The sequence below is a fragment of the Synechococcus sp. WH 8016 genome (assembly GCF_000230675.1).
Taxonomy (GTDB): Bacteria; Cyanobacteriota; Cyanobacteriia; order PCC-6307; family Cyanobiaceae; genus Synechococcus_C.
Window position 1 is genome coordinate 167982 of the sequence record NZ_AGIK01000003.1, and the last position, 54366, is coordinate 222347.

At 57.2% G+C, this 54366-nt stretch carries 56 protein-coding genes (1 of these 56 cut by a window edge); 35 read left to right on the plus strand and 21 right to left on the minus strand.

Going from position 1 to position 54366, the window contains the following annotated elements; all coding sequences use genetic code 11:
- A protein-coding gene (gene alaS / locus SYN8016DRAFT_RS09360; RefSeq protein WP_006854135.1) for an alanine--tRNA ligase crosses the window boundary here: on the minus strand, nt 1-2407 show its 5' portion. 275 nt of this gene lie to the left of the window's left edge; only the first 2407 of its 2682 coding nucleotides appear in the window; it begins with the start codon at nt 2405-2407; its stop codon lies off the left edge, out of view.
- Nucleotides 2408-2441: 34 nt separating this feature from the next.
- On the opposite strand from alaS, the gene SYN8016DRAFT_RS09365 reads away from it, so the two are divergent.
- The 4 genes from SYN8016DRAFT_RS09365 to SYN8016DRAFT_RS09380 are packed head-to-tail and all read left to right on the plus strand — an operon-like array spanning nt 2442 to nt 7437.
- Complete coding sequence (locus SYN8016DRAFT_RS09365; protein ID WP_006854136.1) at nt 2442-2858, plus strand: hypothetical protein; 417 nt, start codon at nt 2442-2444, stop codon at nt 2856-2858.
- Nucleotides 2855-6049 (plus strand): DEAD/DEAH box helicase, encoded by a 3195-nt coding sequence (locus SYN8016DRAFT_RS09370; protein WP_006854137.1) that lies wholly within the window; start codon nt 2855-2857, stop codon nt 6047-6049. Before SYN8016DRAFT_RS09365 ends, SYN8016DRAFT_RS09370 begins: the two co-directional genes overlap by 4 nt.
- A complete protein-coding gene (locus SYN8016DRAFT_RS09375) occupies nt 6046-6939 on the plus strand; it encodes an SWIM zinc finger family protein (RefSeq protein WP_006854138.1) in 894 nt (297 codons plus the stop codon). Before SYN8016DRAFT_RS09370 ends, SYN8016DRAFT_RS09375 begins: the two co-directional genes overlap by 4 nt.
- A 3-nt stretch (nt 6940-6942) precedes the next feature.
- On the plus strand, nt 6943-7437 hold the full coding sequence (locus tag SYN8016DRAFT_RS09380) for an MEKHLA domain-containing protein (protein WP_006854139.1): 495 nt from the start codon (nt 6943-6945) through the stop codon (nt 7435-7437).
- A 57-nt stretch (nt 7438-7494) separates the two neighbouring features.
- On the opposite strand, the gene SYN8016DRAFT_RS09385 is transcribed toward SYN8016DRAFT_RS09380, so the two are convergent.
- A complete protein-coding gene (locus SYN8016DRAFT_RS09385; RefSeq protein ID WP_038014354.1) occupies nt 7495-8808 on the minus strand; it encodes an NRAMP family divalent metal transporter in 1314 nt (437 codons plus the stop codon).
- Here SYN8016DRAFT_RS09385 and SYN8016DRAFT_RS15545 point away from each other — a divergent pair.
- The 11 genes from SYN8016DRAFT_RS15545 to SYN8016DRAFT_RS15830 all read left to right on the plus strand — a co-directional run bounded on the left by SYN8016DRAFT_RS15545 (nt 8729) and on the right by SYN8016DRAFT_RS15830 (nt 19187).
- Nucleotides 8729-8947, plus strand: coding sequence for a hypothetical protein (locus SYN8016DRAFT_RS15545; RefSeq protein ID WP_006854141.1), 219 nt, complete (start codon nt 8729-8731; stop codon nt 8945-8947). The two genes, SYN8016DRAFT_RS09385 and SYN8016DRAFT_RS15545, sit on opposite strands and share 80 nt — an antisense overlap.
- Before the next feature lie 231 nt (nt 8948-9178).
- Complete coding sequence (locus SYN8016DRAFT_RS09390; protein WP_006854142.1) at nt 9179-9637, plus strand: Hsp20/alpha crystallin family protein; 459 nt, start codon at nt 9179-9181, stop codon at nt 9635-9637.
- Between the two features lie 206 nt (nt 9638-9843).
- Complete coding sequence (locus tag SYN8016DRAFT_RS09395) at nt 9844-10980, plus strand: TRAP transporter substrate-binding protein (protein ID WP_038014358.1); 1137 nt, start codon at nt 9844-9846, stop codon at nt 10978-10980.
- Nucleotides 10977-11546 carry a TRAP transporter small permease subunit gene (locus SYN8016DRAFT_RS09400; protein WP_006854144.1) on the plus strand — a complete coding sequence of 190 codons (570 nt, stop codon included), beginning with the start codon at nt 10977-10979 and terminating at the stop codon, nt 11544-11546. The genes SYN8016DRAFT_RS09395 and SYN8016DRAFT_RS09400 overlap by 4 nt, the downstream gene beginning before the upstream one ends.
- A 14-nt stretch (nt 11547-11560) precedes the next feature.
- Entirely contained in the window at nt 11561-12934 is a 1374-nt protein-coding gene (locus SYN8016DRAFT_RS09405) for a TRAP transporter large permease subunit (protein ID WP_006854145.1), read from the plus strand.
- A gap of 36 nt (nt 12935-12970) precedes the next feature.
- A complete protein-coding gene (locus tag SYN8016DRAFT_RS09410) occupies nt 12971-14746 on the plus strand; it encodes a diflavin flavoprotein (RefSeq protein WP_006854146.1) in 1776 nt (591 codons plus the stop codon).
- Nucleotides 14746-16575 carry a diflavin flavoprotein gene (locus SYN8016DRAFT_RS09415; RefSeq protein ID WP_006854147.1) on the plus strand — a complete coding sequence of 610 codons (1830 nt, stop codon included), beginning with the start codon at nt 14746-14748 and terminating at the stop codon, nt 16573-16575. Before SYN8016DRAFT_RS09410 ends, SYN8016DRAFT_RS09415 begins: the two co-directional genes overlap by 1 nt.
- Before the next feature lie 71 nt (nt 16576-16646).
- On the plus strand, nt 16647-17360 hold the full coding sequence (locus SYN8016DRAFT_RS15995; protein ID WP_006854148.1) for a rubrerythrin family protein: 714 nt from the start codon (nt 16647-16649) through the stop codon (nt 17358-17360).
- Nucleotides 17361-17492: 132 nt separating this feature from the next.
- A complete protein-coding gene (locus tag SYN8016DRAFT_RS09425; protein ID WP_038014361.1) occupies nt 17493-18017 on the plus strand; it encodes an NADPH-dependent FMN reductase in 525 nt (174 codons plus the stop codon).
- Nucleotides 18014-18757 carry a pirin-like bicupin family protein gene (locus SYN8016DRAFT_RS09430; RefSeq protein WP_006854150.1) on the plus strand — a complete coding sequence of 248 codons (744 nt, stop codon included), beginning with the start codon at nt 18014-18016 and terminating at the stop codon, nt 18755-18757. The genes SYN8016DRAFT_RS09425 and SYN8016DRAFT_RS09430 overlap by 4 nt, the downstream gene beginning before the upstream one ends.
- A gap of 223 nt (nt 18758-18980) precedes the next feature.
- Nucleotides 18981-19187 (plus strand): hypothetical protein, encoded by a 207-nt coding sequence (locus tag SYN8016DRAFT_RS15830; RefSeq protein WP_006854151.1) that lies wholly within the window; start codon nt 18981-18983, stop codon nt 19185-19187.
- A gap of 24 nt (nt 19188-19211) precedes the next feature.
- Here the strand turns inward: SYN8016DRAFT_RS15830 and SYN8016DRAFT_RS09435 are convergent, their stop codons facing one another.
- The 4 genes from SYN8016DRAFT_RS09435 to SYN8016DRAFT_RS09450 form a co-directional block, all read right to left on the minus strand.
- The gene (locus SYN8016DRAFT_RS09435) at nt 19212-19481 is read right to left on the minus strand and encodes a hypothetical protein (RefSeq protein WP_006854152.1); all 270 of its coding nucleotides are present in this window, start codon (nt 19479-19481) and stop codon (nt 19212-19214) included.
- Between the two features lie 94 nt (nt 19482-19575).
- Nucleotides 19576-22512, minus strand: coding sequence for an aminomethyl-transferring glycine dehydrogenase (gene gcvP / locus SYN8016DRAFT_RS09440; RefSeq protein WP_038014255.1), 2937 nt, complete (start codon nt 22510-22512; stop codon nt 19576-19578).
- A gap of 68 nt (nt 22513-22580) precedes the next feature.
- On the minus strand, nt 22581-22970 hold the full coding sequence (gene gcvH / locus SYN8016DRAFT_RS09445; protein ID WP_006854154.1) for a glycine cleavage system protein GcvH: 390 nt from the start codon (nt 22968-22970) through the stop codon (nt 22581-22583).
- Nucleotides 22971-22990: 20 nt separating this feature from the next.
- On the minus strand, nt 22991-24295 hold the full coding sequence (locus SYN8016DRAFT_RS09450) for a methionine gamma-lyase family protein (protein WP_006854155.1): 1305 nt from the start codon (nt 24293-24295) through the stop codon (nt 22991-22993).
- A 164-nt stretch (nt 24296-24459) separates the two neighbouring features.
- Between SYN8016DRAFT_RS09450 and SYN8016DRAFT_RS09455 the strand changes: the two genes are divergently transcribed.
- On the plus strand, nt 24460-25323 hold the full coding sequence (locus tag SYN8016DRAFT_RS09455; RefSeq protein ID WP_006854156.1) for a fatty acid desaturase: 864 nt from the start codon (nt 24460-24462) through the stop codon (nt 25321-25323).
- On the opposite strand, the gene SYN8016DRAFT_RS09460 is transcribed toward SYN8016DRAFT_RS09455, so the two are convergent.
- Nucleotides 25311-26063, minus strand: coding sequence for a hypothetical protein (locus tag SYN8016DRAFT_RS09460; protein WP_006854157.1), 753 nt, complete (start codon nt 26061-26063; stop codon nt 25311-25313). The two genes, SYN8016DRAFT_RS09455 and SYN8016DRAFT_RS09460, sit on opposite strands and share 13 nt — an antisense overlap.
- A gap of 51 nt (nt 26064-26114) precedes the next feature.
- Between SYN8016DRAFT_RS09460 and SYN8016DRAFT_RS09465 the strand changes: the two genes are divergently transcribed.
- The 8 genes from SYN8016DRAFT_RS09465 to SYN8016DRAFT_RS09505 all read left to right on the plus strand — a co-directional run bounded on the left by SYN8016DRAFT_RS09465 (nt 26115) and on the right by SYN8016DRAFT_RS09505 (nt 34270).
- On the plus strand, nt 26115-27047 hold the full coding sequence (locus tag SYN8016DRAFT_RS09465; RefSeq protein ID WP_038014261.1) for a fatty acid desaturase: 933 nt from the start codon (nt 26115-26117) through the stop codon (nt 27045-27047).
- A gap of 42 nt (nt 27048-27089) precedes the next feature.
- Complete coding sequence (rplI, locus tag SYN8016DRAFT_RS09470; RefSeq protein ID WP_006854159.1) at nt 27090-27548, plus strand: 50S ribosomal protein L9; 459 nt, start codon at nt 27090-27092, stop codon at nt 27546-27548.
- A 62-nt stretch (nt 27549-27610) separates the two neighbouring features.
- A complete protein-coding gene (gene dnaB, locus SYN8016DRAFT_RS09475; protein WP_006854160.1) occupies nt 27611-29026 on the plus strand; it encodes a replicative DNA helicase in 1416 nt (471 codons plus the stop codon).
- A gap of 35 nt (nt 29027-29061) precedes the next feature.
- Nucleotides 29062-31011 carry a tRNA uridine-5-carboxymethylaminomethyl(34) synthesis enzyme MnmG gene (mnmG, locus tag SYN8016DRAFT_RS09480; protein WP_006854161.1) on the plus strand — a complete coding sequence of 650 codons (1950 nt, stop codon included), beginning with the start codon at nt 29062-29064 and terminating at the stop codon, nt 31009-31011.
- Nucleotides 31012-31035: 24 nt separating this feature from the next.
- The gene (locus SYN8016DRAFT_RS09485; protein WP_038014263.1) at nt 31036-31728 is read left to right on the plus strand and encodes a hypothetical protein; all 693 of its coding nucleotides are present in this window, start codon (nt 31036-31038) and stop codon (nt 31726-31728) included.
- Between the two features lie 182 nt (nt 31729-31910).
- Nucleotides 31911-32492 carry a M23 family metallopeptidase gene (locus SYN8016DRAFT_RS09490; protein ID WP_141561465.1) on the plus strand — a complete coding sequence of 194 codons (582 nt, stop codon included), beginning with the start codon at nt 31911-31913 and terminating at the stop codon, nt 32490-32492.
- A gap of 689 nt (nt 32493-33181) precedes the next feature.
- Nucleotides 33182-33748: a chorismate lyase gene (locus SYN8016DRAFT_RS09500; protein WP_006854165.1), complete on the plus strand. Its 567-nt coding sequence runs from the start codon at nt 33182-33184 to the stop codon at nt 33746-33748.
- Between the two features lie 87 nt (nt 33749-33835).
- Entirely contained in the window at nt 33836-34270 is a 435-nt protein-coding gene (locus SYN8016DRAFT_RS09505) for a hypothetical protein (protein ID WP_006854166.1), read from the plus strand.
- 14 nt (nt 34271-34284) lie between these two features.
- Here the strand turns inward: SYN8016DRAFT_RS09505 and SYN8016DRAFT_RS09510 are convergent, their stop codons facing one another.
- The 3 genes from SYN8016DRAFT_RS09510 to SYN8016DRAFT_RS09520 all read right to left on the minus strand — a co-directional run bounded on the left by SYN8016DRAFT_RS09510 (nt 34285) and on the right by SYN8016DRAFT_RS09520 (nt 36050).
- Nucleotides 34285-34806, minus strand: a complete 522-nt coding sequence (locus tag SYN8016DRAFT_RS09510; protein WP_006854167.1) for a DUF1269 domain-containing protein — start codon at nt 34804-34806, stop codon at nt 34285-34287.
- Nucleotides 34807-34852: 46 nt separating this feature from the next.
- On the minus strand, nt 34853-35395 hold the full coding sequence (locus tag SYN8016DRAFT_RS09515) for a hypothetical protein (protein ID WP_006854168.1): 543 nt from the start codon (nt 35393-35395) through the stop codon (nt 34853-34855).
- Between the two features lie 106 nt (nt 35396-35501).
- On the minus strand, nt 35502-36050 hold the full coding sequence (locus SYN8016DRAFT_RS09520) for a SprT family zinc-dependent metalloprotease (protein ID WP_006854170.1): 549 nt from the start codon (nt 36048-36050) through the stop codon (nt 35502-35504).
- 99 nt (nt 36051-36149) lie between these two features.
- Between SYN8016DRAFT_RS09520 and SYN8016DRAFT_RS09525 the strand changes: the two genes are divergently transcribed.
- Genes SYN8016DRAFT_RS09525 through SYN8016DRAFT_RS15550 form a run of 4 tightly spaced genes read left to right on the plus strand, consistent with a single transcriptional unit; the run spans nt 36150 to nt 39959 of the window.
- On the plus strand, nt 36150-36569 hold the full coding sequence (locus SYN8016DRAFT_RS09525; RefSeq protein WP_006854171.1) for a hypothetical protein: 420 nt from the start codon (nt 36150-36152) through the stop codon (nt 36567-36569).
- A gap of 10 nt (nt 36570-36579) precedes the next feature.
- Entirely contained in the window at nt 36580-38673 is a 2094-nt protein-coding gene (gene ligA, locus SYN8016DRAFT_RS09530; protein ID WP_038014269.1) for an NAD-dependent DNA ligase LigA, read from the plus strand.
- A gap of 15 nt (nt 38674-38688) precedes the next feature.
- Nucleotides 38689-39804 (plus strand): TIGR00341 family protein, encoded by a 1116-nt coding sequence (locus tag SYN8016DRAFT_RS09535; protein WP_006854173.1) that lies wholly within the window; start codon nt 38689-38691, stop codon nt 39802-39804.
- Nucleotides 39801-39959, plus strand: coding sequence for a hypothetical protein (locus SYN8016DRAFT_RS15550; protein ID WP_006854174.1), 159 nt, complete (start codon nt 39801-39803; stop codon nt 39957-39959). The genes SYN8016DRAFT_RS09535 and SYN8016DRAFT_RS15550 overlap by 4 nt, the downstream gene beginning before the upstream one ends.
- 172 nt (nt 39960-40131) lie before the next feature.
- Here SYN8016DRAFT_RS15550 and SYN8016DRAFT_RS09540 read toward each other — a convergent pair whose 3' ends face one another.
- Nucleotides 40132-40743 carry a TVP38/TMEM64 family protein gene (locus SYN8016DRAFT_RS09540; protein ID WP_083825907.1) on the minus strand — a complete coding sequence of 204 codons (612 nt, stop codon included), beginning with the start codon at nt 40741-40743 and terminating at the stop codon, nt 40132-40134.
- Nucleotides 40744-40948: 205 nt separating this feature from the next.
- Here SYN8016DRAFT_RS09540 and SYN8016DRAFT_RS09545 point away from each other — a divergent pair, with 205 nt between their 5' ends.
- On the plus strand, nt 40949-41914 hold the full coding sequence (locus tag SYN8016DRAFT_RS09545) for an ABC transporter substrate-binding protein (protein ID WP_006854177.1): 966 nt from the start codon (nt 40949-40951) through the stop codon (nt 41912-41914).
- 136 nt (nt 41915-42050) lie between these two features.
- Here the strand turns inward: SYN8016DRAFT_RS09545 and SYN8016DRAFT_RS15835 are convergent, their stop codons facing one another.
- Complete coding sequence (locus tag SYN8016DRAFT_RS15835) at nt 42051-42293, minus strand: hypothetical protein (protein ID WP_253909850.1); 243 nt, start codon at nt 42291-42293, stop codon at nt 42051-42053.
- On the opposite strand from SYN8016DRAFT_RS15835, the gene SYN8016DRAFT_RS09550 reads away from it, so the two are divergent.
- Entirely contained in the window at nt 42183-43493 is a 1311-nt protein-coding gene (locus tag SYN8016DRAFT_RS09550; protein ID WP_371212445.1) for a mechanosensitive ion channel family protein, read from the plus strand. The two genes, SYN8016DRAFT_RS15835 and SYN8016DRAFT_RS09550, sit on opposite strands and share 111 nt — an antisense overlap.
- Here the strand turns inward: SYN8016DRAFT_RS09550 and SYN8016DRAFT_RS09555 are convergent.
- From SYN8016DRAFT_RS09555 to SYN8016DRAFT_RS15840, 4 genes are all read right to left on the minus strand, one after another.
- On the minus strand, nt 43410-44198 hold the full coding sequence (locus tag SYN8016DRAFT_RS09555) for an ABC transporter permease (protein WP_006854179.1): 789 nt from the start codon (nt 44196-44198) through the stop codon (nt 43410-43412). The two genes, SYN8016DRAFT_RS09550 and SYN8016DRAFT_RS09555, sit on opposite strands and share 84 nt — an antisense overlap.
- On the minus strand, nt 44199-44996 hold the full coding sequence (locus SYN8016DRAFT_RS09560; RefSeq protein WP_006854180.1) for an ABC-2 family transporter protein: 798 nt from the start codon (nt 44994-44996) through the stop codon (nt 44199-44201).
- Nucleotides 44996-45970 (minus strand): ATP-binding cassette domain-containing protein, encoded by a 975-nt coding sequence (locus tag SYN8016DRAFT_RS09565; RefSeq protein ID WP_038014372.1) that lies wholly within the window; start codon nt 45968-45970, stop codon nt 44996-44998. The genes SYN8016DRAFT_RS09560 and SYN8016DRAFT_RS09565 overlap by 1 nt, the downstream gene beginning before the upstream one ends.
- A gap of 125 nt (nt 45971-46095) precedes the next feature.
- On the minus strand, nt 46096-46233 hold the full coding sequence (locus SYN8016DRAFT_RS15840; RefSeq protein ID WP_253909852.1) for a hypothetical protein: 138 nt from the start codon (nt 46231-46233) through the stop codon (nt 46096-46098).
- Between the two features lie 66 nt (nt 46234-46299).
- On the opposite strand from SYN8016DRAFT_RS15840, the gene SYN8016DRAFT_RS09570 reads away from it, so the two are divergent.
- Entirely contained in the window at nt 46300-47184 is an 885-nt protein-coding gene (locus SYN8016DRAFT_RS09570) for a mechanosensitive ion channel family protein (protein ID WP_253909853.1), read from the plus strand.
- A 10-nt stretch (nt 47185-47194) separates the two neighbouring features.
- Here the strand turns inward: SYN8016DRAFT_RS09570 and SYN8016DRAFT_RS09575 are convergent, their stop codons facing one another.
- The gene (locus SYN8016DRAFT_RS09575; protein WP_006854183.1) at nt 47195-49939 is read right to left on the minus strand and encodes a valine--tRNA ligase; all 2745 of its coding nucleotides are present in this window, start codon (nt 49937-49939) and stop codon (nt 47195-47197) included.
- A gap of 91 nt (nt 49940-50030) precedes the next feature.
- Between SYN8016DRAFT_RS09575 and SYN8016DRAFT_RS09580 the strand changes: the two genes are divergently transcribed.
- Complete coding sequence (locus SYN8016DRAFT_RS09580; RefSeq protein WP_216725589.1) at nt 50031-50312, plus strand: hypothetical protein; 282 nt, start codon at nt 50031-50033, stop codon at nt 50310-50312.
- A 41-nt stretch (nt 50313-50353) separates the two neighbouring features.
- Here SYN8016DRAFT_RS09580 and SYN8016DRAFT_RS09585 read toward each other — a convergent pair whose 3' ends face one another.
- The 3 genes from SYN8016DRAFT_RS09585 to SYN8016DRAFT_RS09595 all read right to left on the minus strand — a co-directional run bounded on the left by SYN8016DRAFT_RS09585 (nt 50354) and on the right by SYN8016DRAFT_RS09595 (nt 52411).
- Nucleotides 50354-51199 carry a hypothetical protein gene (locus tag SYN8016DRAFT_RS09585; protein WP_006854185.1) on the minus strand — a complete coding sequence of 282 codons (846 nt, stop codon included), beginning with the start codon at nt 51197-51199 and terminating at the stop codon, nt 50354-50356.
- A gap of 85 nt (nt 51200-51284) precedes the next feature.
- On the minus strand, nt 51285-51944 hold the full coding sequence (locus tag SYN8016DRAFT_RS09590; protein WP_006854186.1) for a 2OG-Fe(II) oxygenase: 660 nt from the start codon (nt 51942-51944) through the stop codon (nt 51285-51287).
- Nucleotides 51944-52411 carry a hypothetical protein gene (locus SYN8016DRAFT_RS09595; protein WP_006854187.1) on the minus strand — a complete coding sequence of 156 codons (468 nt, stop codon included), beginning with the start codon at nt 52409-52411 and terminating at the stop codon, nt 51944-51946. Before SYN8016DRAFT_RS09595 ends, SYN8016DRAFT_RS09590 begins: the two co-directional genes overlap by 1 nt.
- A gap of 62 nt (nt 52412-52473) precedes the next feature.
- Here SYN8016DRAFT_RS09595 and SYN8016DRAFT_RS09600 point away from each other — a divergent pair, with 62 nt between their 5' ends.
- The 3 genes from SYN8016DRAFT_RS09600 to SYN8016DRAFT_RS09610 are packed head-to-tail and all read left to right on the plus strand — an operon-like array spanning nt 52474 to nt 54096.
- A complete protein-coding gene (locus SYN8016DRAFT_RS09600; RefSeq protein ID WP_006854188.1) occupies nt 52474-52731 on the plus strand; it encodes a hypothetical protein in 258 nt (85 codons plus the stop codon).
- Nucleotides 52732-52770: 39 nt separating this feature from the next.
- Nucleotides 52771-53691, plus strand: a complete 921-nt coding sequence (locus SYN8016DRAFT_RS09605; protein WP_006854189.1) for an oxidoreductase — start codon at nt 52771-52773, stop codon at nt 53689-53691.
- A gap of 6 nt (nt 53692-53697) precedes the next feature.
- Nucleotides 53698-54096, plus strand: coding sequence for a transcriptional repressor (locus SYN8016DRAFT_RS09610; RefSeq protein ID WP_006854190.1), 399 nt, complete (start codon nt 53698-53700; stop codon nt 54094-54096).
- Between the two features lie 18 nt (nt 54097-54114).
- On the opposite strand, the gene SYN8016DRAFT_RS09615 is transcribed toward SYN8016DRAFT_RS09610, so the two are convergent.
- Complete coding sequence (locus tag SYN8016DRAFT_RS09615; protein WP_006854191.1) at nt 54115-54318, minus strand: hypothetical protein; 204 nt, start codon at nt 54316-54318, stop codon at nt 54115-54117.
- Nucleotides 54319-54366: the final 48 nt, after the last annotated feature.

Consider the following 54366-nt stretch of genomic DNA (forward strand, 5'->3'; position numbering starts at 1 on the left):
CCAAAGCGGCGCCTTGCAATCCATCACCATCCACACCATCAAGGCGAGCCACCAACAGCTGATAGTCACCAACCGCTACAGCTTGGGTAGCCATGGCCGCCGACTTCGCGACAGCTAATTCAGCCCGGGCCGCGGTCAACGACTTTTGGCTGCTCTTCAGCTCCTCCTGCAATGCCGACACGCGCTCAACGATCTCGCCAGGTTGTGCCTTAAAGCGATCACCAAGCTGCTTCACCACGGCCTCACGCTCATTGAGATAAGCCAGCACAGAAGCACCCGCCACCGCTTCAATTCTGCGGATCCCAGCCGCAACACCACTCTCACTCACGATCTTGAACAAACCAATCTCGGCCGTGTTGCTCACATGGGTGCCACCACAAAGCTCCATCGACACGCCGGGAACATCAACCACGCGAACCACATCGGCATATTTTTCGCCAAACATCGCCACGGCACCAGCCGCCTTCGCTTCATCAATGGCCATCTCATTGACTTCAAGACCGTGCGCATCGCAGATCCAGCCATTGATCAAGGTCTCGATCTGCTCAAGTTCACCAGGTTTCACGGCCCTTGAGCAGTGGAAGTCAAAACGCAGTCGCTCAAAATCAACGAGCGATCCGGCCTGCCCAATGCCCGGATCCACCACCTGCTTCAAGGCTGCTTGCAGCAGATGTGTCGCCGTGTGATTCGCTTGAGCGCGACGTCGGCAAGCGCGGTCCACTTGACCATGCACCAGATCACCAACCTCGAGACGTCCACGCTGAACCGTGCCGCTATGGACGAACACCCCGCGATTGCGACTAACACCATCAATCACAACGATCAAACCGTTGCCATCAGCTCCATCGCCAACGAGAAGACCGCGATCACCCACCTGACCACCGCCCTCGCCATAAAAAGGGGTGCGGTCCAACACCACCTGCACCGCATCACCATCCGAGGCGGATGTAGCGGCTTCGCCATTAACCAATAAGGCCTGCACGCTGCTGTTGCTCGGCGTTAGCAGTTCATATCCCTCAAATGCTGTGGCATTGAGATCAGCCGCCACTTGATCGATCGCATCCTGGAGCGTGAGATCGATACTGACCGCCGCGGCCTTCGCCCGCTGACGCTGTTGCTCCATCGCCTGCTCGAATCCAGCCAGATCCACATCGAGGCCTTGCTCTTCGGCAATTTCCTGGGTGAGCTCCAGAGGGAAGCCATAGGTGTCGTAGAGCTCAAATGCTTGGGCACCACTGATCTGTTTGGGCTTGCTCTCCAGAACATCTGCCAACAACTTCTCCCCACGCTCCAGGGTTTCCAAAAAGCGCGACTCCTCCCTCTGAAGCTCGGACAAGATCACCTCCTGGCGCTCAAGCACCGAGGGGTGGGCGTCCTGGAGAAGGGCGATCGAAGCTTCTCCCATCGTGACAAGAAAAGGCTTGTGAATACCCAGCAAACGGCCGTGTCGCACCACCCGGCGCAAGAGACGGCGCAAGATATAGCCGCGGCCCAGGTTGCTGGCCGTGACGCCATCACAAATCAGCTGCGTGATCGCCCGGCTGTGATCTCCGATCACCTTGAGCGACGTTTTTCCCTTGTCGTCGAGCTGGTGGTAGTCGACCTCCGCCAGATCGGCCGCAGCCTGGATCAACGGAAAGATCAGATCGGTTTCGTAGTTATTGGGCACCTTCTGCAGGATCTGAGCCATCCGCTCCAGGCCCAGACCCGTGTCGATGTTCCTGTTCGCAAGCGGCGTGAGGGTGCCCTCAACGTCGCGGTTGTATTGCATGAACACCAAGTTGTAGAACTCGATGAAGCGGTCGTCGTCCTCGAGATCGATTCCTTCGTCACCAAGTTCGGGCTTGAAGTCGTAGTAAATCTCCGAGCAAGGGCCACAGGGCCCGGTCGGGCCAGAGGCCCAAAAGTTGTCGGCTTCATCCATGCGGATGATCCGCTTGGGGTTCACCCCCACCACATCGCGCCAAATCTGTTCCGCCTCATCGTCTTCACGGAAGACACTCACCACCAAATGCTTCGGATCGATACCAAAGACATCCGTACTCAGCTCCCAGGCCCACTCAATCGCCTGCTGCTTGAAGTAATCGCCAAACGAAAAGTTGCCGAGCATCTCAAAAAACGTGTGATGCCGCGCCGTACGGCCCACGTTCTCGATGTCGTTGGTGCGAATGCACTTTTGGCTACTGGTGGCTCGCGGAGCTGGTCGCTTCTGCTGCCCAAGGAAGACCGGCTTAAACGGCAACATCCCCGCAATGGTGAGCAACACCGTTGGATCCTCAGGAATCAAGGAGGCACTTGCCATCACCTTGTGGCCCCGCGCCTCGTAGAAACTCAGGAATGCCGCCCGAATCTCAGCACCAGTGCGGGGGGTGGCAGCAGCGGATCGCGACGAACGTGCAACAGCCATGGCGGATTCCGCGTAAACAGCAGATAGAACGGTCATGATCGCCCCTGAGCCGCCGCGCCCCGTCGTCGCACCGTCTCCTTCCACCGACAGCCGCGACCGACTGCGCCGCCTCTCCCTGGGCTGGGCCTGCCTTGCTGGGCTAACGGCCGGGCTTTTTAGCCTTCCATTTGGACTTGAAATGGCCGTGCGATCCGCTGGCTGCGGATTGTTTTATGGCCTTCTGGCCTTCCACCTAGAACGCGTTGACTCCAACGACTCCCACTTACGGGCCGGGCTCGTTGGAGCGGTCTGTGGGTTACGAAGCCTGGGAATGTCGTTACCTTCCCCCTTGGCAGGGGCCGATGCCCTGGCAATATTGGTATTGGATCTCCTCATTGGGTGGTTGCCGTTGGTCGGCAGCGCACTCGTGCTTTACGGAACCCAACGCATGTTTTCTGCGTCGCGGCCATGAGCCTGCTGCACGCCACCTGGCTTCCGGCCATTCGTACTCCTAGCAGCTCTGGACGAGCTGCCCTTTTGGTGTGGGCTGACACCTGGCGCGTTGCCGAGCCTGCTGGCCCAACGACGACCCCTGCGCTTCATCCCTTCACCCTCAGCCCAGACGATCTCCGTGCCTTGCTAACGGAACGGGATCTCTTGCCCGACGGCATCATTGATGCCACGGCGTGTCTCACCCTGCCGAGCCGCAGCGTGAAGCCCCGAAAGAAGCGCGGAACAGAGACCAGCAGCACTGAAGAACCGGGCTGGACAGGCCTCCCCTTGCAAGCTGGAGAACCCATCCCCAAACAAACAGAGTGGTGGCCTTGGCAGGTGCAGGGCCTGGCGATTGAGCCGATGGCCGCCACCGCCTGGCTCTCCAGTCTTCCTCTTTCCGGACGACATCCGGATCTGGCTGATGAGTTGCGCTGGTGGAGTCACATGCAGCGTTGGTCCCTCAGCCTCGTCGCCCGCAGCCGCTGGCTGCCGCAGGTGGAGCTGAGCAAGGGCGAGGGCTATCCCCATCGCGCCCGCTGGGTGCCACTCCTGAACCGGGAAGAGGACCGGCGCCGTCTTGAGGACCTGGCCTCAGGACTCCCTCTCGTTGCCACCTGTGCCTTGCCTTGGCGAGAACCCACCGGCAAACGCAGCAACCGAATCACCAGGCTCAGACCAGAAGCCATGCGCGCCGCGAATCCAGTGGCTTGCTGCCGGCCGCGCAGCGGACGACTCCGGGTTGCCACGCTGTTGGCCGACCTGATGGACGCGCAACTGCGCAAAGGCTTCACCCCTGACCATGACGGATTGGATCCCCTGCTCCGCGCCTGGGAGGAGGCCTTGAGCTCAGAGACGGGGGTGATTCAACTCAATGATGAGGAGACCGAACGCTTAGCCACCGCCAGCAATCATTGGCGTGAAGGGGTGGCTGGAAATGTGGCAGCAGCCCGTGCCTGCTTGGAACTAGCAACACCAGCGGACGATGAGGAGCTCTGGCCACTGCGCTTCTTTCTGCAAGCGGAAGCTGACCCAACCCTCAAGCTGCCCGCGGGGGCGGCCTGGGCGGCAGGCCCCAGCGGTCTACAGCTTGGGGAAGTCAAGGTGGATCACCCCAGCGAAGTCTTGCTCGAGGGCATGGGCCGAGCACTGACCGTGTTCCAGCCGATTGAGCGCGGATTGGATAGCGCCACACCAGAGAGCATGCAGCTCACACCCGCTGAAGCGTTTGTTTTGGTGCGCACAGCAGCCAGACAACTGCGGGATGTGGGTGTTGGCGTTGACCTACCACCAAGCCTCTCGGGAGGGTTGGCCAGCCGGCTTGGCCTCGCCATCCAGGCAGAGCTCTCGGAGCGCTCGCGAGGCTTCACGCTCGGTGAAAATCTCGACTGGAGTTGGGAGCTGATGATCGGCGGGGTGACGCTGACCTTGCGCGAGCTTGAGCGACTGGCGGGAAAGCGCAGCCCTCTGGTGCGTCACAAAGGGGCTTGGATCGAACTACGCCCCAATGACCTCAAAAATGCTGAGCGCTTCTGCGCCGCCAATCCAGACCTAAGCCTCGACGACGCGCTTCGGCTCACCGCCACCGAGGGCGACACGATGATGCGCCTGCCGGTGCATCAATTTGATGCCGGTCCGCGGCTGCAAGCCGTGCTGGAGCAATACCACCAGCAAAAAGCGCCAGACCCCCTCCCCGCCCCCGAAGGATTTTCAGGTCAACTCAGGCCCTACCAAGAACGAGGGCTCGGCTGGCTTGCCTTCCTGCATCGTTTCGACCAAGGCGCCTGCTTGGCCGATGACATGGGCCTCGGCAAAACCATCCAACTGCTGGCCTTTCTGCAACACCTCAAGGCAGAAAACGAGCTCAAGCGATCGGTGCTTTTGATTGCACCCACATCCGTGCTCACCAACTGGAAGCGTGAGGCAACAGCGTTCACCCCCGAGCTCAAGGTGCATGAGCACTACGGTCCAAAACGCCCCAGCACCCCAGCAGCCCTGAAGAAGGCGCTGAATGATGTGGATCTCGTGCTCACCAGCTACGGCCTGTTGCAACGCGACAGCGAACTGCTGGAAAGCCACGATTGGCAGGGTCTCGTCATCGATGAAGCGCAGGCGATTAAGAACCCATCCGCGAAACAAAGCCAAGCCGCCCGTGACCTGGCCCGTCCGAAAAAGAACAGCCGTTTTCGGATCGCTCTCACCGGTACACCTGTCGAAAACCGGGTCAGTGAGCTCTGGGCCCTGATGGACTTTCTCAACCCACGGGTGCTGGGAGAAGAGGAATTCTTCCGACATCGCTACCGCATGCCGATTGAGCGTTACGGAGACCTGTCATCGCTGCGCGACCTCAAAGCCCGGGTGGGACCGTTCATCCTCAGACGCCTGAAAACCGACAAAGCGATCATCTCGGATCTGCCCGAGAAGGTGGAATTGAGCGAATGGGTGGGTCTGAGCAAAGAGCAGAAGTCGCTGTATGCGAAAACCGTTGAAGACACCTTGGATGCCATTGCCCGCGCCCCTCGCGGCAAACGTCATGGTCAGGTGTTGGGGCTGCTCACCAAGCTCAAGCAGATCTGTAACCACCCGGCCCTTGCCCTCAAGGAACAGGGCGCCAGCGAGGATTTCCTCAAGCGGTCCGTGAAGCTCCAGCGCCTCGAAGAAATTCTTGACGAGGTGGTTGAAGCAGGGGATCGAGCCTTGCTGTTTACCCAGTTCGCGGAATGGGGCAAGTTGCTCCAGGATTATTTACAGCGACGCTGGCGCAGTGAAGTGCCCTTCCTCAGCGGCAGCACCAGCAAAACGGAGCGGCAAGCCATGGTGGATCGCTTCCAGGAGGATCCGCGCGGGCCGCAGCTTTTCCTGCTGTCACTCAAAGCTGGCGGCGTCGGCCTCAACCTCACACGCGCCAGCCACGTCTTTCACATCGACCGCTGGTGGAACCCCGCCGTTGAAAATCAAGCCACAGACCGTGCGTATCGCATCGGACAAACGAACCGGGTGATGGTGCATAAGTTCATTACCAGCGGCTCCGTCGAAGAGAAAATTGACCGGATGATCCGCGAGAAATCAAGGCTGGCTGAAGACATCATTGGCTCCGGCGAAGACTGGCTTGGAGGCCTTGAGATGGGACAACTCAAAGAGCTCGTGAGCCTGGAGGACACCTCAACATGAGCATCACCCCACCAGGCGGCATCAACACATCGATGAGTGACGACGGTCTCTCCCAGCAACCCTGGTGGGTTGAGCAATGGATGGAGCTGATCAATTCCTACCGCTTCAAGAAGCGCTTGGAACGGGCTTGGGCCTACGCCCGTGAAGGTCATGTGACCTCCATTCGTTTTGAAGGCAGGCGGGTGCATGCCCGCGTTCAGGGCACCGACGAAGATCCCTACAAGGTGAAGCTCTGGCTCGACGTTCTCAAAGATGAGGATTGGCGCTATGTGCTCGAAGCGCTCACGATGAAAGCCCGCTGGTCCGCTCAACTCTTGGCCGGGATCATGCCAGCCGACATCGAACGGGCCTTTGCTGCCAGTGGTCGGCGTCTGTTCCCCTTCAAGCTTCAGGAAGTACGGAGCGAATGCAGCTGCCCTGATAAAGCGAACCCTTGTAAACACATCAGCGCCGTTTATTTCTTGATGGGTGAACGGTTCAGCGAAGATCCGTTTGTGTTGTTTCAGCTGCGTGGCCGCACGCGAGCCAAGCTGCTGGAAGACCTGGCCGCCCATCGCCTTCAGGCACTCCAAACGATTGCTGAGAGCGCCAACAACGAAGAGGAAGAACCGCTTGCGCTCGAGGCGAGCAGCAGCGAACTCAATCCTCCCCATCCTGCGGTTCTGGATCCAACGCTCTGGTGGCGCTACGACGCTGGCCTCGACGGAGACCTGGTGGTGATCACCCCGGCCATGGAAGGGGACACGGGACTGGACGCGGCGGGAGAACTGCCTCTGGCAGAAGAGCCCCGCTTCCCGGAGGCCCGCCCCCGTTTCTTGCAGCACCTGCGCGACCAGGGCCAAGCCATGGCGCAACAGGCCATGTTGGAGGCGATGGCAGCGGGGAAATAGGCCATGACGGTCATGATTCCAAGCACCAGCGCTCCCTGGTTGAGACCCGAGACCCAGGCGTTAAGCCAGCGCTTGCTGATCTCCTATCAACGGGCTTTTGCGCAACATCTCCTGGTGTGTGATCAGGACGTCCAGTTCCAGCGCACAGCAGCGCAAGAGCTGTTCGCGAGTCCCATGGCCGTCCTAGCCCATGACCACAGGGCTGACCCGTTGCTGACCTATGCCAACAGCACAGCTCTGCGGCTCTGGGGGCACCGTTGGCAGACCATGGTGGGCATGCCCTCCCGGCTGACGGCTGAAGAGAGTGCGCGACGCGAGCGTGCAAGCGCCCTTCAGCAAGCCCATCAACGCGCTGGCTTCAGAGGCTATTGCGGAATCCGAATCAATCATGAGGGCCGGCGTTTCATGATTCAAAACGCTCAGATTTGGCCCCTATGGGATGACAACAATGACGTCTGCGGTCAGGCCGCTGCTTTTTCCAGCTGGTGGTGGCTGTAACCACTGACATGCTCAGACTGAAATGAGCAGGCTGAAGTGAGCAGGGTGACTGCTTGTTCAGGCGCCCCAACCAAACGCCGACCAACCGATAAACAGCAAGCTGAAGCCTGTCAAAAAGGCCAATCCAAACCAAGTGAGCCCTTTCATAGCGGGACCATCGCGGTGCTCTACAGCCACCAAGTCACTGTTCATCGTGTCCATCGCCATCCAGGCAAACAAGGGAGCTGTCAAAAAGCTTCCGGTCATCGCACCGAAGACGAAATCTTTCACTCCAATCCCCCCACTGAAGGCAAACAGCAAGGCCACCAAAGCAGCGAAGAGATGCAGCACCAGCCACACAGACAGCCGACGCTGCTGAGGAGCTGAGGCCAAATCGCCGCGATCGGAGCCCTGCAGCAACCCTTGGATCGCTGAAATACTGCGCGGGTACGCATCCAAACAGGTGAGCGTGGTACTAAACATCGCCGCAAAGGCCGCCGGCACAATCACCCAAGCAGCCCAGCCACCCATCGCTTCGGTGTAGAGACGGATGAGGTTCTGAGCAAAAGACACCCCACTACCGGCGAACATTCCCTCACCGGTGCCATACATCGTGTAAGCCCCCAAAATCACAAAGAAGACGGCCGTCACCACCGTGACCGCATAGCCAAGGTTGAAATCAAATTCAGCCTCCTTCAACGACGCCGAATGCTGGCTGTCTTGCGCGCGGGAGAACATCCACAACGACGGCCAAACACACATCTCCACCGGACCAGGCATCCAACCCATCAAGGGGATCAGGAAGGCCAGGTTTGCGGCTGTCCAGGGAGAGGGAGTCGTGCCCACCCAGGTGGCTGCCACATCCCCAACAGAACCGCGCAACAACAGGGTTGCCGCGGCCACGCCGGAAAGAATGGTCAACAGAACAACCAGCACTTTCGAAAGACGATCCAGCGCCCGGTAGTGCCCCAGCAGAAGGATTAAGCCACTCACCGTCAGCACGGCGATGGCCAAGCCGAACGTATTGAAATTCGCCAAAAGCGGCACATTGGTCAGCAAGAGCCCAGCCACAAAGCTGACTGCCGCAATCGTGAGCGTTCCAGTCACCAAACTGACCAGGAGATACAGCGGGAGATAGAAGCGATTACGGCGCTGAAACCCCTCCAACAACGTCAATCCAGTCACCGCGGTAAAGCGCGTGCCCACCCGCAGGAATGGATACTTCACCAAATTGGTGAGCAGGATCAGGCCCAACAACGCGAAGCCAAACCGGGCTCCAGCCGTGGTTGACGACATCAAGTGAGACCCGCCAATGCAAGCCCCCGCCATCAAAATCCCCGGCCCCAAACTCCGCCTTAGACCGGCTGCCGAACGGGAGGCGGAGGTAGCCATACAAAGACGCGTGGTTGGTGGCCATCCTCCTACCAAGCCCCACGCCATCGACCGTCCTGTTCATCGCTCGATGATCAAGCAAGCCGGAAAGCCTCCCTTGTTTAATCAACAAGGCCTCAATGTTCTTTCTTTCCGATAGGAGTGCCAGAGTTCACACGCAAGATCCTTCCTTGTTCAGAAAGAGGCGGTTGAATCCAGGTCCATCACAGTTCGGCTCTCACGACTTCTCAGTAGCAGCAACCGAACCTGGTGGTCTAGGCCGTACCAAAACGGACGGTTCTTACGCTCCCAGCTGAGATCAATTCAGCACAGATTGGCGTTGCGGGAAACACAAACTTCCTGAAATTCACAGCCAATTTGAGATTTACCCATGATCACCCTTCGCACATCACCCTTCGATTTACTGGATCGCCTTGAGCAGCAAGTTTCACAAGCTGAGCGCGTTCCTGCTGCTGAGGTCATCGAAACCAACGCCAGCTACACCGTGCGGCTGGAACTACCAGGCGTCGACCGTGAGTCCATTGATGTCAAAGCCACGGATCGTTCGCTGGTGATCAGCGCTGAACGACCACCAACCATTCCCGCGGCAGCCAAGCCAACCCCGGCCGAAGCAAACGCTGAAGACAATGCAGACGCAAACGCAGATGCAGAAGCAGACGCGCAGCAATTGCTGAGTGAGTTCAGAACCGGAACATGGAGCCGCAGTTTTCGTTTCGCCAAGCCGCTCGATCGCGACCAATTAGAAGCCTCCTATCGCGACGGCATTCTTGAGATCAGGGCCGCAAAAAGCGACAACCGCACCACCGTGTCGGTGAAGGTGGAAAGCTGAAACACCCTGGTGACCACCAGAAGAAGACCACGCGTTCAACGGAAAAGAGGTACAGGGCTCCTCGCCAAGGCGAGGGGCCTTTTTTGCAGACCACTGGCAGACCACTGACAGACAAAAAATCAGACGAAACAGAGGGAAAAGAACTGCTCGATAGGATCCATGGCTGTGCCGTCGCTGAATCGACGGGCTCCCTGAGGATGCAAGCCATGCAACGACGGCAGCTGCTTCGCAGCGGTGGTCAGGCGGCAACGGCAGCTGCAGCGGCCGCAGCTTTGAGTGCCTGCACCATCCGCCGAGCGGAAGAGACGCGCGCAAGCGGCCTCCCTCAAGTGCGCTGGCGCATGGCCACCAGCTGGCCTGTCTCCCTCGACACCATCTATGGGGGGGCCGTCACCATCTGCCAACGCGTCGAGGCGATGAGTGGTGGAGCCTTCCGAATTGAACCTTTTGCTGCGGGCGAAATCGTCCCCGGCCTGGAAGTGCTGGATGCCGTTCAAGCCCGTTCCGTGGAATGCGGCCACACCGCCAGCTACTACTACATCGGCAAAAACCCAGCCTTTGCCTTTGGAACCGCCGTGCCGTTTGGCTTGTCTGCCCAACAGCAAAACACCTGGCTTTATTACGGCGGCGGCAACGAAGACATGAATGCCCTGTTTGCGGATTTCGGAGCGATCAGTTTCCCGGCCGGGAACACGGGCGGACAACTGGGAGGGTGGTTTAAAAAACCGATCCAAAATCTTGCATCTCTCCAGGGCTTGAAGATGCGTATCCCCGGGCTAGGGGGAAAGGTGATGGCCAAATTGGGCGTGAATGTCCAGGTGCTTCCTGGTGGAGAGATTTACCTGGCTCTCGAGCGGGGCACGATCGATGCCGCCGAATTCACCGGCCCCTATGACGATGAAAAGCTTGGCTTGGCAAAAGCCGCAAAGCACTATTACTACCCCGGTTGGTGGGAGCCGGGTCCAACGCTGATGGCGCTGGTTAACCGCAAAGCCTGGTCCGACCTCCCCAAGGAGTATCAAGCCATGTTCAGCACGGCCTGCTACGAAGCCAACTTGGGGATGTTGAGCGATTACGAATGGCGAAACAGCGAAGCCTTGCAACGCATCACCCGCCAAGGCATCAAGCTCGAGCGCTACAGCGACGACATTCTCAAAGCCGCCCGTAGCGCTAGCTCAGAGATCTTCCAGGAGCTCGCCGATGCCGATGCAGGGTTTAAAGCGCTGCTCGAGCGCTGGCGCCTGTTCCGCCGAGACACCAGAAGCTGGAACACCATCAATGAGTTGCCGCTCGCTGAATTTGATGCCAGCAGCGAGGGCGATCAACCAGGAGAGCAGCGATGAACGGTCGCTTGGCAGGTCTGGTGCGCATGCTCGACGGAATCAATGCTGCTGCCGCCTGGGTTGCGCGCTGGTCGGTCTTGCTGATGCTCGCGATCGGCTTCTGGAATGTGGTGGGCCGCTATGTGGGATCAGCGATCGGGGTCAACCTGAGCAGCAACGGGCTGATCGAAGCCCAGTGGTATTTATTCGATCTCATTTTCTTGCTCGGACTGGGCTGGACGCTGCAAAAAAACGGCCACGTTCGCGTTGATGTGCTGCAAAGCCGCTGGAGCGCCCGCCGCCGAGATCGTCAAGAACTCCGTTCTTTGCTCCTGTTATTGCTGCCATTTGCCTTTGGGGTGATGGCCCTCTCGATGGCACCGGCGCTGCGAGCTTGGAGCATTGGAGAGATGTCTCCCGATCCTGGTGGGTTACCTCGCACCTGGCTGAAGTCGCTGATCCCAGTGGGGTTTCTATTGCTGGGTCTCCAGGGAGTGGCGGAATCCTTGCGGCTGCGCTGGAAGCTGATGCACGGGGATGAGCCATCCGATGACCAGCACCCAGCTCAGGGAGACAAGGGCCTGTGATTGAAATTGAATCCATGGGTTGGGTGCTGAGTTTCGACCCCTCAGCGGTCCTCGCACCCGGCATGTTTCTGGCCCTCATCCTGGCCCTGCTCAGTGGATTCCCTGTGGCCTTCTGCCTGGGGGGCATCGGCGTGATCTTCGCGTTGCTCGGGATGCTCAGCGGCGAAATCGAACCTCAATTCGTCACGGCGCTCCCCCAACGAATTCTGGGAATCATGGGCAACTTCACGTTGCTGGCGATCCCGGCCTTCGTGTTTATGGGATCGATGCTGGAAAGTTCAGGCATCGCTGAACGCTTGCTCGAGAGTATGGGTCGCCTGCTGGGACGCGTTCGCGGCGGACTGGCCCTCGCCGTCGTGCTCGTTGGCTCACTGCTTGCCGCCACCACCGGGGTGGTCGCTGCAACGGTCACCACCATGGGCATGATTTCCCTGCCGGCCATGTTGAAGGCTGGCTATGACAAAACTCTGGCCACGGGCGTGATCGTGGCTTCGGGCACCCTGGGCCAGATCATCCCTCCAAGCATCGTGCTGGTCGTGCTCGGCGATCAGTTGGGAATCTCCGTTGGAGACCTCTTCATGGGCGCCTTGCTTCCTGGCCTGCTGATGGCTGCGGTGTTTGCGATCTATGTGCTGATCATCAGTGCGATCAAGCCCGAACTCGCACCCCAGCTCCCTCAGGCTGAACTGGGCGCCACCCAGCCGCTGCAGCTGGTGCAATCGATGCTGCCGCCCTTGTCCTTAATCCTGATCGTGCTGGGGAGCATCTTTTTCGGCATCGCCACCCCAACGGAAGCGGGCGTGATTGGTGCGGTAGGCGCCATCCTTCTGGCCGCTCTCAATGGAGGCTTCAGCCGCAAGCAACTCTCCAACGTGTGCGAAAGCACGATGAGGACCACAGCCATGGTGATGGCGATCCTGCTGGGATCCACCGCCTTCAGCCTTGTTTTTCGAGGAGTCGGCGGCGATCAACTCATTGCTGATGTGCTCCTCAACCTCCCGGGAGGTCGGGTTGGATTCCTGGTGTTCAGCATGCTGATCATCTTTTTGCTCGGCTTCTTCATCGATTTCTTTGAAATCGCCTTCATTGCAGTGCCGTTGCTTTTACCAGCAGCGCGGCAGCTGCTGGGCCCCGATGCTCTGATCTGGTTTGGCGTGATGATCGGGGCCAATCTGCAAACGTCCTTTCTCACGCCACCCTTCGGATTCGCGCTCTTCTATCTCCGGGGCGTCGCCCCCCAGGACGTGAGAACCCGGGATATATATCGGGGGGCGTTGCCTTTCGTTGGCTTGCAGGTGGCGGTTTTGGCTTTGATCATCGCCGTGCCGGGCCTGGTGGACTGGTTACCGCGTCTTGCCGCTGCGATGACACCCATGCCGCTGACCTGATCTTCTCCGTAGAGTTCAGGTCAGCGAGTAACTGCCATGGCCACCTCCAGCTTGAAGCCATCAGTGACTGCAGCAAGCACCAGTCCGAGGCTCTCCCTTCAATCGGAAGTGATTGCTGCTGACAGCAGCACGATTCGCTCCCTCGACTGGGAGCGAAGCCGTTTCGATATTGAATTTGGCCTCCGCAACGGCACCACCTACAACGCGTTTTTGGTGCGAGGGGAACGCACCGCCTTAATCGATACGAGTCACGCCAAATTTCGCGACACCTGGCTGCCCCTCTTAAAGGAACAAATCGATCCAACCCAGATCGATCACCTGATCGTGAGCCATACCGAGCCAGACCACTCAGGGCTGATTGGAGACCTGATTGAGCTGAACCCTGAGATCGAAATTGTTGGATCCAAGGTGGCGATTCAATTCCTCAAAGATCAGGTCCACAGGCCCTTCCGCTCCCGAGCCGTGAAAAGCGGAGAAGAGCTCGATCTCGGCACCAATCCTGAGAGCGGGGTTCAACATCGCTTTGAGTTTCTAAGCGCACCCAACCTCCACTGGCCGGACACGATTTTTTCGTTTGATCACGGCAGCGGAATTCTCTACACCTGCGATGCCTTTGGGCTGCACTACTGCTCAGAGGACGTCTTTGACAGCGATCCTGGCGCCATTGCCCCGGATTTCCGCTTCTACTACGACTGCTTAATGGGGCCCAATGCCCGCAGCGTGCTTCAAGCGCTCAAGCGCATGGATGGTCTGCCAGAGATCAACACCATCGCAGTAGGTCATGGCCCCTTGCTTCGCCATCACCTCAGCCACTGGATCAACGATTACCGCGAATGGAGCGGACAACGTAATAAGGGCGAAAGTTACGCGGCCGTTTGTTATTTGAGTCAATACGGCTTCTGTGATCGCCTCAGTCAGGCGATCGCCCACGGCATCGGCAAGACCGAGGCTCAGGTCCAGCTTGTCGACCTGCGCGCCACCGATGCCCAAGAGCTCACAGCCCTGATCAGCGAAGCCAAGGCCGTGGTGGTGCCCACCTGGCCAGCGCAAGCAGATGCTGAACTGCAAAGCAGCATTGGAACGCTGTTGGCTGCCTTGCATGGCAAGCAACTTGTAGGGGTCTACGACGCCTTTGGTGGCGATGACGAGCCCATCGATTCCGTGGCCGGTCAATTACGCAGCCAGGGACAAAAGGAGGCCTTCCCCCCTCTCCGCATTCGCCAGCTTCCACAAGGTGGTGACTACCAGCGCTGCGAAGAATCAGGCACTGACCTCGGCCAGCTGTTGACGCGCGACAAAACGATCGCAGCCATGAAAAGTTTGGACGGGGATCTCGATAAAGCCCTAGGCCGTCTCAGCGGAGGGCTTTATGTGGTCACGGCCAGCCAGGGCGACGGTGACAGCTTGCGCCGAAGCGCGATGGTGGCGAGTTGGGTGAGTCAGGCCAGCTTCACCCCACCAGGCATCACCGTGGCCGTGGCCAAAGACAGGGCGATCGAGGCTCTCATGCAGGTGGGGGATCAATTTGTGCTGAATATTCTCCGAGAGGACAACCATCAACAACTTCTCAGACATTTCCTTAAACGCTTCCCACCGGGCGCCGACCGTTTCGCAGGCATCAATGTGCTGGAGGAGGAGGCTGAGGGCGGCCCCGTCCTCGGAGATGCCCTGGCCTACCTCGGCTGTCGCGTCGAACAACGCCTGGAAGGTCCCGATCACTGGGTGATCTATGCCGTGGTGGAGCAGGGGAACGTGGCTGATGCCAATGCCATCACCGCCGTCCATCACCGCAAAGTAGGAAATCACTACTGATGGCAACCTCCAACCTCGAGGCCCCTGCGGCCGTGACCCGGCAAGTGATCCAATTGCCGATCGATGAAGGACTCACCTGCCTGCGGGGGCTGAGTCCCCAACGGCTCCGGTTCGAATTGGAATATGCGCTGGAACGGGGCAGCACCGCCAATAGTTTTTTGTTCGATGCGGGCACGGATGGCGAGGGCCAGCATCAGACCGCCCTCCTGGTGCATCCTCCTGGCAAGGCTTATGGGAAGGCCTTCCTTCTGGCTCTTGCCGATCGGCTTCCCGCCCAAACCAAGGCGCTGAAGGTGGTGGTGGGCCACGTCAACCCCAACAGGGTGGCCCTGCTCCGTGATCTGGCGGGCCTTTATCCCGAGCTCGAACTGATTGCTTCCAACGCTGGAGCCAAGCTTTTAGGGGAACTCTGGTCACAACGCAAACCTGCCGCCCCGGGGCAGGAGAACGACCAGCCAGCCATCCCCGACCTGCCCGCCATCCAGGTGATCCGCCAAGAGCAAACGCTGCCTCTCAGCCATTTTCATCAGCTGCAGCTCGTTCCCGCTCCCACCCCCCGATGGCCAGGGGGGTTGTTGGCGTTTGAAGAGTCCCTCGGACTGTTGATGAGCGGCAAGCTGTTTTCGGCGCACATCTGTACCGATCAGTGGGCTGAGTCCGGTCGCAGTGCAACGGAAGAAGAGCGGCGTCACTTTTACGACTGCTTGATGGCACCGATGGCCGGCCAGGTGGACTCCCTGGTGGAACGCCTCGAAGAGCTCGATATCACCACGGTGGCACCGGGCCACGGTCCAGCCATCGACACAAGCTGGCGCAGCTTGTTCAATGACTACCGGCGCTGGGGAGAAAGCCAACAGCAAGCCAGCTTGTCGGTTGCATTGCTGTTTGCCAGTGCTTACGGAAACACCGCTGCCATTGCGGATGCCCTAGCGCAGGGTGTGGGCCGCACGGGGATTCGAATCACCAGTCTCAACTGTGAATTCACCCCTCCCGACGAGCTGATCAACACGATCAAACAAGCCGATGGCATTTTGATCGGCTCACCAACGCTCGGCGGCCATGCGCCAACCCCGATCGTCTCCGCCTTGGGAACGCTCCTTGCCGAAGGAGATCGCAGTAAACCCGTGGGGGTGTTTGGCAGCTTTGGCTGGAGCGGTGAAGCGATCGACCTCCTCGAAAACAAGCTTCGCGACGGAGGATTTCACTTTGCGTTCGACCCGATCCGGGTGAAGTTCAGCCCCGACGCAGCGATGATTCGAACCCTCGAAGAAACCGGCACCCGGTTCGGTCGCGAGTTGCATCGAGAGCAGCGCAAACAGCAACGCCGCAGCGGAGGCGGGCTGAGCGAAAGCCGCAGTGACCCTGCCGTTCTGGCCCTAGGTCGCGTCGTGGGCTCTCTCTGCGTTCTCACCGCGCGAAAGGGTGAACTCTCCGGGGCCATGATTGCGAGCTGGGTCACCCAAGCCAGCTTCACGCCACCGGGATTCACCGTGGCAGTGGCGAAGGATCGAGCGGTTGAGGCCCTCCTGCATATCGGCGATTGCTTTGCTCTGAACGTGCTCGCTGAAGGGCGCGAGAGCGGGCCCATGAAGCAATTCCTGCAACCGTTTGAACCTGGAGCCGATCGCTTTGCCGGCTTAGAACTGAAGGCCAGCCCAAGTGAACAACCCTTGCTGCCAGACGCCTTAGCGTGGATGGAGGCCACAGTGAAGCAACGCATGGAATGCGGGGATCACTGGCTGATTTACGCCGAGGTCTCCCATGGCGGTGTGGTCGATTCCGATAGCACCACCGCGGTGCATCAGCGACGCAGTGGTGCTAATTACTAGCCCCAACCACTAGCGCTAACTCATAGCGAGTATGAGATAGCGCTAGTATCCAGGGATCGACCGATGAACTGATGGATCTCTCCAAGCCTTCCACCCAGGCCAACCTGGAAGCAGCCTTTGGCGGCGAAAGCATGGCCAATCGCAAGTATTTGTTTTTTGCTGATGTCGCCAAGAAGCTCGGCCGCAGCGATCTCGCCAAGCTTTTCCGCGACACCGCCGCCCAAGAAACAGAACACGCGTTTGCTCACTTCCGCCTGCTGCATCCGGAACTCGTCTTTGACGACCCCGATGCGCTTAGCGACGACGACAAACAAGCGTTGCTAACTCGCTGTCTTGAGCTTGCCATCGAAGGCGAGACCTACGAATACACCACGATGTATCCGGAGTTTGCTGCGCAAGCCCGCAACGATCGCGATCATGGGGCCGCGGCTGAATTCGTCGAACAAACCAGCGAATCCAAAGAACACGCAGGCATCTTTAAAACAGCGGCCAAGAACTTCGGGCTGCTCACTCCCATCGAACAACACCATGCCGAGTCGTATGGCGTTGCCCTTGAAGCCCTTCAAGGCAAGGGCTCGGCGGGACAGGCCGATGAACCCGTACCAGGCAAATGGATCTGCAAGGTGTGCTCGATGATTTACGACCCCGCAGAGGGCGATCCCGACTCCGGAATTGCGCCCGGCACACCCTTCGAAGCGATTCCAGATGATTGGTCCTGCCCCATTTGCGGAGTGCGCAAAGCCAGCTTCGTTCCCTACCGGGAAGCGGAATTAAAGGCCGCCTGACGCTCGCCTCAGGCGTGCAGATCATCCAGCACTGGCCAACCCTCAAGCTCAGGGACCGCTCTACGAGGGCCGCCATGATTTCAAAGAAGAGGTAGCAGGCAAGATGCAGCGTGAATGGTGGAAATTCTGGGCATGAACAAACCAAACACGAGCGATGTTTTGGTGATCACCGCCAGCAACGGCGAAAACCTCAAGCTGGCGCAACGTTTCGTAGAGACAGCAGGAACCCTGGGCCAATCAGCCGACCTGCTTGATCTCACGACGATCGACCTGCCCTTATTCACCCCCAGGGCGCAATCCAAAGCCACGCCGGAGGCGGTTCCCCCCCTTGAGGCACTGCTGACGGCCTCTCCCCGTTGGGTGATTTGCGCACCGGAATACAACGGCTCGATTCCCCCCTGCCTCACCAATGCCATTGCCTGGCTGTCGGTTCAAGGTGACGATTTTCGGGCACTCTTCAACGGTCGGCCGATCGCCATCGCCACGTTCTCAGGAGGCGGGGGCATGGAACTGCTGCTGTCTCTTCGCATCCAGCTCACGCACCTCGGGGCCGAAGTTGTCGGTCGTCAATTGCTCAGCAATCACTCCAAACCAGCCAAGGACGACAGCATCCAGGACCTGCTGCAACGCCTGGGACAAAAGCAACCGATTCAATGATTCCGCCCAAGATCACAAACCATCCAGCCCTGGTGTTCCGTCCGGCCCAAGAACGCTTTCACAGTGTTTTGGACTGGCTCGATTCATGGCATAGCTTTTCCTTTGCTGATCATCACGATCCCGACTGGATGGGATTCGGGCCTCTACGCGTCATCAATGACGACACGATTTCTGCAGGTCGGGGGTTTGGCATGCATCCCCATCGCGACATGGAGATCATCACGGTGATGATCGAAGGCGAGCTCCAACATCAGGATTCAGCCGGAAACAGCGGCGTCATTCAAGCTGGAGATGTGCAGCGGATGAGCGCCGGAACTGGAATCAGGCACAGCGAAATCAATGAAAGCGAACAAAGCTGCCGGTTGCTGCAGATCTGGATCGAACCCAGCCAGCAAGGACTCGCGCCTGCCTATGAGCAACGCAGGATTGCCCTGACCGATCAAACATGGGTCCCAGTGCTGGATCCCCACAACCGAGAAGCCATGGCGATTGCGCGCCCGATTCAGCTCTGGCGCCTACGTCTTGCCCAAGGCAAAAGCATGCAACTGCCAGACCTCGCCTATCCCCAGGCCTGGCTTCAGATGATCAATGGGGCGATCTCGATCTCCGGAGCAAACGCTGCATCCCTATCAAACCTTGGCCGAGGCGATGGGCTTGGATTTGATCCAGCGCAAGCAGGCATCAACCAAATCCATTCCTCAGACAATCAAACCGACTTACTCCTATTTGGGCTGAGCTAATAGATCACTTACGGGTACACCAAACCCAAGACACTTGTTGTATCAATGCCATCAAAACGACTCTCAGGACACGTCTTGGCAGGCCAGAGGCTGACCCAATTAGCCGAAAACAGTCAAATACTGACAATTGAAAAAAGAAATCTAAAGAGAATCAGCTGCTAGCGCTTAATTTTATTTTTTTGCCTTGAAATGGTTTCGTTATCACCCAACAACCCCAGCTTCCATGGGATTTCTTGGCGAACCACAATTCGCAGTGCGCTACCGCGGATTCCTTTTAATGCAACAACCGAATAAAAGTTGGTTGGTTCGACCAGAACGAAGCCCGATGCGACTTCTTCCGTTTAGGACAGGTATCTGTTCGCTTGAGGATGCAAAATCTCTTGTCGATTGGAAGCTCGAAGCAGGATCGAACTTAATAGAAGTTGCTTAGGAAGTTGCTTCGTTCAATAACTGTTTAAGCCGCTTGCGGAGGCGTGGGTGATCCATTGGGCTGCAAGGGCAACACCAACGTTGCCCAACGTTCTGGACGCTCTGGGCGAACTCGGCGGGAACGACGGACTCCAAAAGGAACACGCACCACATTGGTGCCCTCAATGACAAGGGTATGACCCCTGCCTAATGCTGCTTGCAAGCACTCGGGCAGATCAGGCAACTGAAGAGACTCGCCTGATGCCGTGGGAGTGACAGCTCCTTGACCGTGAATGTTGGAAATGTCGCTGCTCATGTTGTCTCCTGAGACGGAGCAATTGCCGATCAGTGTGCAAACAGGTCAGCATGCGTGAATGAAATCGAAACTTTTATTTCCGATTTCAATGAACTTACCGCATTGCAACGGGTTCGGCCATCTCTTCAACGCTTGGACAGGTGCAAATTAAATTTCGATCGCCAAAAGCGTTATCAATGCGTGCCACGGAAGGCCAAAACTTGTTGCTGGCTTGCGCGGGAAGCGGAAATGCAGCCTGCTGGCGGCTGTAAGGACGGTCCCAGCTCTCGGCTGTGACTGCAGCCAGCGTGTGCGGGGCACGGCGCAGGGGGTTGTTCTCCCGATCCATGGATCCGTCTTCGATCGCAGCGGCTTCAACGCGAATGGCAATCATCGCGTCGCAGAACCGATCCAGCTCTTCCAAACTCTCGCTTTCCGTGGGTTCCACCATCACCGTGCCCGCCACAGGCCAACTGACCGTTGGGGCGTGAAAGCCAAAGTCCATCAAGCGTTTCGCCAGATCATCCACTTCCAACCCAGCGGTTCGCTTGAGGCCCCGCAAATCAAGGATGCATTCATGGGCCACCAGCCCACTCTCCCCTCGAAACAACACGGGGTAGTGCGCATCCAAGCGACTCGCCAAATAGTTGGCGGAGAGAAGGGCAATGGCCGTGGCCTGACGCAGGCCAAAAGGACCCATCAAACGCAAATACATCCAGCTGATGGGCAAGATGCCAGCACTTCCCCACGGGGCCGCGGACACAGCCTGGATCGCCTGCTCTCCACCACAGGCCATGAGCGGATGGCCGGGTAGGAACGGCAGCAGATGCGACGCCACCCCAATCGGTCCGACCCCTGGGCCACCACCACCGTGAGGGATGCAGAAGGTCTTGTGCAAATTCAGGTGGCAAACATCAGCCCCAAAAGAGCCAGGCCTGCAAAGCCCAACCTGCGCATTCAAATTGGCCCCATCGAGATAGACCTGACCTCCGTGCTCATGCACGAGCGCACAAATTTCGCGAATACGAACCTCGAACACGCCGTGCGTTGAGGGATAGGTGACCATCAAGGCCGCGAGGGATTCGCTGTGTTGCTCCGCTTTGGAGCGCAGATCCTCCACATCCACATTGCCCTCGTCATCGCAAGCCACCGGCACCACACGCATGCCCGCCATCACGGCGCTAGCTGGATTCGTGCCATGGGCACTCGTGGGAATCAAGCAAACATTTCTGGAGGCTTCGCCCCGGGAGCGATGCCAGGCACGAATCACCAGCAGCCCTGCATATTCGCCCTGCGATCCGGCATTGGGCTGGAGCGACACACCAGCGAAACCGGTGAGTGCCGCCAACCAAGTGGCGAGGTCCTGAACCATACGCTGGGAACCCTGCTGCTGATCGAGCGGTGCGAAGGGATGCATCGCGGCGAACTCTCGCCAGCTCACAGGAACAAGTTCTGAAGCCGCATTGAGTTTCATGGTGCAGCTTCCCAGGGGGATCATTCCGTGCACCAAAGAAAGATCCTTGCTGACCAAGCGCTGGATGTAGCGCATCAGCTCGGTTTCGCTGTGGTAGCGGTGAAACACCGACTGTTGAAGCCAGGGCGCTCGGCGACAGGGAACGCCACTCAAAGATGCGTCGCTGCTCAGCGCATCCAGATTCGATGGGATAGGAGCCTCCACCGCTTGCGCCAACACCGCAATCAGACGATGGATCTCGTCTGAATCGGAGAGTTCATCCAGGCTGACTCCAAAGCCCTGAGCCGTCTCGACGGAAGCTCCATCCGGCAAGACCCGCAAATTGATGCCCTCCCGTGCTGCCAGGCGATGGACCTGGGGAGCCATCGATCCGTAGACATCAAAACTGTCAAAGCGAGGCGACGCCTCAAGCGAATAGCCCAAATGACGCACCGCCTCCTCGAGCTGAAGCCGCAGGGCCACAAGCTTGTGAGCCATCGCCTCCAGCCCTTCCGGGCCGTGATGAATGGCATAAAACGACGCCATCACAGCCAGCAGCACTTGGGCCGTACAAATGTTGCTCGTGGCTTTGTCGCGTCGAATGTGCTGCTCGCGGGTCTGCAAGGCCAACCGAAACGCTGGCTGGCCATCCGCATCGCGAGACTGGCCCACAATCCGGCCGGGCACCTGGCGGCGAAACGCATCGCGGGTGGCAAAAAACGCGGCATGGGGGCCGCCTCCGCCCATCGGCACACCAAAACGCTGGGTGCTGCCAACAGCGATGTCGGCACCGAGCTCACCAACCGGTGCAAGCAACACTTGGGCAAGAGGGTCCACCGCCACGGTGACAAGGGCACCGCTGTCATGGGCAGCAGCGATGCAGGTGGATGGATCCCAAAGTCGCCCACAACGACCTGGCAGTTGAAGCAAAACTCCAAAAACGTCGTCACCCCAGCGGAACGCCTCGGGCTCCACCACCTCCAGCTCCACCCCAATGGGAAGGGCCCTGGTTTGCAAAACGGCCAAGGTCTGGGGCAACACAGCGGCGTCCACCAGAAAGCGCTTGGCCTCCGGCCGGCGACAGGCGGCCAAGCTCAGGCCCATCGCTTCTGCAGCAGCCGTGCCTTCATCGAGCAGCGAGGCGTTGGCGATCGGTAAGCCCGTGAGCTCGCTGATCAGGGTTTGGAAGTTGAACAGCGCTTCCAGGCGGCCCTGGGCGATCTCCGCTTGATAAGGGGTATAAGCCGTGTACCAGGAGGGGTTTTCCAACACCTGACGTTGAATCACCGCTGGCGTGACGGTGTCGTAGTAGCCAAGGCCAATCAGCGATCGGCGCACCTGATTGGCATCTGCTAAGCCACGGAGCTCCGCCAATGCACTGGCTTCCGTGCACCCACGGGGAAGGGTCTCAACAGGAGGCAGGGAATCAAAAATATTGGCCGGAACAACGGCACGTAAAAAAGTATCGAGATCACTAAACCCCAGCTCCTTCAACATCCGCTGTTGCGCTTGCTCACCAGGTCCGATGTGCCGACTTACGAACGGAGACAGTGGCTCAGCCACCGACGCGTCAGACACACGCTGTTCAAGCAAGGTCAAAAGGCCGGTTGCGATGACAGCGACTGTAAGGAAGTCCCCGCCGCATTGACGGCCTGATCAAGCTTCAGTTACGCAGCCGCCACCTTGGCGCTGTAAGTCGCTGAATCCATCAACTCCTCCATCTGGGAAGGCTCTGATGGGCGAATGACCAAAAGCCAACCCTCCCCATGAGGATCGTTCTGAAGCTCCTCAGGATTGCCCAACACCGCTTCATTGCGCTGAACCACTTCGCCCGTGATCGGCGCGTACATCTCTTCAACGGCCTTCACCGATTCCACAGTTCCAAAGCTGGTTCCGCGGCTGAGCTCAGACCCCACCTCAGGCAGATCCACGAACACGATGTCGCCTAGCTGATCCACGGCATAGGCGCTGAGCCCAACCCGCATGAGCTCCGCTTCTTGACGAACGTATTCATGGCTGTCGGCGAACCGAAACTGATCGGGAAAGTCGAAGGCCATCGGGCCACGAGATGCGGTTATTAGCCAGTCTGCGCCAGATCAACCCAACCTGCCGTCAACAACGCGGCAAGGGCCCTGATCAGAGCCAGCTCTACATGGGCGCGATGGGTTCCCCCCTGCACATAAAGATTGAAAGGTTCTCGCAGGGGAGCATCCGCAGAAAATTCACTGGTGCTGCCATCGATGAAGGTGCCGCCAGCCATCACCAAATCACTGGCGTAACCAGGCATCGGCGCAGGCACCGGGTCGAGATAGGAGCCCACGGGTGAGATCCCCTGGAAAGCCCGACAAATCAATTTCAAGGCGTCTGGGTCTCCGATCTGCACCGCCTGAATGAGATCACTTCGGGGCTCCCCTGCAGAGGGCTGCACGGAATAGCCAAGATCAGCGAACACAGCCGCCACCAAATCAGCCCCAATCAAGGCTTCCGCCACCATCTGCGGAGCGAGAAATAAGCCCTGCAACAGCAGGCGATGCAGGTCAAAACCACTTCCGCCCTCGCTGCCAATTCCTGGAGCGGTCAGCCTGCAGCACGCCTGTTCCACCAACGAGGCCCGCCCTGCCACGTACCCGCCAGCGGGAGCGATCGTGCCACCGAGATTCTTAATCAGCGAACCGGCCACCAGATCGGCACCGACCTCCGGTGGCTCCCGCTCCTCCACCAACTCTCCATAACAGTTATCTACGAAACACACGCAATCGGGCTGGCGGGCATGAATGCGCTCACAGAGGCGGCCGATCGTGTCGATCGAGAGCGATGGGCGCCAGCTATATCCGCAGCTGCGCTGAATCAACACCAGCCGGCGGGGTGTTTCTAGAGCCGCATCCAAGGCCGCCTCATCGACCGCTCCAGAGTCGAGCAGGGGAAGTTCGTCGTACTGCACGCCAAAGTCCCGCAGAGACCCCTGCCCCTCTCCCCTTAAACCAATCACTTCTTCAAGGGTGTCGTAGGGGCGACCAGTGATCGAAAGCATCCGCTCTCCAGGGCGCAACACCCCAAACAGAGCAGCCGCAATGGCATGGGTGCCACTCACAAATTGAAGTCTCACCGCCGCGGCTTCGGCACCAAGCACCCTGGCAAAGACACGATCGAGCACCTCTCGTCCCTGATCGCCATGGCCATAGCCGCTCACAGACGCGAAATGCTGCGTCCCAACGCGCTCAGCAGCGAAGGCATTCAGCACCTTTTCCAAGCGAACCGACACGCCTGCCGTGCGCTGCTCTGCCATGGGCTTGAGCTGATCTCGCGCTTGGCGAATGCGCGCTCTCGCCCACGCTTCAGCGGTCTTTAGCCCCATCACGTCATTCGCAGGATTTGAACCCATCGCTTCTTATTCGCACTTTTTGTGCTGAGTTCTTTTACATTCGCATCTTCCAACCGACTCAAAATTCGCCGACTTCTGGTCGTCTGAATCCCTAGATCCGGTGCAAGGAGACTCTTTTGGTCACATCCACCCAGGCTGACGCCAACACCAAACGCGAGCTGCGCATGCGCGCAGCCGTGATGGCGCCGCGTCAGACGCTCCCCTCACAACAACGCCGCCTCAAAGGTGGAACCACCAGCTTCATGGTGGTCATCCACGTGCTGGCAACAGTGGCCTTACTCCCACGCTTTTGGAGCTGGCAGGGTCTGGTTGCCTTCGGCGTTCTGTACTGGATGACCGTGCTTGGCGTGACCCTGGGCCTGCATCGGCTTGTGGCGCACCGCAGCTTTGAAGTGCCCGGTTGGCTGGAACGGGTTCTCGTGGTGATGGGCACCCTGGCCTGCCAGAGCGGACCGATCGATTGGGTGGCGTTGCATCGCCACCATCACCGCTTTTCCGATCAGCCCAATGATCATCACGATGCGGGGCGGGGCCTTTGGTGGAGCCACAGCGAATGGATGCTCCATGACATCCCGGCTTTAAAAGAGAAGCATCGCTATGCGGGCGATCTGCTGAGTGATCGTTTCTATGTCTGGCTTGACCGCTGGTTCCTCTTGCTCCAAATCCCCCTGGGGTTAGCTCTGTATTGGTATGGAGAGGCTGCAGGCGTGCACGGTGGTGGCGTCGGCCTCGTTCTCTGGGCCATCCCTTTGCGTCTTGCCGTTGTGTATCACGTGACTTGGCTTGTGAATTCCGCCACGCACGCGTTTGGCTACCGGAACTTCAACAGCCCTGATCTGTCACGCAACTGCTGGTGGGTGGCGGTGCTCTCCTTTGGAGAGGGCTGGCATAACAATCACCATGCCTATCCAGATAGCGCCCGCCATGGCTTGCGCTGGTTCGAATTCGACATCACCTGGATGCACATCCGACTGCTGCGCAAACTCGGACTCACCCGCAAAGTGCGACAAGCCCGCTACTCCGGCTGATCGTCGCGGGTTGACTGGCTGGGGAGACGGCGACGCAATTCCTCTAGGAATGCGGCTGGCGTCTTCCCGTTTTGACCATCCAGAGCGAGGTAGGTGGCGTGGAGATCGAGAAACTCCCCATCAAGCTCCTCGGCTGAGTAATCACGCAATCCCGCCATAACGGCGGCGAAGCGTTCACGGCGTTGGCTTTTTCCGACTGGATAGGCGCTCATCAACTGATCGCGACACTTACGCCATGACTGCCCTCTGCAGAGAGAATCTGCAAGCGCTGCACTTAAGGCGGCCGCCTCCACAGGATCAATGCGCCAATCAAAACCCGGTGGCAACGGGGCAAGGCCGACAAAGATCTCCAACAACTCCCCTGCTCCGAGCGGCGTGCCGTTGGCGCTGACAACAGGCACCGCGCTCACCTTGAGCACCTTGAGCAGATCGGGATGCACCTCAGCGAGATGCTCTTGGATCGGATCCAAGCCTGCGTTGAGGATCGCGTTGGCTTGCCCGAGGGCCAGGAACACCTCGGGACCGGGAGAGGCGAGCTTGCCGTTGCGCAGGTTCGAAATTTGGGAGTTGTGAACACGGCCGAGATCGAGAGCATCCGCGAGGGCGGGCAACACCTTGTGAGACCAGCCATTGCGCTCATGCCAGACATGGATCAAGTGCGCCATCGCCCGACGGCCCTCGTCGAGCCGATCCCGGTAACCCTTGGTCACATGATCAGAAACAACTTCCTCCTTTGTCACTTGATACGGATCCTTATTAGGTGTAGCTTATGGACATCAAGCGGATTAGGCATGGTTTCAAGCACGATCAGAACCCCTTCGCCGCCCAGTCGGCCGGCAGCTTCGCACCTGGCAGCGGCTCAAGCAAGGCTTCTTCATCGTCCACGCAAGGGCGAACCGGCAAACAGCCCTAAAAATCACCAGCATTCCGTCACGATTGGATTCATGATCGTGATCCACGCCCTCGCAGTTGTGGCCCTCCTGCCTGGCTTCTGGAGCTGGCCTGCGGTCACCAGCCTGCTGGTGCTGTACTGGGTCACAGCCTGCCTCGGCGTCACCCTTGGCTATCACCGCCTTTTAACGCACCGATCCTTCCGCCTACCCACTTGGCTAGAACGATTTTTTGCCACCTGCGGGGCCCTGAGCTGCCAACACGGCCCCATCGATTGGGTGGGGCTGCACCGGCATCACCACAAGTTTTCCGATACGGATGCAGATCATCACAACAGTCATCGCGGCTTCTGGTGGAGCCACATGGGTTGGATGTTTCACCCGATCGAAGCCATGCCTGCGGTGCCTCGTCTCACCGGCGATCTCGCAAGCGATCCCTATTACCGCTGGCTGAATGCCCACTTCCTCTGGCTCCAGCTCCCCCTTGGCTTGCTGTTGTTCTGGCTCGGCACCGCCACAGGTGCCGGCGGTTGGGCCTTGGTGTTGTGGGGCATTCCCTTGCGCTTGGTGGTCGTTTATCACGTCACCTGGCTGGTCAACTCCGCCACCCATTGCTGGGGCAACGTTGTCTTCGACAGCGGTGACGCATCACGCAACAACAAGTGGGTGGCGGCACTGACCTTCGGCGAGGGCTGGCACAACAATCACCACGCTTTCCCCCATTCCGCACGCCATGGCATGCAACCGGGTCAGATCGATCTCACTTGGGAACACATCCGCCTGATGCGCGCCTTAGGGCTCGCAACCAAGGTGCGCCTACCGGTCGCGTCGTAAACTTCGCAATCGCTTCTCATCGTCAACCTCTTCTAAATCGCCATGGCCAAGCGCGTACAAGTCGTACTCAATGAGGACATCCTCAGCCTGGGCCGTAATGGCGATCTGGTTGATGTGGCACCCGGATACGCCCGCAACTTCCTGCTTCCCTTCGGAAAAGCTGTTCCCGTCACCCCCGCGGTGATGAAGCAGGTGGAGCACCGCAGGGCCAAGGAGGCCGAGCGCCAAGCCACCCTCAAGCAGGATGCTGTGGCATTCCGCACCGCTCTCGACACGATCGGACGGTTCACCGTGAAGAAGCAAACCGGCGGAGACGACGTGCTGTTTGGCACCGTGACCAATGGCGATGTTGCCGAAGCGATCGAAGCAGCCACCAAGAAAGAAGTGGATCGCCGCGATATCACTGTTCCCGATATCCACCGCACAGGCTCCTACAAGGTGCAGGTGAAGCTGCACAGCGAAGTCACAGCAGAAATCAACCTCGAAGTCGTCAGTTATTGATTTCTGGCATCGCCGTCACGGCCAGCCAGAGTGTGGTCACTTAACGGCGCCAATTCACTGCCATGGTGAGTGTCTCCCAACCCGATCACAGCGCGAGTGAAGGTGGGGGACAGCGGGGCTATGGCAAGGGCCGTCCACGCGATGAGCCCAATTTCGAAGCCCTGCCCGATTCGCTTCCGCCCCAAAACCTGGAGGCTGAAGAAGCTGTTTTAGGGGGAATCCTGCTCGACCCCGATGCCATCGGCCGCGTCGCCGACGTGCTCCAACCTGAGGCGTTCTATCTAGGGGCGCACCGGGAGATCTTCCGCACCGCGGTGATGCTCCATAGCCAGGGCAAACCCACCGATCTCACGGCGATGACCGCCTGGCTGGCCGATACGGGATCGCTCGACAAGGTGGGCGGTAGCGGCCGCTTGGTGGAGCTGGTGGAGCGGGTGGCCTCCACGGCCTCGATCGAACAGGTAGCCCGGCTAGTGATGGATAAGTTCCTGCGCCGGCAGCTGATCCGTTCCGGCAATGAAGTGATTCAGCTGGGCTTTGACCAAAGCCTGCCGATGGAGCAGGTGCTGGATCAGGCCGAACAGAAGATTTTTGCGATCAGTCAAGAGAAGCCTTCTAAAGGACTGACTCCAACTGCAGAAATCCTCACCAGCACCTTCAACGAGATCGAAAGCCGATCCCTTGGCACCTCGGTGGCGGGCATTCCGGTGAACTTCTACGACCTGGATGCGATGACCCAAGGCCTCCAGCGCAGTGACCTGATCATCGTGGCCGGCCGCCCAGCGATGGGCAAAACCTCAATCGTGCTCAACCTGGCCAAAAACGTGGCGCAATTGCACAACCTTCCGGTGTGCATGTTCAGCTTGGAGATGAGCAAAGAACAGCTCACCTATCGGCTGCTCTCGATGGAGGTGGGCATCGAAGCGGGCCGCCTGCGCACCGGCCGGCTGCAACAGGAGGAATGGCCCTTGCTCGGCCAAGGCATCAACACCCTCGGGCAATTACCGATGTACATCGATGACAAGCCCAACTCAGGCGTGCTCGAGATGCGCTCGCTCTGCCGCCGGCTGATGGCCGAACAGGGAAAAGAACTGGGCCTGGTGGTGATTGATTACCTGCAGCTAATGGAGGGATCAAGCCCCGACAACCGGGTCCAAGAAATCTCGCGGATCACCAGGGGCCTTAAGGGCATGGCCCGCGAACTCAACGTGCCAGTGATCGCCCTCTCCCAGCTCAGCCGAGGGGTGGAATCGCGCACCAACAAACGCCCCATGCTCAGTGACCTGAGGGAATCAGGCTCGATTGAGCAAGACGCCGATCTGGTGCTGATGATCTACCGCGATGAGTACTACAACCCGGAAACTCCCGACCGAGGCATCACCGAAGTGATCGTGACCAAGCACCGCAACGGACCAGTGGGCACCGTAAAACTTCTGTTCGAGCCCCAGTTCACCCGCTTCCGTAACCTGGCCGCCTGAGCGAGGAGCCGGCTTAGGAACTAGACAATAAAAATATGAGCTTCGCCGCTACCCCCACAGAAAGTTTTGACCTGATCGTCGTCGGGGGTGGTCATGCCGGTTGCGAGGCTGCAATCACGGCTGCTCGATTGGGGCTCAATACCGCCTTGTTCACTCTCAATCTCGACCGAATTGCCTGGCAGCCCTGCAACCCGGCCGTTGGTGGCCCTGCCAAAAGCCAACTCGTCCATGAAGTGGATGCCCTCGGTGGCGTAATCGGCCGCCTCGCTGATGCCACCGCCATCCAAAAGAGGGTCTTGAATGCCAGCCGCGGCCCTGCGGTTTGGGCCTTACGCGCCCAGACCGACAAACGCCATTACTCACGGGAGATGCTGAAGCTGCTGCATCACACCCCCAACCTGGCCCTACGCGAAGCGATGGTGACGGGCCTCGAAGTAGATGGGGATCCAAAGCAAGCCGGCCAGGCCCGGATCAAAGGGATTCGTACTTACTTCGGCAGTGTGTACGGCGCCCAAGCCGTAGTGCTCACCGCTGGCACCTTCCTTGGCGGCCGCATCTGGGTGGGCCATCAATCGATGTCTGCGGGGCGCGCTGGCGAACAGGCTGCTGAAGGCTTAACCGACGCCTTGAAACAGCTGGGCTTCCACACCGATCGGCTCAAAACCGGCACCCCTGCTCGCGTTGATCGGCGCAGCATTGCGCTCGAGCAATTGGAAGCACAACCAAGTGATGCCGCCGATCGCTTCTTTTCGTTTGACCCAACGGCCTGGGCTAGCGGCGAACAGATGAGCTGCCACATCACCCGCACCACAGCAGCTACGCATCAATTGATCAAAGACAACCTGCATCTCACCGCGATTTACGGCGGCATCATCGACAGCAAAGGCCCGCGCTATTGCCCCTCGATCGAAGACAAGATCGTGCGCTTTGCAGACAAAGACTCGCACCAAATCTTCCTGGAGCCAGAAGGACGCGACACCCCAGAGATTTACGTGCAGGGCTTCTCTACGGGGTTGCCAGAAACAATCCAACTGGACCTGCTGCGCACCCTGCCGGGCTTGGAGCAATGCGTGATGCTTCGGCCGGCCTATTCCGTGGATTACGACTACCTTCCCGCCACCCAACTCAAACCCTCCCTGGAAACCAAGCGCGTACAGGGTTTGTTTAGTGCCGGGCAACTCAACGGCACCACTGGCTACGAAGAAGCCGCGGCCCAAGGCCTGGTGGCTGGCCTCAACGCCGCCCGACTGATCGGAGGCCAAGAGCCCGTGCATTTCCCGAGGGAAAACAGCTACATCGGCACGATGATCGACGATCTGGTGAGCCAAGACTTACGCGAGCCTTACCGGGTCTTGACCAGTCGCAGTGAGTACCGGCTGGTGTTGCGTGGGGATAACGCCGACAGGCGCCTCACCCCCCTGGGCCGTGAGCTTGGACTGATTGACGACCGGCGTTGGCAGCTGTTCAACGACAAGCTCCAGGCCATGGAAGACGAAAAGCAGCGCCTCGAAACGGTTCGCCTCAAGGTCAGCGACCCTGTCGCACCAGCCATTGAAAAAGAAAGCGGAGCTCCGATCCGAGGCTCGATCACGCTCGCGGATCTCTTGCGTCGCTCAGGCGTCCACTCCGCAGATCTCGTGCGCCATGGCCTGGCCGATGCGGAGCTTCCCCTCGCGGTAAGAGAGGGCGCCGAAATCGATATCAAATACAGCGGCTATCTTCAGCGCCAGCAACAACAGATTGACCAGGTCAAACGTCAGAGCCTGCGCAAACTCCCCGTCGATCTTGATTACGCAAGCATCGGCACCTTGTCGCGAGAAGCGCGCGAAAAGCTAGCTGCCATTCAGCCCACCACGTTGGGCCAGGCCACCCACATTCCTGGCGTGAGCCAAGCAGACCTCACGGCCCTCTTGCTTTGGCTGGAGCTGCAACAGCGCCGATCGAAAGCAAATCCAGACCTCGCCAGCACCGCCAACTCTCGATAGGTTTGCCTCAACCAAAGGTTTGCAGTGCCCTCTCGCCTCTCCACATCCACGGCGTACTGGAATCTGCGTGCAGAACAAGTCATGGACCAGGTGTTCCAGGCGGCGGAGCCTTCCCTGAAGGCCGTTGAAATTCAAGTGGAACCGTCCCCAGATCCCACCCGCAAATCAGTTGCGGATCCACCTCCAACAGCGCGTTCCAGTACACCTCCCTGGCAGCAGCTCACCCTGATTGGCGTGACACTCGGCGCCCTGCTCTGCAGTGCTTGGCTGGCGCGCAGCTGGCACCTCTCGGAACAAGCCCTCTATCGCGAGCGCAATCTCGCGCTCACCGAAAAGCTCAAAGCACGCGCTACTCCCAAACCCTCCCCTTCTCCACCTCCCAAACCAGCAGAACCTGAAGCGGTTGCCACACTTCCCAACCTCGAGCCGCTCACTCTTCCGCTCAGTGCCGCCATTGCCCCAGCCGCATCCAGCGGCTCCGAGGCCAGTCCAAATCCTGTAGCCCCAGCTCCCAAGAGCCAGCCTGCTCTGGTGGGAATTGTGCACGCTGAAGTCGGCGGATCGGCCATCTTCCAATTAGACAATCAATCTCTCTCTGCCACACCTGGAGAAAGCATCGGCAACAGTGGCTGGTCACTGCTGAGCATTTCAAGCACAGGTGCCGTCATTGAACGCAACGGTGAACGCCAATCTCTCTCGATCGGCGGTGCTTTCTAAGCAAAAAGGCCAAGAGATAGAGGCCTTGATCACAAACATTACGATCCTGATTGCAGTCAGATCGCCAGAAACAGGATCACCCTGCTAACACCACAATCAAAGGAAAAGAAATACGTGGAATGCTTAGAAGCGTTGCATCCTCACGAATGAGAGATACAACGTGTTCATTGTGCTTGTAGCCAGTGAATCGACAGACATTGGCCGTCATGCTGATCGCAAGTCTTGCCAGCTCCCATGCTGACGCCAAACCTTCACGACCAAGGGATACGCCCATTCTGACAAGCGTCTCCGACCTTGCTCTGCTGGGGCCAAAAGTCAGACCTCTCCCTCAACGCCTGTGGCCCATCAGACGTGGAGAGAGGATCACACTCGAATACCCGCTTCCCACGCTTGCCCAGGAAGTGAGTCCCTACGGTTGGCGATTTTCAGACCATAGAAACAAGTGGCGCTTGCATACAGGACATGATCTAATCGCACCCGCCGGAACAGGAGTTTTGGCTGCACTATCCGGAAAAGCATTAATCGTGCAACCTATTTCTGGATACGGACTAACTGTCTTGCTTGATCATGGCAATGGCTGGCAAACCCTTTACGGCCATTTACTCAGTGCTCGAATCAGACCTGGCCAAATCATCCAAACGGGAGAGCCAATAGGGAATGTAGGGAAAAGTGGCCATGCCAGTACCACTCATCTCCACTTCGAGCTGCGTCGCTTCAAAAATGGGCAGATGATGGCGATTGACCCCGCACCACTTCTTCATTAGACATCGCCGCAAATAGCACATGCCAACCGTGGATCACTGATGTGGATCCAGCGAAAATCTGAGCGACCATAAGCTTATATACCCAGAAGAGACAACCAATCCTTCTCTCATTGGATATTTATAAATTTAGATCAGTAAATCAAAGTGTAGAAACGTTGCCTTTCGCCCGACAAAGCTGGGGGATTCAACCTTTCCGCCAGGAACTTCATGAAGTTGAGTGAAATCAGCGCCGCAAAGACGCCTGATGATTGATTCATGAAACACGTCTCAATATTGGAGCTCGAGATTCCATTTAGATTTTTTGGAGCGTTAGTCGTGGGTTCTGCCCTGATGATCATGGCTCGTTCTTTTAAAGAAGCTGCTTTGCTTGGCGGAACCTTTCTCTGCGGACTTGGCGCCCTTGAATTGGCCCTTCGTTTTAGTGGTTACTGAACTCTGAGATTCGGAATCACCGAAGCAAGCCAACCCCAGCCCAGCAATCAGCCATACCCACCCTGAAATTGTGGTGACCAATCCATGCGGGCCAGGAAGGCAAGGCTGGTTAGGGTGCGCCAAATTTCCCTGAAACAACAGGATTTGCAAAGCAAAACGTTCAACATCAACCTCCAATCCGTCTCGGTGGGAGGGGTCCTCTGACATCACCTTCAGGGCAAGCGTTGTCTTCTGGGTTGCGGCCCTCTCCCACCTGCGTGTGGGAGGCACCTGCCGAAACGATTGTGGCCGGTGATGACCCAGGTGAATTGCCGGGCCCCTGGAGATTGATGCTTTTAGGAGACGGCAGTCCAACCCGTCACCTGCGCCTGCTCACAGGACATCCAGTGGCCGTGCAACTGATTGCCATGGCGGAAGAACCCGTGGGACAAGCTTCTCTCGGCTGCCCCCGCGAAGTGCAGGAACTCACCCCTCCCCTCCTCCGCCGTCAGGTTTGGTTGAGTTGTGGAGGGCAAACCTTGGCTTGGGCTGAAAGCTGGTGGAACCAGGACGAAGCCAACCAACACTTGCAAGACCGAAACCTGCCGATCTGGCTCAGCCTCACGCAGGGTCGTTCTGAGCTCTTCCGCGAGGTGGATGGTTTAGCGCTGGTACAAGAACCATGGCTTGAAAAACGGTTTGGCTGCTCTGGACCCTTTTGGAGTCGCCACTACCGTTTTTTCCGTCAAGGACGGGAGCTCACGGTGATTCGTGAAGTGTTCAGCCCTGCCTTGGAAGAATGGCTCGGAACGACCCCGCGCCAACCACTTCATCTTTCTAGATGAAGAAAGCCAGCGTTTTCGCCAAATTTGTGCTTGTCAACTTGCAGCAAATCAGGCGATCGGGATCATGACGCTAGTTGCGATGGTTTCATGACAACGACCCAGTGGCTAACCCTGTCCGACCTCGGACGCCGCTTTGGGCTTTCAGCCAGACATTGCGGCCACGCTCTCGACCATGAGGGATGGCGCGACCACAACGGACATCCAACCCAAGCAGCCATCACAGCCGGTGCCGCTCAGCGCCACAACAGATATCAGCACGGCACCTCAAACCGCTGGAACGTCGAGATCTGCGCCGCTGTGCTTTCCAAGCATGGCAACCACCCCATCCATCGCAGCGAACAGATTTCACAGTGGGTGACCTTGCTCGAAGCCATGGAAGAGGGATCGGCCTCTGTCTCGACGAGCCCAGATCAAATGGCTGAAGATCTGCCATTTGATCTGATCGAAGAGGTGAACCATCAACTCAGCCATCGAGGCTGTCGCTTTCAGGTCCAACGTTTCGAAGAATGCACCAGCCCCTAAATCAACCCTCTTAATCAACCCAACCTGAGGCCTTCGGCCTGCCGGCGTGCCCGCTCGAGTTGCTCCTTCAGCAGGTCTTCATCGGTATGGCTGAGGTTGGTGTGGATCAACCGGGCATGGGGCGCATGGCGACGTAGACGCTCAATCACACGATCGGGCGTGGCCTCTCTCACTAACAACGCCAAAGCAGCGCTGCCCACAGGAAGGGTTTCCGCGAGCTCTTTCAAAAAGTTGTCATTGATGCCCATGTCATTGAGCGATCCAGAGGCGGCACCAGCCCCCGCACCCACGGCGAGACCTAGCAACGGGTTGGCAAAAACCAAACCGATCAACAGACCCCAGAAGCTTCCTCCCATCGCTCCAGCCGCCGTCATGTTGATCGCCTGACGCAAGTGCACATGGCCGTCTTCTCCATGCTCAAGCACCACGGCATCCTCAAGAGCAATCAAATGCTCTTGTTGGATCGTGACCAGCTCGCGGCGCACCTCCTCCGCTTCTTGAGCTTTTGGAAAGCCCACAACCACCAAATTGCTCATACAGACAACGTCTTTTCAGAAGGTTAGAGAGCAAACGTCCCAGCGATCAGTCCCTTCGCCGGCTGGAACGAGGCAAGGGGCGCCTGGAGGAACCACGGGACAGAGGCTGGGGCGATGCCGCCGTTGATGGGGACGCCGTTGATGGGGGGGGTGCAGACCGGGACCAGCGCTCCACGCGGAAACTTTCGTCATCAGGCCAACTGTTGTCAGCCTCCCCATAGAAGGACTCAGGCTCAGGCAGCGGTGCAACATTCACCCGCCGTGAGATCGCATCAAGAGGTCGCTTACGGCTTGATGCAACAGACGATTCAGCCCGCAGGGGTGGTTGAACCGGATCCCTCCAGTCTTCTTCTTCGTCCATCAGCCAATCGATCTTGTCGCCGACCCAGCGACCCACGGTTTCGAGATCCATGCCAGGACGGGCTCCTCCACCAGGCCTTCGCCCAGGTCGCGTGCCAGCAACACCATCCACCAACTGGCGGCCGGTTTCAAGCCACTGATCCAATCGCCGATCACCAACATCTTGACTGCGCTGCCCCTGACTGCGCTGCCCCTGAATGCGCTGCCGAGGTTGAAAACGTCCATCCATCTCCTGACCTTAACGACGACGCTGCTGCAGCCAACGCTCCCTTTGCCAACCGATCAACGCAATCGACACCCCGCCAGCTTCTAGGACCCAAAGAAACAAATCCATCTCAATCCTGAGCGGGGGCAGGTACATAGCTGAGTAGACAACTCACATGCCAGTGACCGTCATGATGCCGATCACAGCACAACCTGCAAGCCGCTTGCCTGACCCGGCGCCGATAGGGAGTCCGCTGTTCACAGATCGGACAGATGGCAATCCAACGCGGGGGGCTTTGCTGAACCGGAAAACGATGGCGAATGCTCACCTTGAATCGAGTTTGAGACGCATTAATCGCCTCCATCTGGGCCCGAAAGCAAGGGCCATGACTCTCCCGTTGCCCCAAGACCAGGTCCACCCAGGCATGGATCATTTCGTGACAGAGGGTGCTCTCGGTGGCGGACCGTGGCAAGGGATCCAGCAAGGGTTTTGAGAGCACAATCTCCCGACCAAGAGGCGGTGCAACCGCCGGCCCGCGGCGATAAAAGCCCGCCGTCTTGCGCATCCGCCCATCACTCCAGCGCAAGGAGACCAGGGGGCCCGTGCCCCGCACCAGGCCGCCATCGAAATGTTCTCGATTAAGCCTGTGAAACAAAGGCAGCAGTGGCTCGAGGGGCATGGGGACTGAGAAAGAAGCCAAACAGCACGAAAGTCGGCTCAGTCTGCCTCGTTCCTGCATCCAGTCAGTCAGAATCTTCACTCATTCGGATGCACCCCGATGGAACTGGGCTTGGTTCGCGAGATCGGTAGCAAGGCTTTATTAGCCGGCGGTGGAGCGCTGCTGCTCTACTGGACGATCACGGCGGTGAAGCTGGTGCTGAGCGCCCGTGGCATCAATCCGCTGATCAAGCAGTTCTTCACGCAAGTGGCAGCGGGAAGAATCGATGCTGCTTACTTGCTCACCACCAAGAACTATCGCCAGCACGTGAACCGTCAACAGTTCATTCGCTATCTGGCGGGTTTGAAGCTCAATCGCTTCCGCAATCTCAAATCTGGTCGCCCCCGGCTGCAGGAAGGCAACATCATCCTGACCGTGAAGTTGATCGCAGACGACAAGGAAGAGATGCCCCTGGATTTCACATTTATCAAATCGGATGAGTCCTGGAAGATCGAGCGCATCGTCGCCGTGAACAGCTGAGCACGAAGCGTTGAGTGGGTCGCAGCCGGTTAGATCGTCCAGCAGCTCTCGATGGCGAGCAGAGGAATTGCGGCGCCTGCTCAACCGAGCGGCACACGCCTATTACGTCCTCGACGCTCCGGTCATGGAAGATCCGGTGTACGACCAGCTCTACAAGGAGCTTCAAGAGCTAGAGCACCAAGATTCAGCCTTGGTGAGTGCAGACAGCCCAACCCAGCGCGTGGGTGGGCGCCTATCGGAAGGCTTCAGCAGCGTGCGCCACAGGATTCCCCTGTTCAGCCTCGACAACGCGTTTAACCACGACGAGCTCCATGGCTGGTATGGCCGATTGCTCAAGGTGCTGGATCGCGCTCCCGCCGAAGGATCTCCCCAACCGGCCCTGGCCATGGTGGGAGAACTCAAAATCGACGGCAACGCCCTTGCCCTGAGTTATGAAAACGGCGTCCTGGTTCGGGCGGCAACGCGCGGAGACGGAGAACAGGGAGAAGAGATCACCGCCAACGTGCGCACCATCGGCTCCATTCCCTTGCGCTTGCACATCGAACCGGCACCAGCCTGGGTGGAAGTGCGTGGCGAGGCCTTCATCCCCGATGCCACCTTTCAGGCCATCAACAACGAACGCCTAAGCCGCGCCGAATCACTGTTTGCCAATCCCCGCAATGCCTGCGCTGGAACGTTGCGCCAACTGGATCCAACCGTGGTGGCCTCGAGACGGCTGGACTTTTTCGCCTACACACTGCAACTGCCGGACGATTGGCAAGGACGACGACCACTCACCCAATGGGATGCCCTGCAATGGCTGGGAGATGCGGGATTCAAGGTGAACCCCAATGCGGGTTTATTGCCAGACCTTCCATCGGTGGAGCAGTTCTTCGACACCTGGGACACAGAGCGCCGGCAGCTCAATTACGCCACTGACGGTGTGGTGGTGAAGCTCAATGATTTACGGCTGCAGGATGCAGCGGGATTCACCCAAAAAGCACCACGCTGGGCGATTGCGCTCAAGTACCCAGCAGAAGAAGCGCCCACCAAGATCCTCAGGATCAGCTGTCAGGTGGGACGCACCGGGGTGATCACCCCAGTGGCGGAATTCGAGCCTGTGCTCTTGGCCGGCACGAGCGTTAGCCGGGCCAGCCTTCACAACGCCGACAGGCTGGTGGAACTGGACCTCCACAACGGCGACACCATTGTGGTGCGCAAGGCAGGAGAGATCATCCCGGAAGTGGTGCGGGTGTTGCCGGAGCTACGGCCTGCGCTGGCCCAACCCGTGGAGCTCCCCAAGACCTGTCCAGCCTGCGGATCCAGCCTTGTGCGCGAAAGCAGCGAAGCCGCCACGCGCTGCATCAACAGCAGCTGCCCCGCGATCCTGCGGGGTGCCCTGCGCCACTGGGTCAGCAAGGGGGCCATGGATGTGGATGGTCTGGGCAGCAAGCTCATTGAGCAACTGGTGGATCGAGGCCTCGTCCAATCGATTGCAGACCTGTATCGCCTCGACATGGCCTTGCTTGGCAGCCTGGAGCGCATGGGCGCAAAAAGCGCCGAGAATTTAATTCAGGCGTTGGAAGCATCCCGCTCTCAAGGATGGGCCAAACAGCTCTATGGCCTCGGAATCCATCACGTTGGAGAGGTGAACGCCAAGGCGATTACCGCTGCTTTTTCCGATGCAGACAGCCTGAATCAAGCGGCTTGTCAAGCACCAGAGAGCATCACCGCCATCTTTGGCATCGGCCATGAAATTGCCCAAAGTTTGCAGCAGTGGTTTTCCAACCCAGCCAATCAACAGCTCCTCGATGCATTGCGCAGCCTCGGATTCAGCCTGTCTCTCAATGAGGAGGAACAAACGCGAGCCAACGCGACGGCCTCCAACCAGCAGCTCACGGGTTCCACCTTTGTACTGACCGGCACCTTGCCCACACTCACCCGCTCTCAGGCCAAAGAACAAATCGAGGCCTGCGGAGGGAAAGTATCAGGATCCGTGAGTAAAAAAACCAGCTATCTCGTGGCAGGCGACGAGGCGGGAAGCAAGCTCAGCAAAGCCCAGGCGCTGGGGGTCAGCATCCTTGATGAAACCGCCCTGCTGAACATGCTGAGAGAATCCTCTTAAAAATCCCAACCAGGCATGCCAAGCCTTTTTCAGAATCTTGTTGGGAGCCTCTCTGGTGAGTGGAGGCTGAACCTGGAGACGCAGGTCCCCAGGAACGACCTCTACAAAAGTCGCATTGCTTCTTCAAGACCAACCTTGGGTTTCTTTTTGCTGCTGATCTGTTCAGCGGTGATTGCAACGCTCGGATTGATCTCCAACAGCACCGCGGTGGTGATCGGCGCCATGATCGTTGCCCCGTTGATGGATCCAATCCTGAGCCTGGCCTTTGGCCTGGCGATTTCTGACGGGCGATTGGTGAAACGCTCCGCCATCACGGTAATCATTGGCGTTCTCACTGTGATTGGCACGGCAACGCTGTTTGGCTGGATCCTTGATGCCAGTGAGGTGAATCGAGAGATCTACAGCCGAACCGCACCCAACCTGATCGACCTCGGCATTGCAGTAGCTGCAGCCATCGCCGGATCATTCACATTGACCCGTGATCGGTTATCCAATTCGATTGCAGGGGTTGCCATAGCGGTGGCCCTGGTGCCACCGCTATGCGTGTGCGGGATCGGACTGAGCATGGGCTCAGAAGTCATTGCGGTGTTCGGTCGGGGAAGCGTTGCTGGACTCAGCAATCAGATCTCAGAAGGTTCTTTTTTACTCTTCCTGGCCAACCTAATTGGCATCACCGTGGCCAGCTTGATGGTGTTCTTGCTGCAGCGCTATGGCTCCATTCGCCGCAGCTGGCGCAACTTACTGGTTTGGTTAGGACTCCTTGGCCTGCTGTGCATTCCCCTAGCATCATCACTCCAAGACTTCAGCATTCGCCAAAACATTGACGCTCAATTTGCCACCTTTAAAGCGGGGCGAGTGAAGCAATTTGAAATGACCGAGAAGAATCCATATCTCTGGAAAAAAGTAAAACTGCTCTACAGCAATGTTCGCGTTGCTAAAAGCAATGCCACCATTGAGCTTGTCCTCAATGCCCAAGAAGGGCTGATCACACAAAAGGTCATCGACGAACTCCACCAGCGCATCATCACAAGAGCAAGGGAGGATTACGGCGTAGACGAAATCCGAGTTAATATTAGTGTTATTCCAAATCAAATCTTCAAATACAACTTCACCGAAGGCAAGAAATCATGAACTCACCCCAAGCCTTCCGCTGGATCAAAACAGAGTGTGGTAGAGCCAAGTATGTCGACTTAGCCTCTCGCAACGGCATGACAGCAAAGCTTCGTCTGGGATGGTTTGTGCTGATTGCTGCCGTGCGGGACCTTCAAGTTCCGAACCCAGACTGAAGCTCTCGCTCCCGCAGGCGGATCAACATCAAAAGAGTTAAAGTCATCAAAGAGATCATTTCTTTATCGACACCTGCCTTATCATTCCTAGGCAAAGAATCAAACCAGCAATTTTACACTTCAACCCATAATTCCCTGCTGAGAAGCAATTGATACGCGATTCAATCGTGTTTTAAGAAAAGTTGGTTTGTTCATCTGCCAGAGCGCGCTGCGCTGCGCGGCCAACCACCCAAACAACGGCGACTGTGGCCAAAACGCCTACCACTCTCAAGATCCAAGCCTGTGCTGAGGCTTCTCCAGCAAGCACCTCACCAAAACGAGCCGCATCACCGGCCAGCGCACCCAAGGCGCAAAACAAAATCGTGCCTGGGAGAATGCCAATTAAACCGATGCTGTAATCACGCAAGCTCACCTCACTTAGGCCATAAACCAAATTCAGCAACGAGAACGGAAACGCTGGAGATAGACGCGTCAACAGCACAAGCTTGAGCCCTTCTCGGCTGACGGCCCTCTCTACAGCTTGAAGCTTTGGATAGTGCGTCAAACGCTGGCTCGTCCAATTTCGCAACCAATATCGGCCGAGCAGGAACGCGGCCTCTGCGCCGAGACAGGCCCCCACAAACACAATCAGGCTGCCCCACCAGGTGCCATAAAGAGCTCCAGCCAACATCGAAGCCCATACCCCTGGAAGCAACAGCGTCACCCAAACCGCATAGAGCGGGATAAAGACCAGTCCACCCAAAGGAGAGCGCAGCCACAGCATCAATGGCTCAAACCAGGACATTCCCTCAATCATGTGTTCCACACCATCCGAGGCCACCAATCCATGCTGGTGGTTTTGGCGCCAACAGGGATCAAACCCACTTTTGCGCTAAAGATTGAACAACTGTTCAAGAGGGATGGAAGCAAACCGCCTTTGTGCCCCGATCAGGAGGAACAGGTACCCCATCGCTCTCCTGCTATGCACAGCCTTGCTCGGGGGCTGCGGCATGACCGATGGCCGAAGGTCGATCGTGTTGAAGGTGGCTCAAGCAAGCAATGAAAACGAACAACGCTCCCCCGATCGTTTTGAAGCAGAGCGGAAGATCAGCAAAGATTTTCAACAGCAATTAAAAGAAATGCAGCCTGGGATCAAGCTGCATCCTTCGATTTATCCCGAGGAGTCTCTCGAGAAGGAGTTGAAAGTTCAAACCAATAGCGGCCTAGGACCAGACCTCGTGATTGCAGATAGCAATCAAGCCTTGAACCTTTTGGCCTTGGGCCTAACCGAGCCGATCCAGCTGACGAAAGAGCGTCAGAACTTGATTAATCCTGCAGCCCTAGAGCGCGTTAAAACAGCCAGCGGATCTTTAGCGGGACAACCGATCTCGCAGTATCTCCAGCTGGCTTGCTTCGATAAACGCAAGCTCAAAAAAGCACCAACAACCCTCAAGGAGCTGTCCGAGGCCAGTGGCAAAGGCACGATTTTTGGAATGGTCACCAACCTCCAAGATCTTTACTGGAGCCTCGGCAGTTTCGGGGCTGGAGAAGCGTTAGCCACTTCGTTAGCAGGCAAGAAAGCCACTGTGGCGGCCCATGCACGACTCACTGAATGGATGCGTTGGCTCAAGGCCTCCAGCTATCAGCAAAATATTGTGTTTTTACCAAATCAAGCCGCCCTTCGAAAGGCGCTCATCCAAGGCGACATGCATTGGATCAGCTGTTGGAGTTCCCAGCTACCGCAACTCCGTGAAGAGCTCAAAGAGCATCTCGGCATCGCCCCGTTGCCCAATGGAGACTTTGGTCGTGCAACACCGATCACACGCTTGCAGGTCTGGGCACTTGGCAAAAATTCAAGCAAACGTCAACGGGCCGCAAGTCTGAACTTGCTGAATTTCATGGTGCAACCCTGGGCCCAAAAACCTATGCCCTCAAATACCGAACGGGCTATCCAGTCAATCCAGCCGCGGCACTGATCGTCAGCAAACAGTTACCTCAAGGGTTCAAGGCATTCACTGCAGATGAAAACAAACGGATAACCCGGGGAGACGCGATTGTCTCCGCAATCGACGCCCGACCGAGATTAGAGAAAGAGATTCAATCAACACTCAATCAGTTGATTTTCGATGGATTATCTCCTGAGAAAGCAGCCTCTGAACTTGAAACCCAGATCAAATCGAAGCGATGACTCTTTCCATGTCGTACCTCATCACGATCGGCCCCGGGGCCATTGCCAACGAACTCTTGAGCTGGCTCGCCTATCTCAACCGCGGCACCGTTCTTCTCCAACTGCTGTTGGTTGGCCTTGTGATGGTCGCGGAGAAACGCGGGGCCCTTCGACGGAGAGTGGAGCACAGGCTGCTTCCCGAACACATCCGAGTGCTGATCGGGCCCATTCTCCTCTTAATGAGTGCAGTCCTTTTCCTCCTGGTGGGCTTGCCATGGGGATTACTGCGCTATTTCGGACTTCTCTGGCTGGGCTGGATGCTATTTACACCCCTAAAGGCACTGCTTTTAAGGATCAACAAGAAATTTCCAGTTGACGAATTAGAAAGCACATTTTTAAGACCCGTCTACGTCATTGTCGCCACCATGTCTTTCATCAGACTGATGGGAAGCACAGAAAACTTGGCGCAAACTCCCGTCGCAAATTTATTTGGTGTTGAACTAACGCTGGGAAGAATTTACGTGGCAATCATTGCCATCTACGTCATCATGACGCTTTCCTCGAGGCCTGCAACGTTTCTGGCATGGCTTAGTGGGGTGCTGTTTGGAGTCCGCCCCAGAAACAGACGGGGATTAGAGCTCCTGTTCCGCTACAGCGTGATCATCATTGGCATCATCGGAGTGGCTTACTTCATCGGCATCGACGGCACAGCATTCATTGCCATCGCCGGTGGACTGTCGGTTGGAATCGGCTTTGGAGTGAAAGAAATCATCTCCAATTTCATCAGCAGCATCTGGCTGCTGTTTGAAGGGTCAGTACGCCCCGGAGAAATTTTGATGATCAACGGCGACCCCTGCACGGTGCGCAAACTGGGGCTGAGGGCCACTCAACTAAGGCGTGGACGCGATGGAGCTGAACTATTAATCCCGAATCAGAACTTCTTCACGCAAGAGGCCACATCCTTCACCGCAACAGAAACATCCAGACGTGACAGCGTAGTGGTTGGTGCCGCCTATGAGCACGATCCAGATATCATCGTTGAGCTATTAAAAACAATTGCGAAAGAGCACAAAAAAGTTTTAGAATACCCACCAGTTAATGCATTTGTAATCGACTTTGCAGAGTCTTCGATTAATTACAAGGTTCTCTTTTGGGTTTCCAACCCCCTCGATGCATTTGAAGTTGGCAGTGATATACGCCGAACAATCTGGAAGCAATTTGAACAGAAAGAAATCACCATTCCTTTCCCACAACGTCAGGTCTACCCAATGGAGTGGCCACCAAGCCTTCAACAAAGCCTGCACTCAGCTGGAAGCGGAGGTGTAATGCCGCAAGGCATACAACCAGAATTGACGGGCAGCGACGAAGAACCCCACAGCAAGGCCTAATCCCAGCCACAGCATGGATGCACTTGCTCGGCCCAGCACAACTTCAGCCGGAACTGTTGTCAGAAAGGCCACCGGAATCACCAAGGTAAACAACAAACGCAAAGGAGCTGGATAGGCCGCTACCGGATAGCGGCCTGACGCCAACACAGCTCGCAAAACCTCCGTTGCATTCCAGGTTTTCACAAACCAAATACTGGTCGCTGCAATCAGAAACCAAAGCGAATACAGAATCAGTCCACCAGCCAAGAGCATCAACAACACCAGTGCAATGCCTCCCGCCGACAAGGAAGCACCAGCCTGATGTCCGCCCCAAATCACCAAGAACAACCCCAGAACAATCTCCGGCAACCCGGCTGGCGAGATGGTCCGCAGTGACAACCAGAACTGACTATCAATCGGCTTTAGCAGCACAAAATCCAGCGTGCCTTCGCGTACATGGGTCACGATCGACGAGAGGTTGGGGCGTAACCAGGTGCTGGCCATCCCATCGAGAACCGTATAAAAACCCTGAACAATTAAGGCTTCGTGCCAGCTCCACCCACCCAAAGCCCGTCCTGGTCCAAAAAAAAGAGACAGCATGAACAGGCTGCCAAGCAAACTCAAGCCAACGGCAACGAGCTCAATCACAATGTTGAGTTGATACTCCAACTGCGAAGCCACTGCCGTTCCCCAAAATCGCCGCAGACTTTTGAAATAACGCCCCATTCAGGCCCCCATCGCGCTGTAACGCCGAACCCCAGCGCGCCAAAGCAGCAGGACCAGCGGCAAAAGCAACACAATCCAAGCCAATTGAATCGCAAATCCAGCCAACAAGTCCACAGGCTGTTCCGCTAAGACACGCGCCGGAAAGTCAATCAGATAGGGGAACGGCGTCCACTGGGCCAACCTGCGAACCAGGGGTGGAAAAGCGGTAAGAGGAGCCAGCAGCCCAGACAAGAACAGAAAAGGGATGAACAACAAGCGCTCAAGAGCACTGGCCTTCTCACTCCAAAAGCAAAGAGAAGCAATCAGGCTTTGCATCAGAAAAGCAATCGAGAAGGCCATCCATGTGGCCAACCAAGCCAGCACAAAGTGACCCAAGGATGGCAACCAAACGGCCTTGGGCTGTATCAAGAAGAAAATCGCGGTGATGGCCGCAGCAAAAGGCAAACGCGTGAGCTGCTCGCCAAGATGACTCGCCACATAACGCCAGAGCGGATGGAGTGGCTGAAGAAGATAAGGAGACAATCTCCCAGAGAGAGCATCCTCTTCAAAGGCATAAATCATCCAAACCACTGAAAACTGGCGCACTAAAAAGGCGCTCAAGAAATAACGATCAAGGCCCACTCCATCCATCCCCAACGCTCCACGAGCATCGCTGCCATTCCAAAGGCTGAGCATGATGAAAGGAAGAACACCGGAAAGAGCCCAAAGAGCAATTTCGGCGCGATATTCCAACATATGGGCGTATTCCGTGCCTAACAAAACCCGAATAATCTTGCGATTGAGTCCAAAAATCCGCATTACAAGCTTCCCTGGCGAAACAAATCACCAATCAGCTGGTCGATCGGGGGATCATTCACCTCAAGATCACGGACCTCAAAGCGTTCCAACAACTGAGCCACCACAGCCGTGAGCTCATGGGGCTGCACACGCAAGTTCACTTCGCAGTCGCAGCAACGATCGAGCCGGCCAAGACCAGCAAACGCCTCAGCCCCAACGGGTGAAGCAAGTTCCAAACGAACATGACGCTCGGGTGCGAGCCGAGCCGCCAAGCGATCAAGCGGGCCGTCATGGAACAAATGCCCCTGATGAATCAACAACACACGCGGACAAAGGGCCGTGATATCGGCCATGTAATGGCTCGTGAGCAGCACAGTGGCACCGGTTTTTTGGTTGTAATCAGCCAAAAACTGCCGCACTCTCGACTGCGCATTCACATCCAGACCAAGGGTGGGCTCATCAAGAAACAAAACATCCGGCTGGTGAAGCAAGGCAGCGAGAAGCTCAGCTTTCATGCGCTGGCCCAACGACAGCTTGCGAACGGGACGCGTGAGCTCCTCTCCCAACTCCAATAAATCCGACAGCTCGGAAATGCGGCGCTTGGCATCCCGATCACTAATGCCATAAACAGCAGCATTCACCCTCAAGGAATCCATCGGCGGCAGATCCCACAACAACTGCTGCTTCTGGCCCATCACCAGAGTGATCCGACGCAGAAAATCAGGATGACGCTTTTGCGGCTGATGACCTGCAACGACCACCTGACCAGCACTGGGGTAGATCAACCCACACAACATTTTCAAAGTGGTGGTTTTCCCGGCGCCATTGGCACCAAGAAATCCCACCATCTCTCCCGCAGCAATGCTGAAACAGACGTCGCTCACGGCTTGAACGTCACGGTGACGCCGGCGCATGAAGTGCTGCAAGGTTCCACCCAAACCCGGTTGCTTATCAGCAACTCGGTAAGTCTTGCTGAGGCCCTGAACCTCGATCACAACAGAACCATCAGTCACTCGCAGATATAGCGAACGCTATGGCATACCAAATCAATGAAATTTGAGAAGCCTCAACATTCGGCCTGATCGAATTCAAAACAGAAGGCAGACTGCAAGAGACAGGTCTACACAATGAGGCAATGAAGGAACGAATCGTTCAGGACTTGGACGTAATCCACTCCAACACTGGGGTGATGGTTGGCACTCTCGTTCTCCTGCTGCTTTGGCTTGTCCTTGGCCTCATAGAGCGGAGAGGACAACATCTTGGAGGCCTGATCGCCAAAGCGATCCGACAGCCATTGCTGTTAGGTCTCAGCGCTTCTCTGTATTTGGGCTGGCTAGGACGTCTCATCGCCAACAACGTTGCATGGCTGGACGGCAGCAACGCTTTAAAACTCTCCGCCACCATCACGATCCTCGCCGTCATGTGGGCGTTGCACCGATTGGGCCATGCCGTCATGGAAACCAGGCGGTTTGAGCGATGGCTCCATATGGACGACCCGAAAGATCGGGCAATGGCCATCAGCTTTATCGGGCGGATCTTCACGATCTTGATTCTCGTGATTGGTGCTGGTGCGTTGATGATCGCTTACGGCGTTCCTGCCACAGCCCTCGCGGCCTTGGGCGGCGGTGCAGGAGTCGGCCTGGCCTTCGGAACTCAAAACATCTCCCAAAACTTCTTTTCCGGCTTCATGTTGTTCTTTAACCGCCCCTTTAAGGAAGGCGACTGGATCAGCACGGACGGCCTGGAAGGAACGGTTGAACATATCGGCTGGTATCACACACGTCTACGGACATTTGAGCGACGACCGATGTATATCCCCAACGCAGTATTCGCCACAAACAGCATCGTCAATCCTGGGCAAATGTATAACCGCAGGATCCTGGCAAATATTGGCTTGCGCTATGAAGACATCCCTGCAATGGATACCATCACCAAACAAGTACGCGCACTTCTAAAAAACCACAACGCCATTGACAATGATCAAATCATCTTGGTTCACTTCAACGCATGGGAAAGCTCATCACTCAATCTTCAAGTTTACTGTTTTACTAAAACCACCGTTTGGCAGGACTACTTAGACATCCAGCAGGAGATTTTTCTGGAAATTGCAAACATCGTGAAGGCAAACAATGCCGACTTTGCTTTCGACTGCACCACCCTTTATCCAGCACCCAACCTGAAACCAGAGCAGTTATTCCCCGCATCCTGACGACCACAAATCAATCCAGATCCGCCAACCGTGTGCGTGCCAGGGCAGCCTGAGCCTCCGCTTCAGCAAGCTTTGCCTTGCATTCAGCCACCACCTCTGGCGGAGCCTTATCGGCGAAGTTTGGATTGCTGAGGCGTCCGGCTAGTCCCTTGATCTCCTTCTCCGCTTTGGCAATATCTTTTTCAAGACGGCCCTGAAGCGCTTCCAGATCAACAAGGCCTTCGATGGGCAGCAACACTTGCAACTCACCGCTCACACCAGCGAGTGCTTTCGCCACCGGCGCAGCATCGGCCTGAGCAGGCGTCATCACAGCAACCGAATCGGCGCGGGTCAAAGCCGTGATTTCAGCCGTCCCTTGTTCCAGCACCGCCATCAGCTCTGGGCGGCCCGTCACAAAACGCACGGGCACGGATTGCGATGGCTTCAAGCCGGCAACCGCTCGCAAGTTGCGCACCACACGGATCGCAGCAATCAGTTCAGCGAAGGAGGCCTCAAGCCCATCATCCAGCGCGGCTTGATCTAAGACAGGCCAGGGCTGAAGCGCCAGGAAAGTGGTCTCTGGTTCACCGGTGACGCTGTGCCAAAGCTCCTCCGTGAGGTGAGGCATCAACGGATGCAACATTAAATGCATTTGGCTGATCACCTTGGCCAGCACCTGCTGAGCGGTGAGCTGATCCGCCAATGCTTCCGCCGCAGGACTGTCGCCGGGATTGAGCCTGCGCTTGCTCAACTCCAAGTACCAGTCGCAAACATCATTCCAAGCAAACTCATACAAGCCTTTAGAGGCTTCACCAAGGGCATAACTGCTGTATCGCGCTACCGTTTCCTGATTCACGCGCGCCAACCGCGACAGAATCCAACGGTCGGCGAGCTGCAACGCAGACGGATCAGGTTCACCAAGCTGCGCGGGTGTGGCCCCACCCAGATTCATCAGGGCAAACCGGGTGGCATTCCAGAGTTTGTTGGCGAAGTTGCGCGACGCCTCCACCGTGGCAGACGTGTCCTTCTTGCGGTCGTAATCCAGGCGGATGTCCTGACCAGCCCCCGCCACTTCCCGCACCAAGGCGAAGCGCAAGGCATCGGTGCCGTAGCGCTCAATCAAGAGCAGTGGGTCGATGCCGTTGCCGGCACTTTTGCTCATCTTGCGGTTCTGCTCGTCCCGCACCAGCCCATGGATATAAACGTCCTTAAACGGCATCTCACCCGTGAAGGCGCCCGCCATCATCGTCATCCGGGCCACCCAGAAAAAGATGATGTCGAAACCCGTGATCAACGTGCTGGTGGGATACCAGCGCTGAAAATCAGCGGCATTCGCATCGGGCCACCCCAAGGTTGAGAACGGCCAAAGACCACTGGAAAACCAGGTGTCGAGCACATCCTCGTCCTGCTCAATCTGTGCACTAGCACCAAACTTTTCTTGGGCTTGGGCCAGCGCATCCGCCTCGTTCCGCGCCACGACATAAGGAGTGGTGTCGGTGTATCGGCCGCCGGTCTCACTAATCACAAACCAGGCGGGGATGCGATGGCCCCACCACAGCTGACGGCTAATGCACCAATCGCGAATATCCGTGAGCCAGTCGCGATAGACCTTCTCCCAGCGCTCAGGGATGAAGCGAGGATCCTGTTTCGCAAGGGCCTCACGACAGCGCGCCGCAAGGGGCTCCGTGTTCACAAACCACTGGGTAGAGAGCAGAGGCTCCACAGGCACCTTGCCCCGATCGGAGTGGGGAACCGTATGCCGATAGTCCTCCACCTTGACCAACAAACCCTCCTGATCCAGGGCTGCCACCACAGCCTTGCGCGCCTCAAAGCGATCCATCCCTTCGAAGCGACCCGCCTCGGCATTCATCGTGCCGTTCTTGCGCATCACCGTGATCTGAGCCAGTCCGTGACGCTGCCCGATCGCAAAGTCATTGGGGTCATGAGCTGGTGTGACCTTGACGCAGCCAGTCCCAAACTCCTTCTCCACGTGATCGTCGGCAACGATCGGGATCTGACGGCCGGTAAAAGGCAGATCAAGGGTTTGACCAACCAAATGGGCATAGCGCTCATCGCTGGGGTTCACCGCCACCGCCGTATCACCGAGCATGGTTTCTGGCCGGGTGGTGGCCACTTCGAGATGTCCCTCACCACTGCTGAGCGGATAGCGGAAATGCCAGAGATGGCCATCCACCTCCTTCATCTCAACCTCCAGATCACTCACCGCGGAGCCCGAAGCGGGGCACCAATTCACCAGATACTCGCCTCGGTAAATCAGGCCCTGCTCATGCAACCGAACAAAGGCCTCTTTCACCGCCTCGCTCAGGCCTTCATCCAACGTGAAGCGTTGTCGCTTCCAGTCGACGGAATACCCCAGCCTGCGCAACTGATCAACGATGCGCCCGCCACTATCCGCTTTCCACGTCCAAGCCCGCTCCAAAAAGGCCTCACGCCCAAGGTCATGGCGCGTTTTGCCCTCCTCCTTCAGCTGCTTCTCAAGAATGGTCTGGACGGCGATCGAAGCGTGATCCGTGCCAGGCAGGCAAAGCACATTTTTGCCGGCCAACCGTTGATAGCGGACGATCGTATCGATCAGAGCGGTGTTGAAGGCATGCCCCATGTGCAGGCTGCCGGTGACATTGGGCGGAGGGATCACCACCGCAAACGGTTCGCCCTCAGCCGCAGGATCGGGATGAAAGGCCCCCTCGTCCTCCCAGGCCTTCTGCCATCTGGCTTCCGTACCAACCGGGTCATAGGTCTTCGCCAGATCCGACACGGGTAGAGCCCATACACGCCATTCATGGTCGCAAAAGACGTTTTCAGGCGGCTTGACAGCGATGATCAAACGGCGTCAATGCCGAGAATCCATGGACTCCACTTTTAACGATCTCAGCGCTGCAATCGAGCAGATGCTCGAAGCTGTGGCCCAAAATGACGATCTGAAAAGGGGCCTGCGGATGGCCACCACCGCTAGTGCCGTGAGCGAAGTGGCCGCCCAGGCAGGGGTTGAGATCGACCCTGCGGCACTGGTGAAGCATTACGCCCAACGCTTGCTCGATGCACCCGATGCAACCGCGATCCACAACTTCGATCTCTGCAGCTGGGATGCCGGTGAGTTGCTGTGGACAATGAAAAACTGGCATTCGTGAAGAATTAAATCAGCCGTCAGCGCAAACTAAACATTTTTTAGTTAGACACCTCGACCCAAACAACTCGCCTGCAGGACACTCACAGTGTCCTCAAGCACGTCTAAAGAAACATTTTCAACTGATCGCGGATCCGACAAAGCGAACGGATTATCGATATCAGCAATCAGACGTAAAACGAGTAAAACAAGAAAAGCAATGATCGCGATGAAAAACACTGAATCAAAGAGACTTTCAGACTTTGCAAAGACCAATCCGCACAGCATCAGCGCTGTCCCGAAATAAGCCATCCAGTAGGCAAGAGGTACAAAACTGGTACCTCGAATCACCTTGACACGCTTCACAAGCCCCAAGATTTGGTCCATACCAAGCATTAAGCGCCCACGAAGACTTGACACGTCCCCCTTAAACAAACTCGCCGCATGCACAACACATTGATGCAACTTATGATAATCACTCATTAAATCGAGATAACTACTTCCATCCCTCAGCCAACATACAAGACTAGAGCCAAAGCAAGCAATTTCCATAGCATGCTCTTCCACTTGAGCACCAGGCTGATACACAGGAATTGCCAAGACCTCCAAACTCAGAGACTCCAGACTTGCAGCCAAGCCAGACGGTATTTTTTCAGCCTCCTTAAAGTCTGCCAAAACTCCAGTAAGCAAAAAACCCAAAAGAAAAACTGTTGACGCAACCGTTGCCGAAAACAATTGACTAACTCCAATCAGCTCAAAGCCCAATTCATGAATTACTACTTTTAAGCAACACAACATCACCACTTGAAGAGCAATATCTAGAACTGCCCTAATCCGCCTCTTCCTCTCAAATTGATGACCTGCACGATACTTTAACTTCGAAGCAGCCTTGGACAGCAAAACGCGTCTCATCTCAAAGCATCAATGACAATCAAAAACATCAAGATTAGATGGTTAATAGTGATTCTACCAAAAAGCCTTTCAAGCAGCCTATCCTCTAAATGGAGAGTGAATCAATGCATTCCTCATATGCTAGGCGTTGCATAAAACCCTGATACGAACCAGCATTGATCCAGCCCGTGGCAATCGTTTTACTGAGATCCGGATTCACCCTGCCCCGATGAATATGCGATGGACCCGCAGGGAAAATCACTAACTTCCCGCGCTCGGCAGGTTCGTGATGGTTCTGCCAATGGAATTCCGTGCCTGCTTCTTCCACCGTGTCGCAATAAAGAATCCAAGCCAGCACGCGATGCACGGGCTCAGTCGCTTCATCGCTGATCGTCCAATCGCAATGCCACTGCTTAAAACCTTCTCCAGGCGCATACCGCTGCAAGTTGAAGATCGGCATGACAAACAACTCTTGATCAGGGCAAACCGAACGGAACAGAGGTCTTTCTTGCAGATAGCGCTCTAAACCAGCAGCAACGCCGCGCAAGATCACCTCCGACAATCCGACGGCGTCTGGATCACTGCGATCAATCGCAACCAAGCTGATATCCGTTGACACCTTGGCCGGTTCCTCATCAGCACCTCCAGGTCCAAAGGCCACCCCAGCCCGCTGCAGATCCCTGCGGCGATCAAAAAAGGCCATGGCACCATCCGCCACCGCTTCAAAACCGGCGTTGCGATACCGAGCGATCAAGTCAGTAGTCATCAGGCTTCAAGACGTTTCCAAGGAATCGCAACAACGCCATCGAGGGCTTGCCACTGACTGCGATCGGCACTCACAAGCTCCAACAAATCAACCCGCTTCAAGGCACGGGTCAAGCACTCCGGAGCCAAAACCGCAGGGTCCTGCGGGGCCTGAGACAGCAACAGCACTTGAGAATCAGCTGGATCCGCCAAGACATGCAACTCAAGATCGCCCAGCTCTCGCTCAAAAAACGTGCGGCGCATCCGCGTGGTGATCCGTTCGCCTAGCGCCTGAGCGAAATGCTCAAAACTGTCTGCATCACCAGAAAGTCCGCAATTCAAGGCAAGCCAGATCATCAATTTGGCCCAACTGTCCACAGTCCACAGCGGTTGAAAACTGAGACGGTGCTGTCGAATCAGCTCCAAAAGAGCGAAGTCCACAAGGGTTCCCTGCAGTTGATCAGGATCCGGAAGGCTCATACCGAACATCTGCTGCAAGACATCTTCCCCCCTGGAGGTCAAACTAGGAACGCCAACGACCGGCTCGGACCATGACCCTGGATCTCAACGATCCCGAACTCGAATTCTCGGATCTGGTGTACGCCTATCAGAGCTGGGTGATGGCCGTCATCAATGACGAGAAGCTCGAAGGCGATGACCAGCTCCTGACAGACGAGATCGCCGAAGACGCCCTCAACGCCATGAGATTCCTCCCAGGCGAAGTAACGAGCGCGATCGAAACGTCCCTTGCCCGTGTCTACGACGTGGATGCCGACGAACTAGCGGACTTGCTGTTCCCCGAAGACTGATTCCAACAGCGAGACTGGACGCTCTCTGACGCCTGCTCCATGGGCTGGACCCTGAAGGACATCCCAGACCAAACTGGACGCGTGGCCCTCGTCACCGGGGCCAACAGCGGCCTGGGCTTAGAAACCACGCGTGCGCTTTTACAAAAAGGTGCCACCGTGCTCATGGCATGCCGCAGCCAACGCAAAAGCGAAGCGGCACGCCGTGACTTGCTGGATCTCGGCAGAACGGGCGTTGACCTGTTGGATCTTGATTTATCCGATCTCAACAGTGTTGAACGTTGCGCCAACGTTGTCCAAGAGCGATACGGACGCCTGGACCTGTTGATCAACAACGCGGGCCTGATGGCACCCCCACGACGGTTGAGCGTCCAAGGCTTCGAGATGCAGTTTGCTGTGAACCATCTTGGGCACATGGCTCTCACCCAAAGGCTTCTTCCCCTGATGGAAGGCCGCTCTGATGCGCGTGTGGTCACGGTGACCTCTGGCGCTCAATATTTCGGCAAAATGCAGTGGTCAGATCTGCAAGGTGAGCAGCGCTACGACCGATGGAGTGCCTACGGCCAAAGCAAATTGGCCAATGTGATGTTTGCGCTCGAGCTCAACCAGCGGCTTCAGCAGCAAAACAGCACCGTGATCTCTCTCGCCGCCCATCCAGGCCTGGCCCGTACCAATCTTCAACCAGTCTCCATTGCCGCGACCGGTGCCTGGCAAGAGTCCTTGGCCTACCGGCTCATGGATCCCTTATTCCAAAGTGCCGCGATGGGCGCACTGCCCCAATTGCATGCAGCAACAGCAAGCAGCGCTAAGGGTGGAGAGCATTTCGGACCAGGTGGGTTTGCCTCCATGCGTGGAATGCCAACACGTCAGCCTGTGGCCCGTACGGCCAGAGACCCCCAACAACGCGAGCGTCTTTGGACGACCAGCGAAGACATGATTCAATCCACAATGAGCAAGGTCTGAATCACCATGAAGACCCAGCCGTCCGCAAGCCGAAATCGACAACAAAGCCTGCTCGAAGCCTTGCGTCACTGTGGTGACGAAATGAGCGGGCAACAGCTTCATCGGCTCTTAGAGAGCGGGACCAGTTCCATGGGACTCGCCACGGTGTACAGGAACCTCAGGCAACTACAGCAGCAGGGTCTCGTGCGCTGCCGCCATCTACCGACTGGAGAGGCCCTCTATGCCCCGGTTGAACAGGACCGCCATCACCTCACGTGTGTGGACTGTGGAAGCACGAAGGCTTTGGATCACTGCCCAATTCACGGAGTCTCCATCACACCCGAAGAACAGTCTGGCTTCAAGATGTTGTTCCACACCTTGGAATTCTTCGGCATTTGCTCTGAGTGCCAACACAATCAGCCTTAATCAGCCTGCACACACGGATCAACTTCCACTGCAGCGGTTGACGGCAAAGGCCCGTTTCTGAGCAAAACTACCTTTGGCTTCCTGAATGACTTCATCCACACAATGGTCAAAATATCGAGCCTGATTTGCAATCGGAGCGATTTGGATCGAGAAATAAATCACAGAGAATGTAGCCAGCACTGGATATAGATGGGCATTAATCAGATCGCGTGCTTTTGACATGAGCTGCTCCCCAAGGATCAAGCTTGATCATGACCAATCCCGCAGCCA

What these genes read in the sequence shown, in the direction of transcription:
- SYN8016DRAFT_RS09380 (WP_006854139.1), top strand. Translation starts at nt 6,943, where the DNA reads ATGACGGTCATGATTCCAAGCACCAGCGCTCCCTGGTTGAGACCCGAG.
- SYN8016DRAFT_RS09430 (WP_006854150.1), top strand. Translation starts at nt 18,014, where the DNA reads ATGATTCCGCCCAAGATCACAAACCATCCAGCCCTGGTGTTCCGTCCG.
- SYN8016DRAFT_RS09370 (WP_006854137.1), top strand. Translation starts at nt 2,855, where the DNA reads ATGAGCCTGCTGCACGCCACCTGGCTTCCGGCCATTCGTACTCCTAGC.
- SYN8016DRAFT_RS09595 (WP_006854187.1), bottom strand. Translation starts at nt 52,411, where the DNA reads ATGTTCGGTATGAGCCTTCCGGATCCTGATCAACTGCAGGGAACCCTT.
- dnaB (WP_006854160.1), top strand. Translation starts at nt 27,611, where the DNA reads ATGGTGAGTGTCTCCCAACCCGATCACAGCGCGAGTGAAGGTGGGGGA.
- SYN8016DRAFT_RS09405 (WP_006854145.1), top strand. Translation starts at nt 11,561, where the DNA reads ATGGGTTGGGTGCTGAGTTTCGACCCCTCAGCGGTCCTCGCACCCGGC.
- SYN8016DRAFT_RS09605 (WP_006854189.1), top strand. Translation starts at nt 52,771, where the DNA reads ATGGGCTGGACCCTGAAGGACATCCCAGACCAAACTGGACGCGTGGCC.
- SYN8016DRAFT_RS15550 (WP_006854174.1), top strand. Translation starts at nt 39,801, where the DNA reads ATGAACTCACCCCAAGCCTTCCGCTGGATCAAAACAGAGTGTGGTAGA.
- SYN8016DRAFT_RS09600 (WP_006854188.1), top strand. Translation starts at nt 52,474, where the DNA reads ATGACCCTGGATCTCAACGATCCCGAACTCGAATTCTCGGATCTGGTG.
- SYN8016DRAFT_RS09545 (WP_006854177.1), top strand. Translation starts at nt 40,949, where the DNA reads ATGACCGATGGCCGAAGGTCGATCGTGTTGAAGGTGGCTCAAGCAAGC.
- SYN8016DRAFT_RS09515 (WP_006854168.1), bottom strand. Translation starts at nt 35,395, where the DNA reads ATGGATGGACGTTTTCAACCTCGGCAGCGCATTCAGGGGCAGCGCAGT.
- SYN8016DRAFT_RS09525 (WP_006854171.1), top strand. Translation starts at nt 36,150, where the DNA reads ATGGAACTGGGCTTGGTTCGCGAGATCGGTAGCAAGGCTTTATTAGCC.
- SYN8016DRAFT_RS09510 (WP_006854167.1), bottom strand. Translation starts at nt 34,806, where the DNA reads ATGAGCAATTTGGTGGTTGTGGGCTTTCCAAAAGCTCAAGAAGCGGAG.
- SYN8016DRAFT_RS09450 (WP_006854155.1), bottom strand. Translation starts at nt 24,295, where the DNA reads ATGGGTTCAAATCCTGCGAATGACGTGATGGGGCTAAAGACCGCTGAA.
- mnmG (WP_006854161.1), top strand. Translation starts at nt 29,062, where the DNA reads ATGAGCTTCGCCGCTACCCCCACAGAAAGTTTTGACCTGATCGTCGTC.
- SYN8016DRAFT_RS09585 (WP_006854185.1), bottom strand. Translation starts at nt 51,199, where the DNA reads ATGAGACGCGTTTTGCTGTCCAAGGCTGCTTCGAAGTTAAAGTATCGT.
- SYN8016DRAFT_RS09410 (WP_006854146.1), top strand. Translation starts at nt 12,971, where the DNA reads ATGGCCACCTCCAGCTTGAAGCCATCAGTGACTGCAGCAAGCACCAGT.
- SYN8016DRAFT_RS09465 (WP_038014261.1), top strand. Translation starts at nt 26,115, where the DNA reads ATGGTTTCAAGCACGATCAGAACCCCTTCGCCGCCCAGTCGGCCGGCA.
- SYN8016DRAFT_RS09560 (WP_006854180.1), bottom strand. Translation starts at nt 44,996, where the DNA reads ATGCGGATTTTTGGACTCAATCGCAAGATTATTCGGGTTTTGTTAGGC.
- SYN8016DRAFT_RS09400 (WP_006854144.1), top strand. Translation starts at nt 10,977, where the DNA reads ATGAACGGTCGCTTGGCAGGTCTGGTGCGCATGCTCGACGGAATCAAT.
- gcvH (WP_006854154.1), bottom strand. Translation starts at nt 22,970, where the DNA reads ATGGCCTTCGACTTTCCCGATCAGTTTCGGTTCGCCGACAGCCATGAA.
- rplI (WP_006854159.1), top strand. Translation starts at nt 27,090, where the DNA reads ATGGCCAAGCGCGTACAAGTCGTACTCAATGAGGACATCCTCAGCCTG.
- SYN8016DRAFT_RS09375 (WP_006854138.1), top strand. Translation starts at nt 6,046, where the DNA reads ATGAGCATCACCCCACCAGGCGGCATCAACACATCGATGAGTGACGAC.
- SYN8016DRAFT_RS15830 (WP_006854151.1), top strand. Translation starts at nt 18,981, where the DNA reads ATGGGATTTCTTGGCGAACCACAATTCGCAGTGCGCTACCGCGGATTC.
- SYN8016DRAFT_RS09505 (WP_006854166.1), top strand. Translation starts at nt 33,836, where the DNA reads ATGACAACGACCCAGTGGCTAACCCTGTCCGACCTCGGACGCCGCTTT.
- SYN8016DRAFT_RS09520 (WP_006854170.1), bottom strand. Translation starts at nt 36,050, where the DNA reads ATGCCCCTCGAGCCACTGCTGCCTTTGTTTCACAGGCTTAATCGAGAA.
- SYN8016DRAFT_RS09365 (WP_006854136.1), top strand. Translation starts at nt 2,442, where the DNA reads ATGATCGCCCCTGAGCCGCCGCGCCCCGTCGTCGCACCGTCTCCTTCC.
- SYN8016DRAFT_RS15840 (WP_253909852.1), bottom strand. Translation starts at nt 46,233, where the DNA reads ATGTTGTCCTCTCCGCTCTATGAGGCCAAGGACAAGCCAAAGCAGCAG.
- SYN8016DRAFT_RS09610 (WP_006854190.1), top strand. Translation starts at nt 53,698, where the DNA reads ATGAAGACCCAGCCGTCCGCAAGCCGAAATCGACAACAAAGCCTGCTC.
- SYN8016DRAFT_RS09590 (WP_006854186.1), bottom strand. Translation starts at nt 51,944, where the DNA reads ATGACTACTGACTTGATCGCTCGGTATCGCAACGCCGGTTTTGAAGCG.
- SYN8016DRAFT_RS09535 (WP_006854173.1), top strand. Translation starts at nt 38,689, where the DNA reads ATGCCAAGCCTTTTTCAGAATCTTGTTGGGAGCCTCTCTGGTGAGTGG.
- SYN8016DRAFT_RS09385 (WP_038014354.1), bottom strand. Translation starts at nt 8,808, where the DNA reads ATGGCTACCTCCGCCTCCCGTTCGGCAGCCGGTCTAAGGCGGAGTTTG.
- SYN8016DRAFT_RS09615 (WP_006854191.1), bottom strand. Translation starts at nt 54,318, where the DNA reads ATGTCAAAAGCACGCGATCTGATTAATGCCCATCTATATCCAGTGCTG.
- SYN8016DRAFT_RS09455 (WP_006854156.1), top strand. Translation starts at nt 24,460, where the DNA reads ATGCGCGCAGCCGTGATGGCGCCGCGTCAGACGCTCCCCTCACAACAA.
- SYN8016DRAFT_RS09580 (WP_216725589.1), top strand. Translation starts at nt 50,031, where the DNA reads ATGGACTCCACTTTTAACGATCTCAGCGCTGCAATCGAGCAGATGCTC.
- SYN8016DRAFT_RS09435 (WP_006854152.1), bottom strand. Translation starts at nt 19,481, where the DNA reads ATGAGCAGCGACATTTCCAACATTCACGGTCAAGGAGCTGTCACTCCC.
- SYN8016DRAFT_RS15545 (WP_006854141.1), top strand. Translation starts at nt 8,729, where the DNA reads ATGCAAGCCCCCGCCATCAAAATCCCCGGCCCCAAACTCCGCCTTAGA.
- SYN8016DRAFT_RS15995 (WP_006854148.1), top strand. Translation starts at nt 16,647, where the DNA reads ATGGATCTCTCCAAGCCTTCCACCCAGGCCAACCTGGAAGCAGCCTTT.
- SYN8016DRAFT_RS09425 (WP_038014361.1), top strand. Translation starts at nt 17,493, where the DNA reads ATGAACAAACCAAACACGAGCGATGTTTTGGTGATCACCGCCAGCAAC.
- SYN8016DRAFT_RS09390 (WP_006854142.1), top strand. Translation starts at nt 9,179, where the DNA reads ATGATCACCCTTCGCACATCACCCTTCGATTTACTGGATCGCCTTGAG.
- SYN8016DRAFT_RS09415 (WP_006854147.1), top strand. Translation starts at nt 14,746, where the DNA reads ATGGCAACCTCCAACCTCGAGGCCCCTGCGGCCGTGACCCGGCAAGTG.
- SYN8016DRAFT_RS09555 (WP_006854179.1), bottom strand. Translation starts at nt 44,198, where the DNA reads ATGGGGCGTTATTTCAAAAGTCTGCGGCGATTTTGGGGAACGGCAGTG.
- SYN8016DRAFT_RS09540 (WP_083825907.1), bottom strand. Translation starts at nt 40,743, where the DNA reads ATGTCCTGGTTTGAGCCATTGATGCTGTGGCTGCGCTCTCCTTTGGGT.
- SYN8016DRAFT_RS09395 (WP_038014358.1), top strand. Translation starts at nt 9,844, where the DNA reads ATGCAACGACGGCAGCTGCTTCGCAGCGGTGGTCAGGCGGCAACGGCA.